Origin of the sequence: Ensifer adhaerens (assembly GCF_028993555.1) — a bacterium.
Classification (GTDB): Bacteria; Pseudomonadota; Alphaproteobacteria; order Rhizobiales; family Rhizobiaceae; genus Ensifer; species Ensifer adhaerens_I.
In genome coordinates this window covers 1,008,809-1,066,479 of record NZ_CP118611.1, presented here as the reverse complement: position 1 = coordinate 1,066,479, position 57,671 = coordinate 1,008,809, and the positions used below count along the sequence as shown (strand labels likewise).

38 protein-coding genes (2 of these 38 running past the window's edge) are annotated in these 57,671 nt (G+C 62.0%); 8 read left to right on the top strand and 30 right to left on the bottom strand.

The features are described 5' to 3' along the window. Window positions 1–19,648 carry the 5' portion of an LEPR-XLL domain-containing protein gene (locus PWG15_RS25135; protein ID WP_275026816.1) on the bottom strand. The gene continues 7,331 nt to the left of window position 1, outside the view, so only the first 19,648 of its 26,979 coding nucleotides appear in the window; its start codon is at window positions 19,646–19,648; its stop codon lies off the left edge, out of view. Between the two features lie 648 nt (window positions 19,649–20,296). Between PWG15_RS25135 and PWG15_RS25130 the strand changes: the two genes are divergently transcribed. Beyond that, window positions 20,297–21,595, top strand: coding sequence for a S41 family peptidase (locus PWG15_RS25130; RefSeq protein WP_275026815.1), 1,299 nt, complete (start codon window positions 20,297–20,299; stop codon window positions 21,593–21,595). A gap of 59 nt (window positions 21,596–21,654) precedes the next feature. Here PWG15_RS25130 and PWG15_RS25125 read toward each other — a convergent pair whose 3' ends face one another. Beyond that, window positions 21,655–22,500 (bottom strand): class I SAM-dependent methyltransferase, encoded by an 846-nt coding sequence (locus PWG15_RS25125; RefSeq protein WP_275026814.1) that lies wholly within the window; start codon window positions 22,498–22,500, stop codon window positions 21,655–21,657. Between the two features lie 204 nt (window positions 22,501–22,704). Between PWG15_RS25125 and PWG15_RS25120 the strand changes: the two genes are divergently transcribed. Continuing rightward, complete coding sequence (locus PWG15_RS25120) at window positions 22,705–24,513, top strand: ABC transporter ATP-binding protein/permease (protein WP_275026813.1); 1,809 nt, start codon at window positions 22,705–22,707, stop codon at window positions 24,511–24,513. 102 nt (window positions 24,514–24,615) lie between these two features. Here PWG15_RS25120 and PWG15_RS25115 read toward each other — a convergent pair whose 3' ends face one another. Both PWG15_RS25115 and PWG15_RS25110 read right to left on the bottom strand, forming a co-directional pair. Continuing rightward, complete coding sequence (locus PWG15_RS25115; protein ID WP_275026812.1) at window positions 24,616–25,443, bottom strand: bifunctional allantoicase/(S)-ureidoglycine aminohydrolase; 828 nt, start codon at window positions 25,441–25,443, stop codon at window positions 24,616–24,618. 69 nt (window positions 25,444–25,512) lie between these two features. Continuing rightward, window positions 25,513–26,199, bottom strand: a complete 687-nt coding sequence (locus PWG15_RS25110; RefSeq protein ID WP_275026811.1) for a GntR family transcriptional regulator — start codon at window positions 26,197–26,199, stop codon at window positions 25,513–25,515. A 302-nt stretch (window positions 26,200–26,501) separates the two neighbouring features. Here PWG15_RS25110 and PWG15_RS25105 point away from each other — a divergent pair, with 302 nt between their 5' ends. Continuing rightward, window positions 26,502–27,236: an aspartate/glutamate racemase family protein gene (locus PWG15_RS25105; RefSeq protein ID WP_275026810.1), complete on the top strand. Its 735-nt coding sequence runs from the start codon at window positions 26,502–26,504 to the stop codon at window positions 27,234–27,236. A 66-nt stretch (window positions 27,237–27,302) separates the two neighbouring features. Here PWG15_RS25105 and PWG15_RS25100 read toward each other — a convergent pair whose 3' ends face one another. From PWG15_RS25100 to PWG15_RS25020, 17 genes are all read right to left on the bottom strand, one after another. Next, complete coding sequence (locus tag PWG15_RS25100) at window positions 27,303–27,953, bottom strand: YceH family protein (RefSeq protein WP_275026809.1); 651 nt, start codon at window positions 27,951–27,953, stop codon at window positions 27,303–27,305. A gap of 279 nt (window positions 27,954–28,232) precedes the next feature. Next, window positions 28,233–29,213 carry an ABC transporter ATP-binding protein gene (locus PWG15_RS25095; protein ID WP_275026808.1) on the bottom strand — a complete coding sequence of 327 codons (981 nt, stop codon included), beginning with the start codon at window positions 29,211–29,213 and terminating at the stop codon, window positions 28,233–28,235. Beyond that, on the bottom strand, window positions 29,210–30,196 hold the full coding sequence (locus tag PWG15_RS25090) for an ABC transporter ATP-binding protein (RefSeq protein WP_275026807.1): 987 nt from the start codon (window positions 30,194–30,196) through the stop codon (window positions 29,210–29,212). Before PWG15_RS25090 ends, PWG15_RS25095 begins: the two co-directional genes overlap by 4 nt. Continuing rightward, complete coding sequence (locus PWG15_RS25085) at window positions 30,193–31,677, bottom strand: amidohydrolase family protein (RefSeq protein WP_275026806.1); 1,485 nt, start codon at window positions 31,675–31,677, stop codon at window positions 30,193–30,195. The genes PWG15_RS25090 and PWG15_RS25085 overlap by 4 nt, the downstream gene beginning before the upstream one ends. Then, entirely contained in the window at window positions 31,674–32,867 is a 1,194-nt protein-coding gene (locus tag PWG15_RS25080) for an amidohydrolase family protein (RefSeq protein ID WP_275026805.1), read from the bottom strand. The genes PWG15_RS25085 and PWG15_RS25080 overlap by 4 nt, the downstream gene beginning before the upstream one ends. A gap of 3 nt (window positions 32,868–32,870) precedes the next feature. Beyond that, a complete protein-coding gene (locus PWG15_RS25075) occupies window positions 32,871–33,821 on the bottom strand; it encodes an ABC transporter permease (RefSeq protein WP_275026804.1) in 951 nt (316 codons plus the stop codon). Between the two features lie 10 nt (window positions 33,822–33,831). After that, window positions 33,832–34,803 (bottom strand): ABC transporter permease, encoded by a 972-nt coding sequence (locus PWG15_RS25070; protein WP_275026803.1) that lies wholly within the window; start codon window positions 34,801–34,803, stop codon window positions 33,832–33,834. 58 nt (window positions 34,804–34,861) lie between these two features. Continuing rightward, on the bottom strand, window positions 34,862–36,424 hold the full coding sequence (locus PWG15_RS25065) for an ABC transporter substrate-binding protein (RefSeq protein WP_275026802.1): 1,563 nt from the start codon (window positions 36,422–36,424) through the stop codon (window positions 34,862–34,864). Between the two features lie 514 nt (window positions 36,425–36,938). Continuing rightward, window positions 36,939–37,970 (bottom strand): histone deacetylase family protein, encoded by a 1,032-nt coding sequence (locus PWG15_RS25060; RefSeq protein ID WP_275026801.1) that lies wholly within the window; start codon window positions 37,968–37,970, stop codon window positions 36,939–36,941. Window positions 37,971–37,992: 22 nt separating this feature from the next. Beyond that, a complete protein-coding gene (locus PWG15_RS25055) occupies window positions 37,993–38,397 on the bottom strand; it encodes a GNAT family N-acetyltransferase (protein ID WP_275026800.1) in 405 nt (134 codons plus the stop codon). Window positions 38,398–38,568: 171 nt separating this feature from the next. Beyond that, window positions 38,569–39,513 (bottom strand): 3,5-dioxohexanoate:acetyl-CoA acetone transferase, encoded by a 945-nt coding sequence (locus PWG15_RS25050; protein ID WP_275026798.1) that lies wholly within the window; start codon window positions 39,511–39,513, stop codon window positions 38,569–38,571. A 10-nt stretch (window positions 39,514–39,523) separates the two neighbouring features. After that, the gene (locus tag PWG15_RS25045) at window positions 39,524–40,891 is read right to left on the bottom strand and encodes an aminotransferase family protein (RefSeq protein ID WP_275026797.1); all 1,368 of its coding nucleotides are present in this window, start codon (window positions 40,889–40,891) and stop codon (window positions 39,524–39,526) included. A gap of 12 nt (window positions 40,892–40,903) precedes the next feature. After that, window positions 40,904–42,538, bottom strand: a complete 1,635-nt coding sequence (locus PWG15_RS25040) for a N,N-dimethylformamidase beta subunit family domain-containing protein (RefSeq protein WP_275026796.1) — start codon at window positions 42,536–42,538, stop codon at window positions 40,904–40,906. Window positions 42,539–42,549: 11 nt separating this feature from the next. After that, window positions 42,550–43,314, bottom strand: coding sequence for an amino acid ABC transporter ATP-binding protein (locus PWG15_RS25035; RefSeq protein WP_275026795.1), 765 nt, complete (start codon window positions 43,312–43,314; stop codon window positions 42,550–42,552). After that, on the bottom strand, window positions 43,311–43,970 hold the full coding sequence (locus PWG15_RS25030) for an amino acid ABC transporter permease (protein WP_275026794.1): 660 nt from the start codon (window positions 43,968–43,970) through the stop codon (window positions 43,311–43,313). Before PWG15_RS25030 ends, PWG15_RS25035 begins: the two co-directional genes overlap by 4 nt. Window positions 43,971–43,983: 13 nt before the next feature. Then, window positions 43,984–44,631, bottom strand: a complete 648-nt coding sequence (locus PWG15_RS25025; RefSeq protein ID WP_275026793.1) for an amino acid ABC transporter permease — start codon at window positions 44,629–44,631, stop codon at window positions 43,984–43,986. 75 nt (window positions 44,632–44,706) lie between these two features. After that, the gene (locus tag PWG15_RS25020; protein WP_275026792.1) at window positions 44,707–45,489 is read right to left on the bottom strand and encodes an ABC transporter substrate-binding protein; all 783 of its coding nucleotides are present in this window, start codon (window positions 45,487–45,489) and stop codon (window positions 44,707–44,709) included. Window positions 45,490–45,629: 140 nt separating this feature from the next. Between PWG15_RS25020 and PWG15_RS25015 the strand changes: the two genes are divergently transcribed. Beyond that, window positions 45,630–46,589, top strand: coding sequence for a LysR family transcriptional regulator (locus PWG15_RS25015; RefSeq protein ID WP_275026790.1), 960 nt, complete (start codon window positions 45,630–45,632; stop codon window positions 46,587–46,589). Here the strand turns inward: PWG15_RS25015 and PWG15_RS25010 are convergent. Then, the gene (locus tag PWG15_RS25010) at window positions 46,577–47,020 is read right to left on the bottom strand and encodes an acyl-CoA thioesterase (RefSeq protein ID WP_275026788.1); all 444 of its coding nucleotides are present in this window, start codon (window positions 47,018–47,020) and stop codon (window positions 46,577–46,579) included. The genes PWG15_RS25015 and PWG15_RS25010 overlap by 13 nt on opposite strands. 216 nt (window positions 47,021–47,236) lie before the next feature. On the opposite strand from PWG15_RS25010, the gene PWG15_RS25005 reads away from it, so the two are divergent. Next, the gene (locus PWG15_RS25005) at window positions 47,237–47,812 is read left to right on the top strand and encodes a nucleoside 2-deoxyribosyltransferase (RefSeq protein ID WP_275026786.1); all 576 of its coding nucleotides are present in this window, start codon (window positions 47,237–47,239) and stop codon (window positions 47,810–47,812) included. Window positions 47,813–47,950: 138 nt separating this feature from the next. Here the strand turns inward: PWG15_RS25005 and PWG15_RS25000 are convergent, their stop codons facing one another. Next, window positions 47,951–48,658: a pentapeptide repeat-containing protein gene (locus PWG15_RS25000; protein ID WP_275027203.1), complete on the bottom strand. Its 708-nt coding sequence runs from the start codon at window positions 48,656–48,658 to the stop codon at window positions 47,951–47,953. A 236-nt stretch (window positions 48,659–48,894) separates the two neighbouring features. Beyond that, complete coding sequence (locus PWG15_RS24995; protein ID WP_275026785.1) at window positions 48,895–49,824, bottom strand: LysR substrate-binding domain-containing protein; 930 nt, start codon at window positions 49,822–49,824, stop codon at window positions 48,895–48,897. Between the two features lie 66 nt (window positions 49,825–49,890). Here PWG15_RS24995 and PWG15_RS24990 point away from each other — a divergent pair, with 66 nt between their 5' ends. The 3 genes from PWG15_RS24990 to PWG15_RS24980 all read left to right on the top strand — a co-directional run bounded on the left by PWG15_RS24990 (window position 49,891) and on the right by PWG15_RS24980 (window position 52,618). Next, window positions 49,891–50,511: a LysE family translocator gene (locus PWG15_RS24990; RefSeq protein WP_275026782.1), complete on the top strand. Its 621-nt coding sequence runs from the start codon at window positions 49,891–49,893 to the stop codon at window positions 50,509–50,511. 114 nt (window positions 50,512–50,625) lie between these two features. Continuing rightward, window positions 50,626–52,023, top strand: a complete 1,398-nt coding sequence (locus PWG15_RS24985; protein ID WP_275026780.1) for an aminotransferase-like domain-containing protein — start codon at window positions 50,626–50,628, stop codon at window positions 52,021–52,023. A 184-nt stretch (window positions 52,024–52,207) separates the two neighbouring features. Continuing rightward, entirely contained in the window at window positions 52,208–52,618 is a 411-nt protein-coding gene (locus PWG15_RS24980; protein WP_275026778.1) for a DUF983 domain-containing protein, read from the top strand. Window positions 52,619–52,759: 141 nt separating this feature from the next. Here PWG15_RS24980 and PWG15_RS24975 read toward each other — a convergent pair whose 3' ends face one another. The 6 genes in view from PWG15_RS24975 to PWG15_RS24950 are tightly spaced (at most 31 nt apart) and all read right to left on the bottom strand, a layout consistent with a single transcriptional unit that may run on beyond the window. Continuing rightward, a complete protein-coding gene (locus PWG15_RS24975; RefSeq protein WP_275026777.1) occupies window positions 52,760–53,362 on the bottom strand; it encodes an alkylhydroperoxidase domain protein in 603 nt (200 codons plus the stop codon). Window positions 53,363–53,384: 22 nt separating this feature from the next. After that, window positions 53,385–54,002, bottom strand: a complete 618-nt coding sequence (locus PWG15_RS24970) for a CMD domain protein (protein ID WP_275026776.1) — start codon at window positions 54,000–54,002, stop codon at window positions 53,385–53,387. A 31-nt stretch (window positions 54,003–54,033) separates the two neighbouring features. Continuing rightward, complete coding sequence (locus PWG15_RS24965; protein ID WP_275026775.1) at window positions 54,034–55,080, bottom strand: putative FMN-dependent luciferase-like monooxygenase; 1,047 nt, start codon at window positions 55,078–55,080, stop codon at window positions 54,034–54,036. Between the two features lie 28 nt (window positions 55,081–55,108). Further along, window positions 55,109–56,752: a dipeptide ABC transporter ATP-binding protein gene (locus tag PWG15_RS24960; protein ID WP_275026773.1), complete on the bottom strand. Its 1,644-nt coding sequence runs from the start codon at window positions 56,750–56,752 to the stop codon at window positions 55,109–55,111. Next, a complete protein-coding gene (locus tag PWG15_RS24955) occupies window positions 56,749–57,633 on the bottom strand; it encodes an ABC transporter permease (RefSeq protein ID WP_275026771.1) in 885 nt (294 codons plus the stop codon). The genes PWG15_RS24960 and PWG15_RS24955 overlap by 4 nt, the downstream gene beginning before the upstream one ends. Then, window positions 57,630–57,671, bottom strand: the 3' portion of a protein-coding gene (locus PWG15_RS24950; RefSeq protein ID WP_275026769.1) for an ABC transporter permease. Its footprint extends 903 nt past the window's final position; the window shows 42 of its 945 coding nt (coding positions 904–945); the start codon falls outside the window, past its right edge; the stop codon is at window positions 57,630–57,632. Before PWG15_RS24950 ends, PWG15_RS24955 begins: the two co-directional genes overlap by 4 nt.

Sequence of the window (57,671 nt, the reverse complement as noted above, 5' to 3'; positions counted from 1 at the left end):
CGCCCGCAAGAGTGCTGCCGACCGGCAGCAGTCCAGCGTTCTCCGATGTGATCTGGATCGTGGCGTCCTTGGTGTCGTTCTCGCCTCGGATGATCGCGATCTTGAAGTTGCCGATGACGTTGTCGGCGGCGTCGAAGACACGGATCCACTGGCCTTCCAGGAAGCCAAATGCGAGCCAACCGTCCGCATCGTCGGCAAGGCCGGCGATCGTCAAACGATAGGTGGGTGCGCCGTCCTCGATGACCGTATGGAACTGGATATTGCCCGTGAAGGCGCCTTCGCTCGCGAGATCCGAGAGGATGACATCCGCAAGCTGGCCGCCGGTACCGAACGTCCGATCGACCTTGATGAACTTGCCATCAACCGTGTCGATTGCGGTGATGTAGTAGTCACCACTGTTGCCGCCGGCGTTGCCGATGCGGATTTGCTGGCCGACGAAGAAGCCTTCGTCGACGAAGCTGCCAAGATCGGCGCCTGTGCCGCGGGTAATCTTGCCGTTGAGGCCGTCATTGCTGAAGACCAAGTTGCCGTCGAAAATTTGCGTCGGCCTCAGTCCGCCGATCACCGTATAGCCCGAGCCGGGTGTGACGGCGACGCCATTGACGCTGACGACATCCGCCAGTCCATCGGTGACAATCGCGACCTGCACGGTGGTACTGGGCGCCTTCGTCAGCCGGATCGTGTAGTCATCCGTGTCGCTGCCATCGGCATTGAGGAGCGTCGTGCCACCGCTTTCGAGGACGACTGCGCCCGCTGTGTCGTTGTCAATGACTTCGATGTCGATGTAACCGGGGCCGGACCGCAGGTTCGGGAAGACATAGTCGTGGTCGGCGTCGGTCGTCAGAACATCGTCGCGCTGGAAGTAGATGACTGCCGTATGCGGATCTTCGCGCGGGATATCATCACGTGCCTGCACGCCGATGCGAACCGGATCGTCCCAATTCGTGTGGTCGAAGGTCAGCCGCCAGTAGCCATCAGCATGTTTGTACATGCGGTCGCCGACCGAATTGAAGATGTTCGTCGGATCGTCGACATCGAAGATCTGGATATCCTCGTCGCTTGCCTCGTTGAGGAAGAGCTTGACGACGATGATGTCGCCTACCTCCGGTGCCGTTTGAAGCTGAACGAGGATTTCATCTGTCAACTGAGTTGTCGGGCTACCTTCAATGACCAGCGACCGGCCGTCTTCGATGTTGGTGCCAGGCGCAACCTCGGTGGCATATATGCCGGGTGTGTCGTTGTCTCTGACCAGCACTTCGACATTGCGGACGTCTGCCGCGTCGAAGGGGTCGCCATCGGGGTATGCGGCATCGATATCGATGACGTTGGTATCGACCCCGCTAAGGTCTGAAATCACGCTGTGCTGAATGACGACGACGCGGTCGCCTTCTGCCCTTGGATCATCCGGCGCGTAGACGTAGACCGTCTGCGGATTCATCCAGTTGCTGCTGTCGAACCGCAGAACCACCGCGCGATCCTTGATGATCTGCGGGACGCCATTGACCATGACAACATGCTGGAAGTCGCTGTCGGTTACGGTTACGCCCGGGTTGACGGTGGACAGCCAGATCGTGTCGCCAAGGCCGTTCGGCAAGGGCGTCGGGTTCAACAGCGTGCCGTCTTCCTCTTCCTGCGGCGAGCGTGCCGCGGACACCGTGACATAGACCACCTGGCCGGCAAGCGGGGCGATTGCAAGCTTCACCGTGTAGCTGTCGACGTTTACTGGACCGCCTTCGCGCACGGCAGTAAGGCCGCCGGTTTCGTCGATACGGATAATGCCCTCTTCACCAGAAGCAACGTTGTAGTCGAAACCGTCGACCAGCACGCCGTCGTAAAGCGCGTCGCCGGATGCAACCAGATGATCGACGGCACCGGAGGCGCCTTCGAGTTCGCGGGTCACGATATCTTCTGTCACGTCGCCGGCGACGTTGATTGTGTCGGACCCGAGGCCACCGATAACGCGATAGGCAACGCCGAAGGCCGTAGACTGGACGAAAAACTCATCGTCACCCTCGAGACCATCGACTTCGACCACTTCGATCGTGGTGTAGCGCACATTGAGGCCGGCGCCGAAAATGCCGCGCTCGGTGATTGCAAAGTCGTCCGCAAACTCCGTGCCGAGGATCACGAGCTTATCGAAGCCCGTGCCACCGTCGACGGAAACCGGAGCGTTGACGTTGTACTGGACCTCGTCCTCCCCGCCGCCGGCGCGAATGTCGGGCGCCCGTGCGACAGAGAAGCCGAGCCCGATGATCGGCATCGCAACGCCCTGATCGTCGAGCACGATCACGTCATCGGTGTAGTCGTCGGGGGTGGAATCGGCATCGGCAAAGTTGATGACGCCATCGCCATTGGTGTCGAGGGTAACCGCCGGCAGGTCGTCCTGGTCGATCGTGCCGTCGCCATTCCAATCCTCGTTGGCCACAGCGGCGATCGCAAAGGCGCGCACGATGAACAGGTCGTTGTTGTCGTCGCCTTCGAGCCTCAGTTCAGCCTGATTCGAATAGACGCGGAATTCGTCGTTGCCGGTTCCGCCCTGGGCGACCAAGGGTGCGCTGATGCCTGGGCTCAACCAGCCGCGGGTCGTCGCCACCATGTCCGGGAATACGTCCTGGGCGAGCAAGCCGCCGCCGAAGAACGGCGTTGCGCCATTTTCGGGATCATCAGTTCGCTTACTGCCGAAGATCTGCCCGATCTGGAAGGAATCATCGCCCGCTCCACCCTGTAGCGAAACGATGGCCGTAGTGTCGTCCGAATAGAAGTTGTCGTTGCCGCCGAGGCCCTCGATGGTCACACGTCCGTTGAGCGCCGTGTCATAGTTGATGCGCGCGCTTTCGTTCGAAGGTTCATTGTCCTCGATCGTGTCCGCATAGGTCGTGGGCTGGCCGTAGACCATTGCGACATAGGCTGGCCGGTCGGCCATTTCGTGCGGCAGGTAGTTTGCACCACGCAGCAGGAAGATGTCGTCGATCAGCTTGTTGCCGCCCCCATCCTTGCCGTTCAGTGCCGAGTTGTAGCCATAGATGTTCAGCGCATCGACGCCGTCGTTCGACCGCCCGGTATCGAGCACATTGATGACGTAGTTGCGATTGAAGTCCGTGCCGGCATTGCCGAGACCCGGATTGTTCGAGCCGAGCGTGTAAACCTCGTAAAGGTCGCTGCCGGAGACACCATCGAGCGTCAGCGTATGTTCGGCCGCAGTCGTCATATTAGGTGACGTCTGCGTCGCCGTGTCTTGCAGATAGTAGACGGTGAAGCGATCTTCTCCGTCAGCAACCGTCGGATCGAGCGTTTGGCTGCCATAGACCCGGGTCTTCGAGCCGAGGAAGATATAGCCGGGGCTGCCTTGAGTGTTGGTGCCGCCGGCGCCCGAGGGATCGCCGAACTGGATCGTGTCGACATCCGTATTGCCGAAGATCCAGGTCAGATTCGTCGCGTGCGGTGCAGAGGTCTTCGGTGTGGCGGTACCGACGGGCGTTCCATTGCTCTTGTTGCCGGGTGTTACCGCTGCATTGGCGATGATGCGCCCGCGCAGCAGCATGACAGAGCCGAAGCCGATATCGGCATTGGCGAGGAAGTTGATGGTCTCATCGAAGGCGGTGACGTCACCGTAGATGTCAATGCGCTTGGCAGCCAGGATCTCGCTGTTGGAGTCGAGCGTGACGTTGTCGCCGACGCGCAATTGCACATTGCCCTTCTCGGCAAAGATCTGCCCGTGCGGGATGGCGCGTTCGGCATCCGCCTGGAAGGTTGGGAAAGTGGTGCCGTCTTCGGAGAAGCGCGCGCTACCACTGTGCAGGAGATCAAGGTTTTCACCCTGGACACCCGTCTCGCGAACGGTGATGCGAATGTCGCCGTCATAGGCATGGGCGAGCACAAGCCTCAGATTACCGGCACTTTCGCCGGGATTAGCAGGAGCTTCCGCCAGATAGATATTGTTGCCGGCTTCGAGCGCGACGTCATCATTCGACGAACCGCGCGATGAATCGATCTCAAGGTCGTTGGTGAAGGCTCCGATAGAGCCGCCGCCATTAGCGTCGAGATCGATGCTCTGGCCCATAATGTCAGCAAAATCGTCGCCGGCGCCGTTGTTGCGGGCGTCGAGGATCGAGCCGGCAACTGTACGCAATGAGATGTCTCTGGTCGTGTGAACGGTGTGGACGAGGAGGTCGCCGACGACTTCGTCGAGGAAGATGCCGAGCGTGTTATCGGCGGTCGTGTCGAACGCCCTTAGCACGCCGAGGCCACCGACGCCGTTGCGGATATCGACGTTGATCTCGAGGAAATCGGTCGGCAGGCCGATGCCGCCGAGCGGTGAATTGATATCGAGCAGCGTCGGGTTGAGAACCTGTGCCGCGACTTGTGCATGGTTCGGGTTGAAGAGACCGACGCCGGCGGCCATCGTGATGTTGCGGCCGGCGACATCGGCTTCGGCGTCACCTTCTGTGAGGCCACGTGCATCCAGGATGCGCCGCGGCGAGTAGAGCAGCACGTCCGACGCGGTCGACTTGATGCGCTCGATCCGCATGTCGCCGGTCTTCTCGCTGAGCGCAATATAGCCGTTGGTCACCACATCGATATCGCCGTTACCGGCAATCTCGGTGATCCCGAGAACGTTGATGGTCGTTGCAATGGGTGTCGGATTTGCCGCTGCGACGATGATATCACCGCCGGCGGCGACCGCTCCGGCCTGGAGACCATGAAGAGTCCGGCTGCCTGTCGCAGGATCGATCCCACGGAAGTCATAGGTCGAGGCGATCGCCGTATTGCCGGTTCCGAAGACACCACGGCTGAGCGGTTCGGGTGCGCCGCTGTCCGGCCGGAAGAAATTGTAATGCGTGAGGCCGGCCGCCTGGCTCGGCGCCTTGACGAGCACGCCACCGGACGCGCCGGCTCCGCTTTGTTCGAGGCTTGCCTGCAGCAGGACATTGGCGGTGTCACCGGCGCTGATGCGGTCGATTTCGACGATGTAATAGCCGCCACCGAGATTTTCGCGCAGCAGGGCCTTGAGATCGAGATTGACGTTCTGAACGGCATCGACCGTAAAGGTCTCGGCCGAGATCAGGCTATGCTGGTTGGTAAGCGGCCCGCTCGGCGAAAGGTTGATTGCGACACCTGCGAGCGCATTCGAAAGGGTGTTTGCCAGCCGGACGCTCAGGCCATCGGACGAAGCGATGACATAGTAGTAGCCTCCATCGACGAGCCCGCCGATTGCTGTGCTGACGGCGTCGTAGCGGACAAGCTGACCGGTGTAGAAACGATTCTCGTGCCCGAGGAAGATTTGCTCAGTCAGGCCGCTAACGCGGCCGGTATCGAAGCTGATGAGTTGTGGCAGGCCGGCGCTGTCGACGATATCGACGTTGACGCGGGTTCCCGTCGTGCCGACGTTTTCGTCCGCACGGATATTTAGGATATGCGTGCGGATGAGCGATTCCCGGCCATCGCTGCCGACGACACCTCGATCATTGGACGCGAAAACGGATCCGTCGGTATTGACGATTGTGGTCGTCCCGATCGGGTTTTCGATGGTGCCGTTGATGTAGATATCCGACCGACCACCCGTGTCGGTGATTTCGATCAGCGTTGGCGCGACCTCGCGTTCGATGTTGAACGTGAGCGTCACCGTCTTCGTCGGGTTCAGCCAGGCGAGTGGCTGCTCGTCAGTGACGACGTCGATATTGTTGATGATGATGTCCTTGTCGGACTCGTTGCGGATCGTGACGCGCTGCAGCGTATCGCGGAACGTCCAGGTGCCGCCGGAACCGACCATCGTATCGGAATCGAAGACGACGTCGCCGGGGCCGGGATTGTGGATGTCGTTGACGACGATGTCGTCGCTCTGGATCGTGTCACCCTCCCCTTCGCTACTGCCGCCGCCGCTGGCGCTGTCGTTTACGGTCACTTCGACCGCAACGTCGATCTGTCCGTCCGCCCCGATGACCAACTGCTTGACGACGAGCTCGGGTGATCGTCCGGAGAGAATGAGGACATCCGAATTGAAATCTATCTGCTGAGGCCGGTCGTCCGGGCTGCTGCCATCGGAGCCACCGGCAGCGAGCGATCGCTTGCTGTGGTCGGCGTCATCCGTCTGCGAGATCGAACCGTTGACCGTGGAAGCATAGAGCGCCAAGTGTTCGTTCGAAGCAGCCGGCTCCTGCGGATAATCGGGATGGCCGAGCACGGCATCGGCGTTGTTACGCGGGCCGGCGGTCACCAGAGCGCCGGCGGCACCGAATATCTTCGACGCCACGTCAGTGTCGTTGTGCGCGTCGGAATCGACGAAGCCGAAAAGACCGGTCGCGCGAGCGTACGACTTGGCGTGGGTCTTGACGTTGTCGTAGCGCGTGATGAGATCGACGCCTTCCCAACCCGTCAGTTCGGAATCGGCATTGATATGCACTTCCGCTTTCGGCCGCGCCGTCAGCGTGCTTTCGGCTTGGCCCTCGCCATAGAAGCCGGCGCCTCGGCCGTCGCTACCGGCGAAGATGTCGAAGCGCCCGACTTTGGCGCTGGCAACGGCCCGCTTGGCGCTCAGAACAGCCCGGTCGCCGAGCGTTGCGATCGTGTCCGCCTGATCCGGATCGGGGTTCGGATCCGCAACACCGATATAGACATGGGTGACGGCATCACCATCACCGCCGAAGCCGACGCCCGAACCGGTCGACTTGGCGGAAACGCCGGCTTCGGAATAGGCCGTCAGCCGTGCCAGTTCGCCGGCGACGACGATTGCGTCGGTGCCGACCGTTGCGGCACTGTTGTACTCGATCCAGACTACGGTCGTCGGCGAAGCCAGGCCAACGGCGCCGCCGGCGCTTGCATGCGACGAGGCTCCGGTATTCACATTGGTGCTGGAAGCAATGGTGACGTTCTTGCCCGCGACGATGCGGGTGCCGGCGCCGACGGAGGCGACGCTGTCGACGTCCTGGTAGCTGTTGGCATCCGCGTCGCCGACGGCGACGAAGCCGCCGGTGCCGTTGACCGCATGCGCCGTCGTATTGGTGATGGCCGATGTGGTGATCGAGACATCACCGCTCGTTGTTACAAGCGTCGCCGATATCGTGGCGGTCACGTTCGGATTGCTGGTGATATTGGCGTCATTGCCGTTGACGCCGACAAAGCCGCCACCCGACCCCTTTGAATAGGCCGACGACACACCGTCGCCAGACTGCGGCGCGATTTCACTGAGAGAAACGCGCCCCGGACCAAACAGGAATTGCCCATTTGCGGCCGAAGTCACGGCATCGCTGAGATCAATGCGCAGCTGTTGTTCGCTGGTGGCATCGCTCGATATATCGACAGCCAGCGCGCCAATCCGATGATTGGCATAGGGACCGGAGAGCCCGGTCGGCGTCAGCGTCATCTGGGTGCCGCCGGTCGGCGCGTCCCACAGTTCGAAAGTATCGTCACCGGGGCCGCTGACGCCACGAACATAATAGGTCTTGCCGCCTTCGAGCCCGCCAATGGGCAGATTCTTGGCATTGATCAGCGAATGGATGTCGTCGGCGGTCTTCGCCTTGTTGGGCGTGAGCGTGATGATCGACTGATCGAAGGTCTTGGTGAGCGTCGTTTCCGTGACGCTGTTGACGACCGACAGGATCAATGTGCTGCCGCTGACGCCGGTAACGGTATAGGTACCGCTGTTGGCACCGGCGCCGCTGATGAACAGAGTACCGGTTCCAAAGCCGAAATCGGCCCAGTTCTCGCCATCGGTGCGGATGATCCGGTCGCCGGCCCCGTTGCGGACGAACTGAACCTGTTCGGTGACAACGTCGTTGCGTTTCAGTTGGATCGTGGTCGAATTGACGACGTGGACGCGGTAGGTCTGGCCATCGGACAGCCCGCCGATCGCCGTTCCGGGCGCCCCCGTTTCTGTTTCAACGTTATAGACGACGTGCTCGCCCTCGCTGAACCCATGGTTCAGTGCGTTGCCGTTGTCGTCGAAGAAGCGAATGTTGTCCTGGGTGCCGTCGTCGATCGGCGAACCATCGGGATTGAGTGCCGTCGGATGGACGTCGACCTGCCGGCTGACGAAGGTCTTGGCGTCGGGCGCGTCATAGGTGACGGCCATGCCATTGGTGAACCCGTGACCGGAGATGGTGATCTGATTGCTGGCGATGTCGTCGGGCTGGAAGTTCTTGAAGTAGTTTTGCGGGTTGACCGCCTTGTCATGCGTATTGACCAGTTTGATATGGGACTCGTCGATAACCAGAACGTAGTAGAGATTGCCTTCGGTCAGGCCGAAGCTGTTGATCGTCTCGTCCGGCCCGGCGTAATAACGCACGGCATCGCCGCTGCTGAAGTTATGCGCGCCTTGGAAAGTAATAATCTCGGTTTCGGAATCGATGCTTGCGGCATTGAAAGTCGAGCCGAAGTATAGCTTGTTCGGGTCGATATTGCCGCCATCGACGACGTTGATGACATTGTACTGTCGATTGACTGCAGGATCTTGCGGATCGGGCCAGTTAAGACCGGGGATTACCGCGCCACCGGTGCCGGCATCGTATTCGACCGTATCGCCGGTTACCAGGCCGTGATTATTGACGGTGATCGTGTCGGCGACACCGTCGGCATCGACGACCGCATAGTCGGGCTGCGTTCCTGGAATGGGCGCGGCAATCGCCTCGACGGAAATGTCACCCGTCGCATTGATGACGCTGCCCGTTCCGATGCTGCTGGAAACGGTCGGGCTGACATTGGTGGTCGCGTCGGAGTCGCCGGCGCCGAAGACGCCGCCGATCGTCACACCGACGACTTTGGAATCGCCTTCCGTGTTGGCGAGCGCCTTGAGCCGGACGTGGCGGGCCGACTGGATGGAGGTGTTATTACCGATGGTCGCTGAGACCGACGATGGGCTGGCCGTCGCCGTTGCACTGTTGACCGTCAATGCGCCTAGCACGCCGCCACCGGTCGCTTCGGCAACCGCAAGTGCGCCGTTGATTGCAAGCGCATTGACGCCGATATCGCGAACCGAAACAACGTTGGCATTCATTGCCGCATTCGACTGGCCATTGGCCGTTGCTTCTGCATCGGTCGCGCCGACTGCGGCAGCACCGAAGGAGTTCGCCTCCGTGTTGGCGACGGCGTAATTGCGCAGCCGCGACTTGATGTCGATGTCGTTGGTAATCGTGAGGCTGCCGCCCGCCCCGATCGAAGCGTTGACGACCGCGTTCGCCTTGGCGGTGGGAGCCGCGCCTTGGCCGCTGATCAAACCGCCGCCCGAAGCTTCGGCATAGGCTCTCGCGCCACGATCCGTGGCCGCTTCGCCGGAGAAGTTGTGGGAGGCCAGCATCACGATGCCGCCAGCGGTAACGATGGCGTTGCCGCCGATCAGCGCGCTCGTCGTCGGCACAATGTTGACCGTCACGATGCTCGTGCCCACGGCGCCGAGGCCGACGCTCAGGGAGAAGACGTCGCCCTTGGCGTCGTGGTTGGAGATCGCCTCTAGCGTAACGGTGCCAGTCGCATCAATGTTTGCGTTGCCGAGGATCGAGGCTTCGACGTTTGTTTCGACGTCGATCAGCACGAAATTGAACGTGGCTCCAATCGCGCCACCGGCAAGGGCAAAGGTCTTCGCCTTGGCGTCGATGGTCGAGTCCGCATGAACAGTGATCGCGCCAACCGGGTCGGTCTGGCCGATCTGGCTGTTGGACCCGATGGTCGCCAGGGATTCGATTGTGCTGTCGTCGGTGTCGCCGATATTGAGATCGACATAAGAGGCGCCGGCGGCGACGAGACCAGCCTGTACGCCCGTCGTCGTGACATCGAAGTCCTGCTTGTTGGACGCGGTGATCGACAGCAAGCTTGCGTTGTCCACCACGGTCCCATCGAGCAGACGCGCCTGCACACGGCTTGTGTCGTTGATGACGATGACCGAAGCGCCAAGGCCGACGAATCCGCCCTGGATGGCGACGGTCGTGACATCGACTTCTTCGTCGAGCTCGGCCTCGACCTTGATCTCATTGCCGGCAGCGAGATTGCCGCCGGCCTTGGCCTTGACCTGTCCGGATACGTTGAGCACCGTTACCGCCGCGCCGGCGCCAACCAGGCCAACGGCGGCGTTGCCGATCAGAAGATCGACCTTCATGTTCTGGCGGGCGACAACCAGGATGTCATGGCCGGCCTCGACATTCGCACCAGCTTCGATCGTGGCGGTGGTACCGTGTTCCTCATTCGTCGGGATCAACGCGGCATCGAGGTCCGCGCTCGAGAAGAACGACGGGGCGTTCAGCCGGTCCGATGCACCCTGCATGTTGTCCCTGACACGGGAGTCCGCGGTGCGAGAGTTTCCGTCGCCGCTGAAACCGGTCATCTGGCCGGTCAGTTCGCCGACGCCGCCATCGGTCTTTTCGCCCGCATCGGCGGCCGCATTGTCGCCGCCGCCCGTGGTGGCATCGCCGGACGTGCCTTCCTTCTCGTTGGCGTAATCGTCCTTGAAATCCTGGCCGATCGACCAGACCGAGACTGACGCGCCGAGACCGACGACGCCGCCGACACCGCTGAAAGCGAAGCCCTTGAGGACCTGGATCGAGTCCGCGCTGACAGCGACATCCTGCCGTGCGAGGATATCGGCATTCGCGCCGATCGAGGCGGTCGTGTCGTTCTTGATGCTGCCGAAGTCGATGCCGCCACCGATGCCGACGAAGCCGACGGCCGCCGAACCGGCGAAGGACGTGATGCGAACGGCGTTGGCCGCGTTGACATAAACGCCCTGGCCGAGGCCGACATTGGCCGGATGCAATTGATAGTTGGCAGAGCCCTGGTTGATCGCGGCGCCATCACCGATGGCAGCCAGTGTATCGGAATCGACGATGGTTACGCTGACGGCGCCGGCAATACCGACATAAAGCCCACCGGCGCCGGCGACGGCGATATGGGTGACGACTTCGGACGATTCCGCCTGGACGATGACCCCATGGGCCTCACCCGAAAGCGTCGAGAAGCCGGTCGGATTGCCGCCGCTGGTGGTGATGTTGCCGTCGAGCACAGTCGCAATACCTGCGCCGTTGCCACGCGCATCGATCGAGGCATTTGCGCCGATCGTCGCTTCGGTGTCCTTGGTGACGTGAACGACGCCGACGGAACCCGCGGCGCCACCGCCGGAAAGCCCAATGGCAACCGCGCCCGAAACGATCGTGAACTGAGAGTCGTCCTTCGCCATAACGGCGACGTCACCACCGGCCTCGACGGTGGAATCCCCGATGCGGGCAAAGGTGTCGGCATCGATCGAGACAACCGAGACGCCGCCCGCCAGGCTGACCGCGCCGCTGAGCGCCAGACCGGCGGAGACGACGAGAACCTTCTCCTTGCCCGTCGCAACGACCGCGACGTCATTGTTCGCATCGACCAGCGTGTCGTTGCCGATTGTTGCTGTTGTTTTCGTCGTGACAACTGACACGTCGACCGCCGGAGCGGCAGCAGCAGATCCGCCGAAGGCGGCACCTGCACCAACGCCGAGATGGCTGAAATCGCTCGCTGCGGCGACCAGAACCGACTGCGCGCCATTGCCGCTGCCGCTCATGTCCTGGTTGATACGGGCGCCCTCGCCGATCAGCGCGGTGGTTGTCGTGTTGAGCACGTTGACCGCCGCACCGACGGCGACACCAACAGATCCGCCGCCGCCAACACTGATGGCCGCCGTTTCGATATCGTCCTTCGTGCTTGCCGAAACTGCAACGCCGCGGAAGCCGCCGTCAACGGCGGCCGTCGCCGTCCGCTGCTGGGTCAGGCCTGGATCGGTCGGCGTCCCGTCATCGCTTTCGTCCTGGTCAAGGTCGTTGAACTGGCCGAGGTCGCCGCCCCCTTCCTTGATCGGCACGCCCGCTTCAAGGCTGTCCTTGCTGACCTGGCCGTCGGTCTTAGGATCGTAGCCGTCGCCCATGCTTTGCGATCCGGCAAAGCTGATATCGAACCGGCCAGTGCGTGCAGCCACGCTGTGCTGGCCCTCGCCCGTCACGCGCGCGTCTTCACCGATGAACGATTCTGTCACTTTGTCGACAACCGCCACGCCGGCAGCGACGCCGACGCCGGCGCTTCCGCCAACGGCAACGCCGCCGACGATCAGGTCGAGTTCGGTCTCGTCGATCGCCTGTACAAGCACACTGCCAAGGGCGCGCACATCGGTCAGGCCCGCATTGGCGATGCCGTCGAGCGGATCGTCGCCGATGAAGGCACGGGTGGTCATGTCGAAGACGAAGACGTCCGCCGAAACGGTGATGCCGGCCGTGGAGGCACCCCCGGCCGCTACAGAGAAGGAACCAACGTCCTCGTTGCTGGTGGCCTCAACCTTGACGTTGCCGTCAGCGTCCATGTCCATGCCGGAATCGATCGATGCCTGCGTGGTTTTGATCAGCGTCGCGATATTGACGCCGGCGCCAACTGCGGCACTACCGCCGGAAATGGCCAGCGAGCCGGCAACCGTCAGCAGATCGGTCTCGCCATAGGCGTAGACGGCAACACTCGGATTGTTTGTACCTGACTGAGCCGTAACCGCAGTATTCGAGCCGATACGCGCGATCGTCGTTTCGGTCAGCACCGTGACTGCGACAGAGCCCGCCACGGCGGCGCTGCTGGTCGACACACCGCCGGCGGCGGCGATCGTGATCACGTCCTCGGTGGAAATCGCCGAAACATCGAGACCAATCGGTCCACCGGTTTCAACGTCGGCCTGGCCGTGGATCTCGGCCTTCACATCGTCGATGTGAACGAAAACTGTCCCAGCGATCCCGATGCCGGCGCCCTGCCCGAAGGCGATACCGCCGGCGAGCGCAAAGATCTTGGCGTCGCCGGCTGCCTTGACGGAGACATTTCCGCCCGCATGAAGCTCGGACTTGTTGAGCGCTGTTCCCGTTTCGACATAGGCTTCGGTTGCGGTGTCGAGTACGACGACACCGACCGAGGCGGCGACGCCCGAGCCGCTGAGGCTCAAGCCGAAGGTGGCGGCAATCGAGGTGATGGTGTCGTATGAATCGGCGTTGACGAGGATATTGCCGGCAATTGCGCCGAGGTCCGCCGTCCCGCCGACCCAGGCGCTGGTATTGCGAATGATGACGTTCACATCGAGACCGATGCCAACACCGGCATTGCTGCCGCCGGACAGTCCGATGCCGCCTGCACCGCTGACCATGGTCAAGATGTCCGTCGCCTCGACGGTCACCCCGCCATTGCCGTCGAAGTCGGAGCCGTCATTGATGAAGGCATGCGTCTCCATGAAGATGACGTTGACGCTCGAGGAACCGCCCACCGCCGTTCCGTTGCTTGCCGCAACGCCGGCGGCAAAGCTGGTCACTGCCAAATTGCCGATGACAGGAAGGCTCTCCGTAATCGGCAACAGTTCAGCGTGCGCCGTGACACCGATCGCCCCGCTCGCCTCGGCATCGACGCCGGTTCCGACGTCGGCCTTGGTATTGAGATCGTTGACGATATTAATGGAAACCGCAACGCCGACACCGGTGCCGCCATTGAGGCTCAGCGCCGCGCCACCGGCAATGCTCTGCATCTCGCTGACGCTGACGGCATTGATCGCAATTGCGCCGGCGTTGGCATCGAGATCGGTATTGTTGCCGATGATGGCACTTGAATTGACGTCGAGATAATTGATCGCGACGGAGCCGCCGACGGCGGTGTTCTTCGATACGGCGCCTGCCAGTGCCCGCGCCTGGAAGGTATTCCTTTCGCCATCGGCCGTAATTGCCCGTACCTTGATCGAGCCAGCGGTGAGATCGGCGCCCGAATTGACCTGCGCGGTATTGTCGAGCAAGGCGATGTTGAGGCCGACAGCGGCCGCAACGCCGGTATTGGCACTGGTGTTTGTCGCCGTCGCCGTACCGAGGGCACGCGCGTCGGTGGTCATCATGGCTGTAATTTCCATCGCGCCCGAAGACCCGATCACAACATTGCTTGCAATCGTCGCGGTGTTGTCGGCGTCGAGGAAATTGACAGCGATCGTTGCGGCGACACTGGTCCCGCCCTGTGTCGACTTGCCGGTCTCGTTTGTGCTCTTGCTATCGGCGGTGCCAAGGCTGCTACTGCCAGATTGGGTCGGCGCCTTGGAGCCGCCACTCTGGTTCTGGGCCATACTTGTCTGGTTGCTGGTTTCCTGATCGGAGTTTGCCTTCGAGGTGTCATTGCCCTTGGCGCTGGCCTTGGACTCCGCCTTCGTGTCGAACGTCGACATGGCGGTTACACTGACATTGTTGGCGCCGGAGAAGTTTCTGCCGACAAAGGCGTCGTTGGTTACTTCGGCGATGTTCAAGGCGAGGGAAACGCCGACGCCGACATTGCTGCCGGCGGCTTCGCCGTCGCCGAGCGTGTGGATCGTGCTGGCGTGGGTCGCCTGGGCGGCGAGATTGCCGTTCAGCGTGATCGCACCGCCGGCACCCGTGCCGATATGAGCATCCGTGTCATTGTCCACGTAGGTGACTGCAATTGCACCACCAACGGCGGTGTTGCCCGCAGCACCCGCCTTCGCTGTGGTCGTGACCGTATCGTTCGAAGTGGCAAAAACCTGGAAGTTGCCGGTGTTGCCGCTGACCGTTTCGCCGTTTTCGATCCCGGCGAAGGTCGTGTTGAGCGAAATGCCAAGCGCTATCGACGCGCCGACGCCCGTGCTTCCCGAACCGCTGCCGGCGCCATGGGCGGTCGCCTCTGTCGTCGATTTGGTTGTGTTGGTTGCCTGCAGGCTGACATTGCCGCCGGAAAGCGTGACGGTCGTCGTACCGCCACCGCCATGGTCGAACCCAATCGTGCCGAGCGTAGTGGTGTTTGCAACGCTCAACGCGAACGAACCCGCCACGCCTGTGTCGCCGCCGCTCGCACCTGAAGTGGATTCCGCACCGAAATTGTGCTCGGCATTGCCGCCGACGGTCTTCATCGTCGCCGAAGCCGTCAGGCCGTCGGCCGTGATATGCGCGCCGGCGCCGACCGAAGCTTCGTTCCGCATGGTCGCGACGTTGATGGCAACGGCGACACCGACGCCTGTGCCACTGCTCGTTGTCGTCGCCTTGCCGTCGCCGGTGGCACTGGCATTCATGTTGTTGGAGGACTGGAGTTGAAGTTCTCCTGTGCCGGCGCCCTGCCCAGCAATGATCGTGACGCCGTCACCAATCGAAGCAACGGCAAGCGACGAAGAGACGTTGAGGGCGAGCGCAGCGGCGACGCTCACCTGGCCGCCGCCGGTACCGCCCTGGCTCGTCGCGGACTTGTCACCGGTGTTCGTCTTGCCCGATTTGTCGTTGGCGAGTTGCTTTTGCTTGTTCTTCTGGTCGTCAGCGGTCGTATTGCCGCTGTCGCTTTCCTTATCCTTGTCCGCGCCTGCAGCGCTGGCTCTAGCCTCGACCGCGCTGGCGCCGTCACCGTGGGCCGAGAAACCGACATTGCCGTCGGCAGTGATGTTGCGGGCCGTAGTCGCAGTCGCACTATCATCGACGAATGCAAGCGCGATAGCGGCTCCGACCGCCGTATTCCCGGCGATTGCATCGCCGAGGGCCGAAGTCGTGCTGGCGCCATGGTGGGTTGCGGTCGCGCTGAAGGCGCCGTCAAGGTCGATAAGGCCGCCGGTGCCGAGCTTTGCCTCCGTCACATTATCGGCAACCGTGATCGCGATGGCACCGCCAACGCCGGTCCCATCTTCGGCTGTCGCGCCGGATTCCGCTGTCGTGGTGGTCTTGTGGCTGCCCGTGGCGCTGAGTGTCAGGTCATCGAGGCCGGTGAGGATAACGGACGTTTCGACCTTGGCCGATGCCGTGTTGTCGGCTGCGTTGATGGCAAAGGAGGCTCCGACGCCGGTGCTTGCACTCTCCGCATCCGCCTGAGCGATAGCACTGCTTTCGGACGTGTTGGACGCTGTCAACGAAGCGTCGTCGCTGCTGAGCGTGACACTGGCTGAAGGTCCGATCGCGGCTTCCGAGGTTGCGTCCGACACATTGAGCGCGAAGGAGCCGGCAACGCCGGTATCACCACCGCTGGCTCCCGATGTCGAATGGGCCTCGAAGATGTTCTTCTGATCGCCGCCAACGTTCTTCATGGTTGCGGATAGGGTAACGCTGCCGTCGGCATTGACGATCGCGCCGTTGCCGATGATCGCCCTGTTGCTCATGTCTGCAACGTTGATCGCCACCGCGGCGCCGACCGCAGTGCCCGAGGTTTCGCTTTCGAGCGTCGCGCTGCCATCGGCGATCGCCGCGGCATCCATATTGTTTTTCGCTTGCAGGCTCACGCCGCCGGTTCCGGCGCCGTCGCCGGCCGTCACGGTGCGGCCATTGCCGATGCTGGCCAGCGCTTCGCTGTCGGACACGTTGATTGCAAGGGCGGCCGCCACGCCGACATCGCCACTGCTGCCCCCCCCGGTGTTGGCAGTCTGACCCGTGCTGTCGGCATCGCCGGATTTGCTGTTGGCGAAGTCTACCTGCTTCTGCTTTTGCTGATCGGCCTTGGTGTTGCCGTCGGCGGATTCGTCGTTCTTGTCGGCTCCCTTGGCGCTTGCCTTGGCTTCCGCCTTGCTAGAGCCGTCGCCCAATGCCGACAGGCTGACCGAGCCGTCAGCGCGCAGATTCCGGTTGGTGGTCGAGATCGCGCGATTGTCGACGAAGGCAAGCGCAATCGCCGCGCCGACCGCTGTCGATCCGATAGCGGTGCCGTCGGCAGTGGTCGTGCTTAGCCCATGATGGGTCGCTGTTGCTGAGAAGGTACCGGTTATATCGAGCTCGACATCATCCGTCCCGAGCGAGGCGCGGGTGGTATTGTCGATCACGTCAATCGCGATCGCGCCGCCGATGCCGGTGCTGCCGCCAGTGCCGCCGGCTTCCGCTGCCGTCTCGGACTCATGGCTGCCGGTTGCCGAAAGCGTCACGCCGTCTGCGGCTGTGACCGTCGCACCGTTTTCGATCAGCGCGTTCGTGTTGTTGTCGATGATGGCGAGCGCCACCGAACCGCCGATGCCGGTCTCGCCGGCCTCTCCGAGATCATCGCCGTTCGGGGTCGCTGCGGTCTCGGCATGGGTGGTTGAGGAGGCAGTCAGAGCCAGGTCAGCACCATTGAGATCGACCGATGCACCAGCCTCGATCACGGCCTCGACGTCGGTCATGATGATGCTGATAGCGAGAGCCCCGGCGACGTTGGTTTCGGCGCCGCCTGCCCCGGCTTCGGCCGTCACGACGAAGCTGTCGCCCGCGTTCAGCGTGGCATTGAGGTTTACGGCGCTCGCCGTCAGATCGGACGTACCGGCGACATAGGCGCGGGTGGTGACATCAGCAATGCCGAGCGCGACAGCCACACCAACGCCGGTACCGGCGCTGCCGGTGGCCGAGCCGTCGGCTGCTGCGGTCACGCTCTCGGTGGAGGCCGCTGTCAGGGCGAGCGTGCTTGCTGAAACAAGGATGGAGCTATCGATATAGGCTTCCGTGGTGGTCCGGTAATCGGAAACCGTGACCGCACCTGCGAAGGTGATGTCGCCCCCGCTGGTCGCCGCCTTGTCCGAGGTATTGCTGTCCTGGTTCGGGTCGGCGAGCCGCTTTTCGGATTCGCTTGTGCCATCGCCCTGGTTCGAACCGCCTGCGCTGGAGATCGCAGTGGTGGAGACATTGCTGGTCAACGTCGCGCCGAAGGCAACTGTATCGGGCAGGTTACCGCCATTGGCGTTGAGCGACGAATTGCCCGCCATATAGGCGCGCGTCGTTGCGCTGACTTCCGAAACGGCAACGCTTGCGCCCTTGGAGCCCGAGCCGCCATTCGCCGTTGTTGTTAGTGCCAGGTGGGTGTCGGCGGTCAGCGCGACCGCGCCGGATACGTTGAGGGAGCTGCCCCCCAGCACTTCGGTGATGGAATCGCTGACAACAACCGTCACGGAAACCGCCGCATCCTTGGTCGTGTCGTTCTCGCTTGCGTCGCCTTCGTCGGCCGCAGTCAGCGAAACACTGACCACACTACCGCCCGTCAGGCTCGCTGCCGTCAGAGTAGTGTTGTCGAATTTGATCCTCGCCTCCGGCAGAACGGTGACGATGACGCCTTGAAGCGGTCCTACCTCCGCTGTCGAAGCCGATACGGTTGCATCCGCCGTCGCCGAGATCTGCACGGCCCCAGAGGCGGTGATGGTCGCGCCGCTGAGGTCGATGATCGCCTCGGGTGTCGCGAAATAGGCGCCGCCGGTGATTTTTCCGTCGTCTTCGGCGAGCGCTACAAGGGTAACCGTCGTCGCCGAAACATTGCCTGAAATCGTGATCTTTTCGGCATGAACCGCCATGGCACCGAACGTGTTCGTCCCCTCGATGAGGACTTCGTCCTTGCCGTCATCGCCGGCCGTATCGGCAGCGTTCTCGCCAAAAACAGTAAAGCTTGCAGCCCCGAGATTGACGCCGCTCACCGTCAGGACATCCTTTGACAGGAGCGGGATGCCGAGGTCGGCGCCAAGTTTGATTGTCAGGCTGTTGGTGGGCTTGGCGAAAGTGACCTTCTCGAAGGTCGGGATCAGCGACAGCGATTCGAGCGTAAGCGTGCCGTCGCCGTTATCCTTCAACCGTGCTTCGTCGTCGAAATCACTGGTCGCGATAACGCGATCGGCGACGACCGTATTGTCGGTGATCGGCTCCAGGCCATCGTAGCGCAGAACCTGACCGTCCCGAGTGATCGTGCCGGATGCAGGACCGGTCGCAACGTAAGTGACAGAATGGAAAGTACCGCCATCGAGAACGAGGCTGTCGAACCCGCCGGCGCCGCCATCCATGACGCCAGTCAGTCCACCACCAGCCGAAACGAAGAAGGTGTCCTCGTTATCGGCAGAACCTCTGAGATTCTCAACCTCGACGAAGGACACCCCTGAAACGTTGCCGGAGTTCATCCCGGTTATGTTCCAATCGGTGTCTTCCGGAGGTCCGATCACTGCGTCGCTGCCGGCCCCTCCGCTCAGCAGGACCTTGCCCGAAATGGCGTTGTCGAAACCATTGTGGACGAAGGTGTCGTCGCCAGCGCCGGTGTCGATCGTCAGCTTTAGATTGGGGGAGGCGAAGGTGTAGGAGACCAGCGCGTCGCCATTGATACTGTCGAGCGTCGAGAACCCATCTCCCGGCGTGCCGGCATCGCTGAGGCGCAGAACCTGCCCCTCGCCCGTCACATCGGCAAAGATCCGCTCCTGCGCAGTCGTCGCGTCGGTCACGGTCGAGACGCCACCGATACCGATCCGATGGCTGATCTGGTCGTCGACGGCGGTGAACACGCCGGACCCCGCGCCATCGGCCGCGAACTCGACGAGATCGAACAAGCCGCCGGCCAGCGAAAGCTTGTTGTCGCCGTCGCCGCCTTGAAAATCGATGTCGAGCGCCTGAAGGAAATCCGCGCCAAAATCGATTGTCAGCGTATCGTTCGCAGCAGTGCCGGTTACCCGGATATAGTCGATTTCCGCAGCATTTCTCTGCGCAACGATGAGGCTCGACCGGTTATCGTAAATCTGGACCGCCTGGATGAGGTTGTCATAGCGCAGGCTGTAGTCAGCGCCGCTATCGCCGACCATGTCCACCGCAAAGGGCATGATATCGGCCGACAGCAGGTAGCGGGGCTCAAGCGTCTCAAGCGCGAGCCCGGGCAGATGGCTGGTCTCCGAGCGGGGTTTGAAGCTTCGCGCCTTCCTGCCACTAAACCAGCGGAAAAGGCGTTCGATCATCGCCTTTTCCCCGGGAGGAGGTCCATCCTGGGCGGCTGACTTGCGGCGGAGGTGACGGGAAATCTTGGAATCAAGCATCGACGACAGCGGCATGCCACTCTCCCGCGTTCAAAGCTGAAATGAAACCCCTATATTCAAATGTTAACAAACACTAATGCGAAAAGACAAGACGTAATCTTCCACTGTCGATAAATCTTCATAATCCGCTAGATTTTTACTTAAACCGTAAAGCATATGACAACTGCATTACATAAATGTGATAATAGAGCGGTCGTCAGTAACGCATTGGTTTGAATTGTTTTTATAGCCCCTACGAGCTAGGTTAGCCGCCTGTTTCTTATGACCCAAAGTGATAAGAGGCCCGATCTGTAAAGCGCCTGTTTGCACACCACATGACCGGCATTCAGGGCACCGGCCTATCGCGCCGCGCTCAAAGAAGATGCGCATGCAATCTATAAGGGTATTCAGAGGACCGCCCCGATCATGGGGATGTCTTGCCGGCCTTCCATAGCTCCAGCCTGAAAACCGATCCGAAAAGGCAGGGCGGATGATGGCGCATTCCGAGATCACGCGATTTTGCAGACAGGTGAACACATCGCCGGCAGACTTCGTCGATAATCGTTCAATCGGAAATCGGGAGAGTTGGCGATGGGCCCCGGACTGTCGGTTGCGGTGCTGTCCCTGTCTTTTTTTCTGTCGGCATCGGCCGCGTCCTCGGCAGACGATCTGCCACGTTCCGGTCAGCCGGTGTTCGACCGTGTCGTCGAACTGGTGAACGCGAACTTTTACGATGGAAAGGCGCTTGACCGTTTTAACGCGGCGGTGCGGACAAAAATCGAGCCTGGGAAGACGCCAATCTCCGCGACGAGCCCGGTCGGCGAAGTCGATGATGCAATCGCTTCCGTGCTTGCCACGCTTCGGGTTTCGCATACCGGACGCTACAAGCCCGATACGATCGACTATTTCGAACTCTCTGACATCTTCCGTTTCGCAATCCGCGACGACATCCGCCGCCTGTTTCCGCCGGACAGCGAGGTCCGGTATCCCGGCATCGGCATGGTGACGGTCGTTGAGGATGGACTTCGTTTGGTCATCGATGTCTATGATGGATCCCCGGCGGAGAAGGCGGGCCTGCTCGTCGGAGACGAGATCCTCACCGTCGACGGCCGTCCCTACCAGGAAATCGGCTCGTTCGAGGGCAAGGTTGGTCGAAGTGTCTATATCCGTTTACGGCGCGAGCGCGGCGCCGAACCTATTTCGATCAAGGTCCAGGTGGAACGCTTGCGGCCGCTGCCGATGTTCGAGCGGGCGATCGACGAGAGCGTGACACTCAGCGAACGCGATGGCTATCGCATCGGCTACGTGCGGATGTGGACCCTCTCCACGCGCAATGGCCTCGATATTGTCGCAGACGCCCTGGCGAACGGAGCACTCAAGGATGCGGACGGTCTCGTCGTCGATCTGCGCGGCCGCTGGGGTGGTGGCCCAGCCGATGCGGCCGAGCTTTTCGTTGGCGACACACCCTCGTTCCGGTTGATACCGCGACGGGGCGAAGCGACGCTTGCGAATTTCCGTTGGAGAAAACCGGTGATCGCGTTGATCGATAAAGGCACGCGCAGCGGCCTGGAGCTCTTCGCCTACACACTCAGGCAAAACGCCGTACCGCTCGTTGGACAACGAACGGCGGGCGCGTTGCTCGCAGGCCGCGCCTATGTTCTGCCCGATGACAGCCTGCTCGAAATCGCGGTTTCCGACGCGGTCATCGAAAAAGACCTGAGGCTCGAAGGGGTCGGCATCGAGCCGGATATTTCCGTGGTATCGCCGCTTGCTTATGCCGCCGGAAACGATCCGCAGCGGGAGGCCGCGGTCACCGAGATGGCTCGGATGCTCGCCTCCAGTAAAAATGGTCGGGTGGGAGCACCCCTTAATCCGGCGTTCACGCGCTAGGTCGGTCAATCAGGGGTACTTGACGCACTGCAGCCTGCCTCTGAAGCGCGCCCTTGCCGCTAACGCGTACCGGAGACGACTGTCGCGGTGGCGCCCAATTCGACCCTGCCCTCGCGCACCGCCTTCCCGGCAAGATCCAGAACTTCGGCCTTGATACGTTCCCGTGTCACGACATCGGCCTGGCCCAACCCAGCGACCACGGGTGCGGCAATATCCGTCATGAACGCCCAATAACCTTCGGGCGTGTCGTGCACCATCGTGGTCGTGACCTCTTCTTCCCGGATGTCACGCAGCCCGGCATCGGCAAAGACGGCCGCCATCATGCCCTCGGGCGCACAGCGGAACAGACCGGGGGCGCCCGCCGGCGGTTTCGGCATTTCCACATGGCGCGCAATGGTCGACATGATCGTCGTCGCCCAGGCATTCTTGTCAGGTGCGGCCCAGACGGCGGCACAAACGCGTGCACCCGGTTTCGCGACCCGCCGCAATTGTTCGGCGGCTGCGGCAACGTCGGGAAAGAACATGAACCCAAACCGGCAAAGGACGGCGTCGAATGTGACGTCCGCGAAAGGCAGTGCGCCGGCGTCGCAGATCCTGGTTTCAAAATTCGCCAAACCACGGTTGGTGGCGTTCTCGCTGGCCACCTGAAGCATTCGCTCCGAAAGATCCGTCACGGTGACACGTCCGTTGGGGATCGACCCGGCCACGGTCAATCCCGGCTCGCCTGTCCCGGCAGCCACGTCAAGCACCTGGTCACCGTCCTTGATCGCTGCCTGGCGAATCATCGCGTGGCCGAAGGGGGCAAGCCAGCCGAGGACGAGAGCGTCCCATTTCTTCCAGCCGGCGGAAAAGCGGTCCCAGGTTTCTCTTTGCTGATCGCGGATTTGATCGAGATGCGCAGACATAAAGGTTCCTCCCTTGGCGCCTTTTTCGACCTCGTCTTGCAAAACTATGAACCCGCTGCCGAGTGGTACAAATCAATTTTGCACCGGGATACGAGGGCCTTTGTGACCGCGGTTACATGTGGGCTGAGACAATCCGCTCTAGGGTGAGAGGGTAAGGCACGCTATATTCTAATAGAGGATACCGGGAAGGAGAGATTCGCACCGATGTCGAACCGGACGAACGGCAAGAATAGCGGCCGGCTAGAGCCCAGCGACGAACAATCCCTCGGTGATCAATTGCGGATGATGCATCGGGCCTTCATGGCCTCGCCGCTACGCAACAAGATCATCTGGCTCAGCATAAGCATCGTCGTTGTCATCGTTGTGACAGCCTTTGGCCAGATCATCCTCAATCGATGGTACAAACCGTTCTACGACACGCTCGAGCGACGCGACCTGCCGGCCTTTCTTCATCAGCTTGTCGTCTTCGCCCAGATCGCCGGCGTGCTTCTGGTCCTCAACGTTCTGCAAACCTGGCTCGGACAGGTCATCAAGCTGCGCTTGCGCGAGGGCTTGACGGAAGATCTCATCAACGAATGGATGCGCCCCTCGCGCGCGTTTCGTCTGGCGAATGCCGGCGCGATCGGTATCAACCCGGACCAACGCATCCATGAGGATGCACGCCACCTGACCGATCTGTCAGCCGGGCTTTCGATCGGCCTTTTCCAATCGGGTATTTTGCTGGTGAGCTTCATCGGCGTGTTGTGGTCTCTGTCCGACGGCTTCGTCTTCCATGTCGCCGGCTACGCCTTCGCCATTCCCGGCTATATGGTCTGGGCCGCCATTCTCTACGCAGGCACGGCCTCCTGGCTAAGCTGGCTGGTCGGCCGTCCGCTGGTGGCGCTTAACGGTGAACACTATGCCCGCGAGGCGGCGCTGCGCTTCTCGCTGATGCGCGTCAACGAGCATATTGAGGCGCTGTCTCTGTCTTCAGGTGAAGCCAATGAAAAGAAGCGCTTGCAGCGTGATCTCGCCTCGGTGCTCGAGATCAGCTATGGCCTGCTTCGCGCGGTGACACGCCTGACCTGGGTGACGGGCGGCTATGGCTGGATCACGGTCGTTGCCCCGATCGTCATTGCAGCGCCGGTATATTTTGCCGGTGACCTCAGTTTTGGCGGGCTGATGATGGCGGTCGGTGCCTTCAACCAGGTGCATGCGTCGTTGCGCTGGTTCGTCGACAACATCGGCGCGATCGCCGACTGGCGAGCCACGCTGCTGCGCGTTGCAGCCTTCCGTTCGGCATTGCTCATGACCGACGAACGGCACGAAGGCGACAAGCGTATCGCCTTCCAGACGTCGGAAACGCCGCAGATGAGCTTCGACAATATCGAAATCGTCTCACCGACCGGCTGCATTACGCTCCGGGAGCAGAGCGTGACGATTGATCCCGGCGAACGGGTACTTGTCACCGGTGCGCCCGAAGTGGAGAAAGCGCCGTTCTTCCGGGCAATCGCCGGCCTTTGGCCCTGGGGGCACGGTCGCATCGCATTGCCGGTCGATGATGGCCTCGCCTTCGTTCCGAAGTCGCCTTACTTCCCGCCAGGGACCCTTGGCGAAGTTCTCGCCTACCCCGGTCCATCCGATAGCTACAGCAAGGGTGAACTTGCAGCGGTACTCTCCAAGGTCGGGCTTGGTCGCCTCAGTGGCCGGCTTGACCAGGACGCGCGAAAGCAGATGAATCTCAGCGAAGCGGAACAGCGCCTTCTGGCAATTGCACGGCTCAGCTTGCACAAGCCGCGGTGGCTGATCATCGACGAGGCGCTCGACACGCTTGAGGACGACGCCTACCAGCGCGTTCTGAAGTTCATGGATGAAGAGCTCAAGGGTGTCGCGATCGTCAATATCGGACGCACGGAACGCGGCAATGACTTCTTCACCCGCGTGCTCCACCTCGACAAGAACCCGACAGGCGGTACGCTGCGGCGGCTGCAGCCAAGGAGCCTTCAGCCCGCCGATCCGCAATTGGTGGATTGAAGCAAGCAAGCCATTCGGAAGCGCCTGTACTGCATTGTGGAAAATAGAGAACCGCGCATTCGATGAATGCGCGGTTTTTGCCTTACCTAACGTTAAGTTTCCTTAGCGTGTCCGCAGTTTCATATGACGGTTCACGTCCTTGTAGAGCAGGTAGCGGAACTTGCCGGGGCCGCCGGCGTAGCAGGCCTGCGGGCAGAAGGCGCGAAGCCACATGTAGTCGCCGGCCTCCACTTCGACCCAATCCTGATTGAGCCGATAGACCGCCTTGCCTTCGAGCACGTAGAGCCCGTGTTCCATGACGTGGGTTTCGGCGAAGGGAATGATCGCGCCGGGCTCGAAGGTGACGATGGTCATGTGCATGTCGTGGCGCAGGTCCGCCGGATCGACGAAGCGAGTCGTTGCCCACTTGCCTTCGGTGCCAGGCATCGGCGACGGGGTGATTTCGGCTTCATTGGCGAAGAAGGCTTCCGGCACGGGCAAGCCATCGACGTACTCATAGGCCTTGCGCACCCAGTGGAAGCGAACCGGCGCTTCGCTTCCGTTGCGTACAGTCCAGTTGCTGGCCGGCGGAATGAAGGCGAAGCCGCCCGGCTGCATCTTGTGCGCCTTGCCGTCGAGCGTAACGGTGAGTTCACCCTCGACGACGAAGATCGCTCCTTCGGCGCCCTCGTCCAGTTCGGGCTTGTCGCTGCCGCCGCCCGGAGCGATTTCCATGATATATTGTGAAAATGTTTCAGCAAAACCGGAGAGCGGTCGCGACAATATCCACAGCCGGGTCTTGTCCCAGAACGGCAGGTAGCTGGTGACGATATCCATCATCGTCCCCTTTGGAATCACGGCGTAGGCTTCGGTGAAGACCGCGCGATCCGAAAGGAGTTGGGTTTGCGGCGGGTTGCCGCCATGCGGCGCATAATAACTACGGTTGGTCATATCTTCCTTCAGTCTGCTGGCAGGCACCGCCTCCTCTTAAAAAGCGGCGCAATTGGTTCGTGTCGAGCGTCAAAGCAAGGCGGTGCGAAGATCGCGGGGCTGATCCTTCTCTTCGTCCAGATCGAGTTCCGCTTCCACATGGTTCAGGTGTTCAGCCATTTCCTTGATCGCGCTTGCCACATCGTGCGCGGCGATGTGTTCGACCACCGCCAGATGTTCGTCCGGCCCGCAATTGTGAAGGTGGTTCGAACGGTACATTGCGGTGATCAAGGATGTGCGCGAGACGAGGTCGCGCAGGATGCCGAAGAGAAAGGCCGAGCCCGAAAGTTCCGCGAGCAACAGGTGAAAACCGCCCGAAAGCCGAACGATATCAGAGAGGTTGCCCGATCGCCCGGCAATACGCTCTTCTTCGATATGGCCGCGTAACCGGACGATGTCCTTGGGGTTCGCGCGTTCGCACAAGCGCTCGACAACGCGCTGCTCGATTGCCCTGCGGGCAACGAAGACATCGCGCGCCTCATCGACGGAGGGCTCGGAGACGAAGGCGCCGCGGTTCGGCATGATCGTTACCAGACCGTCGCGTTCCAGCGCGGTCAGTGCCTGGCGAATTCGCGCTCTACTGACGGAGAAAATTTCGGCAAGCTGCTCCTCTTTCAATCGCGTTCCCGGCCGCAGACGCCGTTCAGCAATCGCAAGCCAGATCTTCTCGCAAATGATCGCCGTCGGAGCACCGGCGGCTTCGTCCGCGTTGTACATGAAATCTCCCTTAGCCGTTCACTTACTCTCGCCTTGCGGCGCTCAAAGTCAATTCCACTCGGAGCAGTTTGATATTGACTACAAAATTGTAGACAATATTGTGTACCGCAACTTGATGTGTAATGGCAACTGCTTAAACACCACCGCGCGACCGGCCCAAAGCCTGAGCGCCGTGCCACTTGAGAGCCCCGATGGACCTTGATTTCACTGAACTGCCCGACCAGGAGCGGAGCGTGATGCGCGCCGCCGACATCACGGACGATGCCCCCTTCACAGCCGTCCTTCGGAAGTCGAGCTGATCCATGCGCCTCCTGCTCATCAACCCGAATTCCACCCGCTCCATGACCGAACAGGCGCATCGCAGTGCCGAGCGCGTCGCAGCCCCTCATACGTTACTGGAGTCCGTTAACCCAACGTCAAGCCCGGCCAGCATTGAAGGGCATGCCGACGAAGCCATGGCCGTACCGGCGATGCTCTTAGAAATCCGGAAAGGCGAGGCGCGCGGCGTCGACGCCTATGTCATCGCCTGCTTCGATGACCCGGGCCTTGGTGCTGCGCGTGAGATCGCCCGTGGTCCGGTCATCGGCATCTGTCAGGCGGCCGTGCAGGTGGCAATGACCATCGCGACCCGCTTTACGATCATCACTACCCTGCCCCGCTCCGTGCCGATCATTGAAGATCTCGCCGAGGCCTATGGTGCCGGCCACCGCTGCCGCAAGGTGCGTTCGGTGGACATGCCGGTGCTGGCGCTGGAAGAGGACCTCGCCCATACCGAGGAGATGCTGGTTGAGGAGATCCTCAAGGCACGGCAGGAAGATGGTGCCGAAGCGATCATCCTCGGTTGTGCCGGAATGTCCGAGCTCTGCGATCGCCTGAAGGCACGCACCGGCATGCCGGTCATCGACGGCGTGACCGCGGCGGTGAAGCTCGCCGAAGCGCTGGTCGGTGGCGGTTATGCCACGTCGAAAGTCGGCGCCTATGATTATCCTCGCGTCAAGGAAAGCCCAGCCTGCAGGCTGGTTGACGTCGCCGGCTAGATCTCAAGCCGAACGGCCACCGGGAGCAACCCGTCCGATGGGCCTCGATGAAGCGGGGCAACTGGTTCAGTTCAACAAGGCGTCAAGCTGCTCCTGCAGCGTTGCAACCTTCTGCTCGAGCGCTTCCAGTCGTTCCTCGAGGGCGGAGAGCGCCGAGCCGCTCGGCGCCGAAGACATCGCCACTCTCTCGGCAGTCGGCTGCTCGACTTCGCCGCACAGCAGATGTGCGAAGCGGTCTTCACGCTGGCCGGCGCCCCGGTTCAGTTGAACGATCAGTGGCGGCCGGCGGCCCATCATCAGATCGAGATTGTCCTTCAGTTCCTCGATCGAGGAGAACCGCGCCATGCGCTCGCTGCGCGCCCAGAGCTCGTAAGCCGTTTGCGGACCGCGAAGAAGCAGAAGGCCCAGCATGACGATCTGCGGCGATGTCAGCGAGAAACGGTTGGCTGCCAGGTGCTCGTAGCGCTCGACCCGTGACGCAAACGCCTGGCGGACCAAACCCTTCTGCGCCAATGACGAGAGCGCGCGGTGAACGTCCACCTGCTCGACCGCCATCACGGGATCACGGGCCGTCTTCTGATTGGCAGCCGCATGTGCCGAATTGAGCGTCAGCGGGTAGACGTCGGGCGTCGTTTCCTTCTTCTCGATCAAGCAGCCGAGAATGCGGGCTTCAACGGCATTGAGGACGGGGAAATCGGTGTCGGAGGTCGTGTTCATAAGCCAACTCTTCAAATCAACGCATTCGATCCCAACCGAGCGCCCACAAACGGAGTGCAGCTCGGCATTCGGCTCCCTACCCTAACGTGAGTGTCGAAGCCCGGAAATGGTCATCGGTCTATTTCGTTGAATTCCGGTTAGCACCGTAGCATTCACCTGACGACAGGGATGCGAAACGCGTTCGTCCGCCAAACGGCACGCTTGAACAGCGGCCGAAAAAGAGGCTCCGCGACTGGTACGACACGGAGCCCAAGGCTTCAGGGAACTAAGTTAAATGTATCAGGCGGCGTGAATCGCCTTCACCGTTTCTTCGATACGGTGGCAGGCGGCACGTGAACCATCGGCGAAATTGCGCATTTCGGGCCGCTCGCTCTTGCAGCGCTGGTCGGCAAAGGGGCAGCGTGGATGGAAGGTGCAGCCAGATGGTGGGTTCAGCGGGCTTGGCACTTCGCTTGCGGCAACGCTGCGCCCGCGCTTCGGATGGGTAATGTCGGGGATCGTCTCCAGCAGCAGTTGCGTATAGGGATGCCGCGGGTTGGCAAAGAGCGTTTCGGTGTCCGCCTCTTCGACGATACGGCCGAGATACATCACCGCGATACGGTCCGACATATGACGCACCACGCTCATGTCGTGGCTGATGAACAGATAGGTCAGCCCCATCTCGTCCTGCAGTTTGCGCATGAGGTTGAGGATCTGCGCCTGGACCGAAACGTCGAGTGCCGAGGTCGGTTCGTCGCAGACGAGGAACTCCGGCTCGCCGGCAAGCGCCCGCGCGATCGATATGCGCTGGCGTTGGCCACCGGAGAATTCGTGCGGGAACTTGGCGCCGTCCGAAGGTGCTAAGCCGACGATGGTCAGCAGGTCGGCGACACGCTCCATGATTTCGGCTTCCGAATTGCGGAGCTTCAATTCGCGCAGCGGCTCGGCGATGATGTTGCGCACCCGCCAGCGCGGATTGAGGCTCGCATAGGGATCCTGAAAGATCATCTGAGCCGAAAGCGGCTCACCGTTCTTGCCCGGCGCAAACCGCACCTCGCCTTCGCTCGGTCGATAGAGACCGGTGACCAGCCGCGCGACCGTCGACTTGCCGCAACCGGATTCGCCGACGAGGCTCAGACAGCCGCCCATCGGCACACTGAAGCTGATGTCGTCCACCGCCCGCAGGAACTGCTGCGGCTTGCGTTCGATCACACGGTTGAGCCAGGGCGCTGAAACATCGAAGTTGCAGGTCAGGTCGTTGACCGTCAGGGCATCACTCATAGAACTCCTCCTGCATTGAGCCAGCAAGCGGCGACGCCAGTGCCAACCGGGGCCGGGTCGGGACGATCCTTGCGGCAACGCGGCCCCGCCTCCGGGCAACGCGGGTTGAAGGCGCAGCCGACTGGGATCGCATTCAGTCGCGGCATCGAGCCGTCGATCTGGTTCAGCCGTTCGACACGACGCCCGAGTGCCGGGATCGAGCCCATCAGGCCGCGGGTATAGGGGTGGCGCGCATTCTTGATGACATCGCCGACCGGACCGATCTCGACCAGCCGTCCGGCATACATGACCGCGACACGGTCGGCCGTCTCTGCGATGACGCCCATATCGTGGGTGACCAGCATGACCGCGGTACCGTGATCGTCGCAAAGGCGGCGAAGCAGCGAGGTGATCTGCGCCTGGATGGAGACGTCGAGCGCGGTCGTCGGTTCGTCTGCAATGATCAGCTTCGGCTCGGCGGCGAGCGCAAGCGCAATGACGACGCGCTGGCGCATGCCGCCCGAAAACTGATGCGGGTAGTGATCGTAGCGCGCCTCAGGGGCGGGAATGCCGACCTCCTTCAACAACTGGATCGCGCGCGCCTTGGCATCGGCCCTGGAGAGCTTCAGGTGAAGTCGGATGGTTTCGACAAGCTGCGCCCCGATGGTGAAGAGCGGGTTGAGCGAGGTCAGCGGATCCTGGAAGATCGCGCCGATCTGCCGACCACGCACATGCTGCATCGCCTTGTCGTCGAGCTGGTCGATGCGGCGCTCGCCGAGCCAGACCTCGCCGCCGGAGATGCGGCCCGGCGGTTCCAGGAGCCCTTGAACCGCAAGGCCGGTCATCGACTTGCCGGCGCCGGACTCGCCAACGACGCCGAGGATCTCGCCCGGGCGGATGCTGAGTGAGACGTCGGAAAGGGCCTGAACTGTTCCATGGCGCCCGGGGAATTCGACGCAAAGGCCACGCACGTCAAGCACGGCCGATGATGCATGTTCCGTCATCGCTGTACCTCCAGAGGGTAGCTCGGCGGGAAGATCTCGCTGACCGGCGGGTGACCGAAGCTTCTTTCGGGGTATTTGGCGATCAGGCCATCGAACTGCACCTGCGCCTTTGCGCGCGCCGCGTTCATGTCGAAACCTGCGACCTCACCGTCGCGCATCGACAGATGGCCATCGACGAAGACCGCCTTGGTGACGCGTCCAGAACCACCGACCACCAGAGTGGTGATCGGATCGATCGCCGGCGCCATGTGGTGGTCCATGAGATCGAAGACGGCGATGTCGGCACGGGCGCCCGCTTCCAGGCGGCCGAGGTCCGACCGGCCGAGGGCCTTGGCGCCGCCAAGGGTCGCGGCATCGAAGAGATCGGCGCAACTCACAGCACTGGCGTCGCTTTCGACGACGCGGCAGGTGATCAGGCCGACCAGCAGGTTCATCAGCATGTCCGGCGGCGTCGTGTCGGTGCCCATCGCTATGTTGACGCCGCGGGCCTTGACGGAGCGGAACGAGTTCAACGTACTGCCGCCACGGGCTGAGACCAGCGGGCAGTGGACGATGCTGACGCCGTTCTGCGCATAGAGGCGCAGATCATTGTCGGTTGCCTGGGTCGCGTGCGGCGCGATCAGCCGATCGCTGAGGAACCCGAAGCTCGCCAACCATTCCGGCGCCGTCTTGTTATGAAGGCGGCGAACGGTATCGACCTCCATCGTGCCCTGTGCGGCATGCAGGCGGATCGGGCAATCAAGCTCGCGGGCCGCATCTGCCGTGCGGACGAGCAGCTTCTCGGTGCAGGTTTCCACACGGTCCGGTGCCAGGAGACCCTTGACCAGGCCACCGTGGCGCCCTTCGTGCTCACGAATGAAGCCGATGGCATCGTCGAGACCCTTCAGGCCCCTTGCCTCGTCGAAGATTGCTTCGAGCTGGCCAGGTGCCGTGACCATCATGCCGCCGGCGCGATAGGCCGGGCTCAGATAGACGCGCAGCCCGAGATCGCCAGCCGCATCCGATGCGGCCGCGAATTCCGCGACCGTTTCGCCCCACTCGCGATAGAAGAGCGAAGCGATCGGCGCGGCCGTGGTGATGCCGTTCAGGAGGAGCTGGGCGAAGGCAAAGCGCTTCTGGAACGCCAGTTCCTCCTGCGTGTACATCTCGTACGGCCCGCGCTCGATATAGGAGCGCGGCCAGACACGACCCTTGGCCCAGCCGGGCTGATGGTCGATCGACAGCACGGTAGTGTCGAGATCCGAGAGCGCATCGAGGTCGATGAGGCCGGGGCTGATCATTGCCGCGCCGAGATCGATCCGCCGGGCTACCTCGCCTTCGAAGCGCGGCCCGACATAAAGCAGCGCGCCGCCCTCGATCACGACCTCACCGTTCGGGATCAGCCGGTGCGAACCGTCGCGGTGGCCGAGCACCCACTGGGCCGTTAAGAGCGTGCGCCCCTCGGCCCGTTGGCCGAGCTTCAATTCCTTGATGCTGTTCATGGGATGGCTACCTCCGCAACTCCATTTCGGGCGACCACACGTCCGCGCTTCACGACCAGCGGCCGCGGCGCAACATCGACGACGGCATGGGCCAGCGTCTCGCCGGTCAGCAGGGTGAAATCGGCGTCACAGCCGATCTCAAGGCCGTAGTTGGCGATGTCCATCACATCGGCGCCGCCCTTGGAGCAGACATAGAGCGCGTGTTCGAGATCGACATCGCGGCGCAGGCCATTCTTCATGCCGAGGATGCGGACACGATCCATCATGTCGGGCTGCCCCCAGGGGCCCCAGGTGTCGCGGATACCGTCGCAGCCGGCGGCAACCTTGACGCCGGCTTCCTTCAACCGAAGGATCGACGGCACGGTCGAGGACGGCGAACCGGTCGTGATGATGCGAATGTCAAGTTCGGCGATCTGCTCGATCAGGCCGCCGACACGGAGGTAGTCCGGCGCTCCGAGCGCGAAAGCATGGCTGATCGCTACCTTGCCCTGCATGCCGAGCGCGCGGATGCGCTCGAACATCATTTCCATACTGAAGGCGCCCAGTTCCCCTTGCTCGTGCAGATGAATGTCGATCGGCTTTCCATGTTTGCCGGCAAGGCCAAAGATCGCGTCGAGGTGCCCCTTCGGGTCGCGGTCGATGCCGCATGGATCAATGCCGCCAAGGACTTCCGCGCCGTTGCTCAGAGCCTGGTCGAGCAGTTCGATCGTTCCCGGGCGGGTGACGAGACCCGACTGCGGGAAGGCGACGATCTCGATATCGATCACATCTTTGAGCACCCTGCGGGTCTCGAGGATGCCTTCCATCAGCCTGAGGCCGTGGGTCGTGTCGATGTCGACGTGGCTGCGGATGTGGCTCGAACCGTTGGCGGCGAGCATGACGGCCTGACGCATGGACTGGCGGTGCGGGTCGATACCGATTTCAAGCCGCTGCTCGCGTTCGAAGTCGATGCGTTCGCGCAGCGTCGCAGACTTGGCGTTCACATGCCAGGGCATGCCCCAGACGGACTTGTCGAGATGGGTGTGGGCCTCGACAAGACCGGAGATCACGATATGGCCGTTGCCGTCTTCCGTTGCCACGCCATCGGCTACGAGACCCTTGCCGAAGGCTGCAATCTTGCCGTTGCGCACGAGAACGTCGGTCGCTTTGCCGGCGTTGGGCCTGACGTTACGGATCAGGAGATTGGACATCATTCACCTCAATTTCGGATTGAGCGCATCGCGCAGCCAGTCACCGAGCAGGTTGACGGAGACCACGAGAAGGCAAAGCTGGACGACGGGGAAGAGCACGACCCACCAGATGCCCGAGAACAGGAACTGGTTGCCGAGGCGGATCAGCGTTCCAAGGCTCGGCTGGCTCGGCGGCATGCCGATGCCGAGGAAGGAGAGCGTCGCCTCCGTCAGGATTGCCATGCCGAAGTTCAGCGTGGCGGCGACCATGATCGGCGTCAGCGTGTTCGGCAGGATGTGCTTCAGCATGATGCGTCGCGCCGGCGTCTTCAAAAGACGCGCCGCCTGCACATATTCCTTGCCACGTTCGACGATCGTTTGGGCACGCACGGTGCGGGCATATTGCACCCAGGCGCTGAGTGTGATCGCCAGTACCAGAACCGCAGCCGAGCCGACATCCCGAAGTTCGGGCGGCAACATCTGGCGGGCGACCGCGCTGACGAGGATGGCGATCAGGATGGTCGGGATCGACAGAAGCACATCACCGATACGCATCAGCAAGTTGTCGATGAACCGGCCGAAATAGCCGGCGACGAGGCCGAGGCTGAGGCCCACGGCGAGCGACAGCACGACCGAAGCGACGCCGATCAGGATCGAGATACGCGAGCCATAAAGAATGGCCGAGAGCATGTCGCGCCCTTGGGTGTCGGTGCCAAGCACATAGGGCCATTGGCCATCGGCTTCCCAGATTGGCGGCAGCTCTGAATTCCAGAGCTCGAGCTGGGCCGGATCGAAGGGATTTTGCGGCGCGATCAGCGGTGCGGCAAAGGCGGTCACGATCAGAAAGGTGAGGATGACCGCCCCAATGATTGCCGAAGGCTTGTGGGTGAAGGACCACCACAGGTCGCTCTGGCGCCAGCGGGTTAGCCTGGAGGGCTGGCGCGGTGGTGTGGATTGCTGGACGTGATCTGTCATGGCAGCGACCTCAGCGGGTGGCGTCGCGCAGCCGCGGGTCGATGACCGCATAGGCGATGTCGACGAGCGTGTTGAGCGTGACGAAGATGAAGGAGACGATGCAGAGATACCCCGCCATGACAGGCATATCGAGGAAGGTCACCGCCTGGATGAAAAGCATGCCCATGCCTGGCCACTGGAAGACGGTTTCGGTGATCAGCGCAAAGGCGATCAGCGAGCCGAAGTTCATCGCCGTCATGGTGACGACAGGCATCAGACAGTTTCTGAGCGCGTGCCGGAAGTAGATCCGCCAGCGCGGCACGCCGCGGGCGCGTGCGAACTTGACGAAGTCGGAGCGCAGCACCTCCATCATCTCGGCGCGCACAAGGCGCATCACCAGGGTGATCTGGTAAAGGGCGAGCGCAAGCGACGGCAGAAGCAGCGACGCGCGACCGGAAGCGGTCAACAGGCCGGTGCTCCACCAGCCGAGCTGGACGACATCGCCGCGACCGAAGGCCGGCACGAGGCCCAAGGTGACGGCAAAGACCAGGATCAAAAGGATACCGACGACGAAGCTCGGCAAGGAGACGCCGATAATGCTGACGAACTGCAGGCCCTCCGAGTACCATCGCCCTCGGTTGATCGCGGTGATGACGCCAAGCGGTATACCGATCAGGAGCGACAGCACGGTTGCGACCAGCGCCAGCTCCATAGTCGCCGGGAAACGCTCGGCAATGAGCTTCATCACGTCCTGGCCGTTGCGGTAGCTGATACCGAAATCGCCCTGTGCGGCGTTGACGACGAAGCGGCTGAACTGGGTCAGGAAGGAATCGTTCAGCCCAAGCTTTTCGCGCAGCTCGATGCGGTCGGCCTGCGACATCTGTTCGTTGGCCATCAGCTCGACCGGATCGCCGGCGAAGCGGAAGATCAAGAAAGCGAGCAGCGCTACGGCGAGCATGACCAGCACGGCGTTGGCCAGCCGCTTGATGAGAAAGACAATCATTGGGTTTCTCGCAGAATGAGGAGCCCCGGCAGAGCACGCTCCGCCGGGGCAAGGAAACTCAATCGCCGATACGCGTCAGCCAGTGGCGCGGCTTGTTGTCGGCACGGATGGTCACATCCGTCGCGTTCTTGGACATCGCCCAGGCCATCGGCTGCTGGTGAAGCGGGATCATGATGACCTCGTCCTTGGCGAACTTCAGCGCTTCGGTTTCGATCGCCAGACGCTTGTCGTGATCCATCTCGACCGCAGCCTTCTTCACCATGGCGTCGAGTTCCGGGTAGGACCAGCCGCCGTAGTTGGCGACACCGGCCGCACCTTCGCGGGTCGAAAGAACCTGAATCAGGATCGAATAGGCATCGAGCGTCGGCTCGTTGGCCCAGCCGATCATGTAGGCATCGGACTTGCCGCCGGCGCGCTTGGGCGCCTGCACAGCACGTGGGCCGATATCGAGGGTCGGCTTGAGACCGACGCGCGACAGCATCGAGACCAGCGCACTGCAGACATCTTCTTCGTTGACGCTTTCGTCGTTCATGCAGACGAGCGTGAACTCCTTGCCGACGGCGCCGGCCTCTTCGAGCAGCTTCTTGGAGAGTTCCGGATCGTAGGCGGTCGGCACGTCGAGCTCGGCGCTGTAGCCGGGGATCTCAGGCGCGACCATGGTGCCTGCGACATGTGACTTGCCGCGCATCACCCGCTTGAAGATGAGCTGACGGTCGATCGCATGGTCGATCGCCTGACGCACCTTGATGTTGTTGAAGAAGTTCTCGCGGCCATCGGCGAAGGTTTCATGGCGGTTGAAGACCATATGCACGGTGCGCAGGTCGGTGCGCTCGATGACCTTGATCTCTGGCGCGCTCTTCAGGCGCTCCAGATCCTGTACCGGGGCGCCATCGGTGAGGTCGATTTCGCCCGAAAGCAGGGCTGCAACGCGGGTTGCTGCCGAGGTGATCGGCATGAATTCGATGCGGTCGAGATTGTGCTTCGGCGTATCCCACCAGCCGTCGTTCTTGACGAGAACGGTCTTGCTGTCGGGAACACGGGACTCAACCTTGAACGGGCCAGTACCGTTGGTGTTGTAGGTGGCGTAGCCTTCGACCTTGGCGCCAACGTCCGTCGGCAGCTCCGACTTATTGTCGATCAGCCAATCCTTGTCGAACATGAAGATGTTGGTCATGTCGTTGAGGAACAACGGGTTCGGCGAGTTGACTTCGATGTCGACCGTATAGTCGTCCACCTTGGTGGTCGAGACGTAGGCCGGGATGTTGCCACGCAGCGGTGACGTCGGGTGGCTGACGCGGGCCATGGAGGCGACGACGTCGTCAGCGTTGAAATCGGCGCCGTTCTGGAACTTCACGCCCTTGCGCAGATGGAAGCGCCAGACCTTGTCGGAAACCATCTCCCAGCTGGTGGCGAGCGCCGGCTCGACCTTGAACTCCGGGGTATAGCGGGTCAGGCCTTCATAGACGTGGTTGAGAAAGGCGAGGTTCGAGGTGCTGCCGTAGGAATAGGGGTCGAGCGAGAAGATATCCCGCGGGCTTCCCCAGCGCAGCGTTTCCGCGGATGCGGAGGATGCAAGGAAGGTAAATGCCAACCCCGCGAGGAGATGCTTTCTCAGTTTCATGTCGTTCCCTCTGTTTTCTCGTCAGTCGCCCTGTCCGGGCGCCCTCGCCCACTCGTGAGCAAGCCACGCTAGATTTGAAGCAGTGGACGACAATGTCAACTATTTTGTCGACAATTTTGTATGCATAAATGTTTAAAATGGCATACGGTGTGAAAAGTACGGGGATGCGCGCCCCGAAAAAACAGTGTGAAGCCACCGGTCGAGCAGCAACCGTGAGGCGAATCGGGCCTGTCGGAGCGCCTAAAACGGTTCGCCCGCCGGGATCTTTCGACACCGACGGGCGACCGCGATTTGTCCGATTATCAGTGCTTTGGTGCGTCAGCTCTTTTGGAATACCCAGTTGAGCTCAGCGGCTTCACAAAATAGGGCGGCGATGCTGCGCACAACGCGAGCCAGCTTGCGACCGGACGATGGCGAAGGTTCATTTGCCACGCTGCTGCCGGGATCGCTACACGGTGCCCGCGATCTCGAGCGAGCCCGGCCGAAGACGCAGTGACATGGCCGTTGGTGTCAGTCAGCGTGTGGCCGCGCCACCAAATCCGGTGAGGAACGCCGTCAGATTGTCGGACAGCGCATCGCAGAGATAGCCGCCCTCCTGCACGATCGCCGTCGGAAGCCCGAGACCCGCGATCGCTTCGCCAATGCGCGAAAAACCTGGCGTCGAGACCGACAGGCCGCCGAAGGGATCGCCTTCGAAGGCATCGAGACCGAGCGCCACGACCAGCGCGTCGGGAGCATAAGCACGGATGCGGCGGAAGGCGACGTCGAGCGCCGCCAGGAATTCGGCGTCGCCGGATTTGCGCTCGAGCGGCAGGTTGAGATTGTAGCCGAGGCCCGGGCCCTCGCCGCGTTCATCCGCATGCCCCCAGAAGAACGGGTAAAAGCGCACGGGGTCAGCGTGGATCGAGATCGTGAGCACGTCGGCACGGTGATAGAAGATGCCTTGGGTGCCGTTGCCATGGTGCAGGTCGATGTCGAGGATCACGACGCGGGCAGCGTTTGAGAGGAAACGTTGCGCGGCCACGGCCGAGTTGTTGACGAAGCAGAAGCCGCCGGCGACATCGGCAAAGGCGTGGTGGCCCGGCGGCCGGCAGAGCGCATAGGCCGCCCGGTCGCCGGCCATTACGGCGTCAGCAGCGTCGACTGCGCTCCAGGCGCTCCAGAGGACGCTCTCCCAGGTGTCCGAGGATATCGGGCACGCGGTATCGGCCATGTGGTATCCCGCCTGCCCGACGGCAGAGGCTGGGTAGCGGCCACCTCGCGCTAGCGGATGAATGTTCGGGATCACCTCCTCCGAAGCCTCGGGAATGCGTTGCCACCGCGCGTAGATATGTTCGAGGAAATCGAGATATTCGGGCGTATGCACCGCGGCGATCGAACCGAGCCCGTGTTCACGGGGGCGCAGGATCTCGCAGCCCGCAGCGCGCGCCCCAGTCAGAAGGCGCTCGACCCGTTCCGGCTGCTCCGGGTTGGGCTGCGGTGCGCCGCTCGAAAGGAAAGCCTTCGGATTGTGTCGCTTCTGTTCCAGTGCATAGAAGGCTTTCATGTTCTCTCCAGGTCCTTCGTCTTCAAATCTTCCGCCCGCCGGCGAGAGCCATGAAGGCCTCGTCATAGGCGGCATGGGAGCGATCCTTCATCTGCCAGGTAATGCCGAGCCGTTCGTAAAGGCGCTGCGCCGGCAGATTGTCCACGTCGACCTCCAGCCGAAGGTAGTCGCCGCCCCTTGCCCTCGACCATGCGGCGACTTCGCGCATGAGGGCTTCGCCGATACCGAGGCCACGGAAACGACCTTCAACGAAGAGGTCCTGTACGAAGACGCCTGGGCGCCCGCGCCAGGTCGAAAAAATCGGGAAGAACAGGCAAAGACCGGCAAGATCTGCACCCGCCTCGGCGATCAGGCTGTGGAAGGCGGCGTTCGGACCGAAGCCGAAGCGGCGGTAGTCATCGACCGTGCAGGTGACCTTGTCCGCCATTTCGAGCCCACGCCCCATAGCCAGGATCGCGCTATGTATCGTGTCGGCATCCCCTGGTTCGCCTGCGCGAATTCGGACATCTGCCGTTGAGTGCTGCATCGTCGTCACTGTTTTCCCTTTCACTGCCAGCAGGCAAAGGCTCAAGTCGAACCATGCCCCTTGTCGCCGGCCTCAGAATGCCACCTGATCTGCGCCCTTGAGGCCAAGAAGCGCGCGCACCTCCTTAGGGGTTGCAACCTCCAGTGACAAGGCGTCGAGAACTGTGCGGATCCGGTGGACCTGCTCGGCATTGCTTACTGCCAGCGTCCCGCGGCCGTTGTAGAGACTGTCTTCCAACCCGACGCGAACGTTTCCACCCATGGCCGCGGCCATGGTGATCATCGGCATTTGATGGCGGCCGGCGGCCAGCACCGAGAACGAGTAGTCGTCGCCGAAAAGCTTGTCGGCGATGCGCTTCATGTGGGTGAGGTTCTCCGGGTCCGCGCCAATACCGCCGAGAATGCCGAAGACGAACTGGATGAAGAGGTGACCCGACACCAGGCCGCGATCGCGGAAGTGCGCCAGCGAATAGAGATGGCCGACGTCGTAGCATTCGAACTCGAAGCAGGTGCCGCAGCCCTGGCCAAGCCGCGTCAGGATGAACTCCATATCGGCGAAGGTGTTCTTGAAGATCGAACTGCGCGTTGCTTCAAGAAGCTGCGGCTCCCATTCGTGCTTCCATTCTTGCGGTTTGTCGAGCGCCGGAAACAGCGCGAAGTTCATCGAGCCCATGTTCAGCGAACACATCTCGGGTTCGGCACGCAGGGAAGCGGCAAGCCGGTCCTCCAGCGCCATCAGCGACGAACCGCCGGTGGAGATGTTGATCACGGCATCGGTCGATTGCTTGATGCGTGGCAGGAACTGCATGAACAGCGCCGGATCAGCGGACGGACGGCCGTCCTCCGGGTTTCGCGCATGCAAATGCAGGATGGACGCACCCGCCTCGGCTGCCGCGATTGCTTCAGACGCGATCTGGTCAGGGGTGATCGGCAGATAGGGCGACATGGTCGGCGTGTGCACCGATCCCGTCACCGCGCAGGTGATGATCACTTTGCGCGATGTTTTGGCTTTGGTCATGGTCACGCCCTCAGCGGTTGACGGGGAGGTTCAGTTCTTCGGCAAGCACCTCGAGCGCGTCGCCGAGGATGGCGACGATCTCGCCGATCTGCTCGCGGGTGATGATCATCGGCGGGCAGACGAGGAAGTGGTCGCCCTCGACGCCACCGCGCGTGCGCCGGGAATAGATGATCAGGCCACGCTCATAGGCGAGGTCGACCATGCGCTGATGGGCATTCAATTCCTTCGGCAAGGGCTTCATGGTCTCGCGATCGGAGACGAACTCGGCTGCCAGCAGCAGCCCCTTGCCGCGCACGTCGCCAATGAAGGGGAAGCGATTGGAAAGCGCTACGAGTTCGGCCTTCAGCACCTCGCCCATGGCCGCTGCATTGTCGATCAGGCCAAGACGATCGATCTCGTCAAGCACTGCCAGACCAGCAGCGCAGGCAAGCGGATTACCAGCATAGGTGAAACCATGCTGGAAGCCGCCGGCATCGAGCACCGGCTGGACGATCCGCGACGGTGCGGCCATGGCGCCAAGCGGGCAATAGCCTGAGGCAAAGCCTTTGGAGAGCGCGATCAGATCCGGCCGGCAGTTCCAGTGATCGCCCCCAAGAAACTTTCCGGTGCGTCCGGCACCACTCATCACCTCGTCATGGATGAGCAGGATGCCGTACTTGTCGCAGATCTCGCGAATGCGCGGATAGTAGCTGTCGGGTGCCACGAGCGCCCCGGTGGATGCCCCGCCGATCGGCTCCATGATGAAGGCGAGTACGCTTTCCGGGCCTTCCGCCTGAATTCGCTCCTCCAGCATATCGGCATATTTGATACCGCGCTGTTCCATCGTCAGGTTGTCCCGGTCGAGATAGGCCGTCGGCGCCGGCACCTTCGGCATTTCGCGCATCATCGGCGAGAATGGCTCGGAGAGCGCGGCATAGCCGGTGACAGCCAAAGCGCCGAGCGTCCCGCCGTGATAGGAAGGAAAGCGCGAGATCACCTTCCAGCGATCCTTCTGGCCGGTGGCGACAGCCCATTGCCGCGCGAGCTTCAGGCAGGATTCGACCGCCTCCGAGCCGCCGGAAACGAAGAAGATCCTGTCCATGCCGTCAGGCAGCTTTTCAGCGGCCCGGCGCGCCAGGTCTTCCGCCGGCTCGTTTTCGAAATGCAGCCGGTAGGCGAAGGTCACGCGATCCATCTGGCGCTTCATCGCATCGAGCACGTTGCGGTTCCCGTGACCGATATTGACCACCATGGCGCCGCTTGAGCCGTCGATCACACGGCGTCCGTCCTGGTCAAATAGATAGATGCCTTCGGCCCGGTCGACCAGCGGCCGGCGCAGGCGCGACTGGTAGAAGAGATACGAGGCTGGGCGTTCGTTGGAATTTGTCGTCTTCAGCATGGAAAATCTCTCTCAGCGATTGAGATAATGATTGAGAACATTGGCGGTGACGCGCTCGACCATCGCGTCGCCGCGCTTCAGGGCCGCAACCCATTCGCAACTGCCAGCGTGGAACACCTCGCCCTTGCCGCGCGGGAAATTGACGACCATGCCACAGCCGCGTTTGACGCGCTCGACGGTCTTGGCGGCGCTGTCACCGATCAGGGTCTCGGCGACGAATTTTGCGTCGGCGTCCGAAAGAAACTGGTCGTCGGCGGGAATGTCGGCGCTTTCTTCCTTCAGCGACGACATGCCGAGCGCGAGGATTTCGAGGCCCTCCGGCGCGCCGCTGTCTTCCGTCGGCTCGGGCAATCCACCCCGGATGATGTAGTCGAGCCCATCGACCTCATAGCCGAAGGCATGTCCCTCGGAACCGAGGATGTCGCCGTAGTAGATGCCTGTTCCGGCAAAGGCCCAATGTTCGGGTCGGTAGACCGGGAAGCCGCGGGCGCCGCGCGGGGCGCAACCGCCCCAGCCGACATAGAGCCCCCGCGTGGCATTAAGCCCGAACGTTGCCGCCCCGGGGCGACCGATCTCGGCTGCTTCCCAAGAACCACTGGTGCGCGTGGGGTCCGCCGAACGATAGGCCGGGTCCTCGGCTCTTGAGCGGTACTTGTAGCAAACTTGGCGCTTGCCCCCGTCTTCGAGGCGGGTCTGCCACATGAAGTTGCCGGCAAAGCGCGCCGCCCGGCCGCCACGCTCGACATAGCTGTCGACCGCATCGCGCATTTCCCAGGTCCAGTACTCGTCGTGACCGACGAAGACGACGCAATCGTAGCCGTCGAGGATTTCCGGATTGAACTGCAACTCGTGCTGGCTCATGAGATCGACCGCATAGCCTTGCCGTTCCGCCCAACGGAAGAAGTGGCTGTCGTAGCTCGCCCAGCCGGACGACGCGTACTTCTTGGAATAGCCATTGGCATAGGCCCATTCCATATGCGGATAGCGCGGCGCGACAGCCATCGGCGCATAGATTTCCAAAGGCACGCGCGGGGCATCCGCAGGCAACACGACGAAGCCGCGGCAAAACGGACGTTCGATACTGACCGTCGTCGCATACTGGTCCCGGTTGGGGCCGGTGATCCCCTGGTAGTGGTTGGAGCCGCCCCAGGTATTGTAGGAGGTCCAGGAGCCGGTGGCGGCGACCTGCAGCACGCGGCCCGGCTTTCGGTCGGCAAGTGGCCGCACGATGAAGAGATGGTGGCAATGGATCGGCTTGCCGTCCCTGCCCTCGGCTCGCAATGTGATGCGATAGGCTCCGGAGGGCCAGTCGTCGCCAACCTTGAATTCGAAGCTCGTTTCCCAACCGCAGCCGATGACAGAGCACTGGTCCGGCGTTTCCTGCCAGCGCGCGGCAAGCCCATCGCGCTTGAAGACCGTCGCCTCCGTTGCTCCATCACGCACGATTTCAAGCGAGAAGCGAGGCGCTGTTGAACTCACCTGCAGCCGCACGGTGGCGCCGGGCGGATAGGCATAGGCGTCGGTGTAGCACCAGATCTCACCGCGCTCACCATCCATGCCGGGATATTCGTAGTAGTGACCGAGCACCGCCTCACGGCGCTGTTCCGGCGTCAGGCCGAAATCGGGGTACTGATTGCTTCTTTCCATCGAGGCACCCATCACGCTGCCAGGTACTTCTTGAGGAAGGCGCGGGTGCGCTCCTGCGTCGGCTGGCGGAAGATTTCGCTGGGCGCCCCCTGCTCGACAACCACGCCGCCATCCATGAACAGCACGCGATCGGCGACCTCGCCCGCAAAGCGCATTTCGTGGGTGACGATCAGCATGGTCATGTGCTCGGCCGCGAGCTGCTTCATCACAGCGTTCACCTCATCGACCAGCTCCGGGTCGAGTGCCGAGGTTGCCTCATCGAAAAGCATCACTTTCGGCTGCATCGCCAGTGCGCGGGCGATCGCGACGCGCTGCTTCTGGCCGCCGGAGAGCCGTGACGGAAAGGCTTCGACCTTATCCGCCAGCCCCACTTTCGACAGAAGTTCGATCGCGAGTTCACGGGCCGCAGCCTTGTTCATGCCCTTAAGGATGATCGGTCCCATGGTGATATTCTCAAGCACAGTCAGATGCGGAAACAGATTGAAGTGCTGGAACACCATACCCATCTGCTGGCGCACCGCATTGATGTGCCGTTCAAACGCCTGTCCCTTCAGGTCCTGGTTGACCTTTATGCCGTCGAGCCAGACCTCGCCGCCGTTCAGCGTTTCCAAGTGGTTGATCGACCTGAGCAGCGTGCTCTTGCCCGACCCGCTCGGGCCGATGATCGCGACGATCTGCCCGCGGGCAACGGAGAGGTCGATGCCCTTCAGCACTTCCAGCGCGCCATAATTCTTGCGGGCGCCCTTGACTTCGACCATGGGTTTCAGAGCGGTCATCGGGAGACCTCCACGTTCTTTTCGACCTGGCGCAGACCCGCTTCGAGGACGAGATTGAGGATGTAATAGAGAGCGGCGACCGTGATGTAGAACTCGAACGGCCGGAAGGTCTCGCTGATCGCAAGCTGGGCGGCGTGCACCAGTTCGGCAATGCCGATGATCGAGACCAGCGACGATTCCTTCAGAAGCACGATCAGGTTGTTGCCCATGGCAGGTATGGTGTTGCGGATCGCCTGCGGCACGATGAAGTAGCGCAGGGTCTGCATCCGGCCGAAGCCGAGGCTGCGGGCACCCTCCGTCTGGCCGGCGTCGACGGCGACGATCCCGGCGCGAAGGATGTCGGCGTTGTAGACGGCAAAGTGCAGGCCGAGGCCGATGATGCCGGCGATCAGCGCCGGGATCTTGAAGCCAAGCTGACCCAGGCCGTAGTAGATCAGGAACAGCTGCAGAAGTAGCGGCGTGCCCATGAACAGCCACATGAAACCGCGCACCGGAAGGGCGACGGATTTCGGGGCATAGAGCACGACAAGGGCGAAGACGATGCCGAAGACGAAGCTGATCGCGGCTGCGGAGATCGTCAGGACGACCGTCCACCAGACGCCCATCCAGAGGATGTCGGCATAGGGCGGAACGACGCTGAAATCGAGACCTTGCATGTGGCGTTCCCCCTCAGGCTATGGCGTAACGTCGGTCAAGCAGATCGACGATCCGGGCGACGACATAGACGATGAGCATGTAGAGGACGGCGGCGACGCCGAAGATCTCGAACGGTTTGTAGGTCGAACCGATATAGCGCTGGGCGGTGTAGGTGAGTTCGACCACCGAGATCGTCGAGACCAGCGCCGATCCCTTGACGAGCGCCACGGCATTGACGCCGAGCGGCCGGATCATCAGGCGGGCTGCTTGCGGCAGTACCACCTTGCGCATGGTCTGGAGCCGGCTGAAGCCGATGGAGCGGGCGGCTTCAGTCTGGCCGCGGTCGACCGACAGGATGGCGCCTCGAATGGACTCGGCCATGTAGGCGCCGATGTTCAAACCGAGGCCGATGACGCCGGCCGCGAAGGGATCAAGATTGATGCCGATCTGCGGGCCACCGAAATAGAGCACGAAGAGCTGGATCAGGCAGGGTGTGCCGCGAAACAGGCTGACATAGGCAGTGCCGAGGGCGCGCAGCAGGAACGAGCGCGACATCTTCGCAGAGGCGATCAGGAAGGCCACGACGAGACCGAGCGCAAGGGCGAGTACCGAGATCTCGATCGTGATCCACGCCGCTTCCACGAAAAACGGGAAGACGCGCTGCACCAGCGAAACGTCCATTGAGAAACTCCGGAAGGCAATTCATGACTTCCGGCCGCGGCTCACGCGTCGGCCGGAGAGATGGAGAGTGTGGTGTCAGCGGATGTCGCTACCGACCCATTGCATGGCGATCTTCTCGTAGGAGCCGTCTGCCAGCATATCCTCGAGCGCCTTCTGCATGGCCGCCTTCAATTCCGGATTGTTCTTGCGGATTGCAATGCCGATCGCGACGCTGCCGCCTTCGATGTCGGGCGTTTCGAGACGGCGGACTTTTTCACCGGTTTCCTTGACGGCAACCATGACCGGGATGTTGTCGACGACGATCGCATCGACACGGCCGCTCTTCAGTTCCATCAGCAGCTCCGGCAGGCCCTTGTAGGTGCGGACATCCCAGCCGCCCTGTTCACGCGCCCATTTCTCGTGGGTCTCGCCAAGCGTGACGCCGAGTGTCTTTCCCTTGAGCTCGTCGAGCTTTTGAACGGTCGACTCTTCGCTGACGAAGACCGCACGGCCCGCGTGGTAGTAGGGACCGACGAAATCGACCACCTTCTCGCGCTCAGGCGTGATCGTCATCGAACCGACGATCGTGTCGTACTTGTTGGCAAGCAGGCCGGCGATGATGCCGTCCCAGGCGGTCGTCACCAAGGTACCCTTGACGCCGACGCGCTCGGCGATCGCCTGGCCGATCGAGGCGTCGAAACCAACGACCTGGTTTTCTTCGTTGACGAAATTGAACGGCGGGTACTGGCCCGACATGGCAATCTTCAGCTCGCCGGCGGACTTGACGTTCTCGAGGTCGTCAGCCCGGGCCGAAACGGCGGAAAAGGTCGCAGCAATGGTGAGCGTCGCGACCAGAAGGCCGGAGAATAGGGTCTTCATCAAATGTTCCTTGTTCCTCTGGACGGGGCGCCTTCTTGTGCGCTTGGGACTTGGCAAACGGCGCCTTCCGAATTTCATGATTGCTTCTGCGTTAGCATTGCGCAAATAGATAATGGAAATAGAGGGCATAGATTTCAGGAATGGCTTCACCGCGATTGGAACGGCTCGTCTGGGAGCTTGACTGGAACCTGCTGCGCACCTTCGTGGTGATCGCCGAGGTGAAAAGCATCACGCGCGCTGCCGAGCGGCTGAACCTCAAGCAGCCGAGCGTCAGCAATGCGCTCCGCCGGCTTGAGGACCGTGTCGGTCGTCGTCTGGTCGAACGCGACGCGACGCGATTCGATCTCACCGAGGTGGGACAACTGCTCTATGAGCAGAGCGTCGAAGTCTTCGGCACAATTTCGCAACTGCCTCAACTCGTGCGCGGTGTCAGTGACGACGTCACTGGCCACGTCACGATCGCGGTTGCAAGCCACGTGGTCTCGCCGCTCTTCGACCGCGCGCTGATGGAATTCCACCGCAGCTACCCGCGTGCGACGTTGACGATCAACGTCGGGCCGAGCGGTGAGGTCACGCGCCAGGTGCGGGAGAAGCGCGCCTCCTTCGGTCTTTGCCTTGTCAGCGTCCGGGATCCGGCGCTCGATTATCTGATGGTCTTCCGTGAGTTTTTCGGCTTCTTCTGCGGCCCGCACCACCGGCTGTTTGGTCGCGAAGGGTTGAAGCTTGCCGACCTCAAGGGCGAGACGTCGGTTTCCTTCCACACCGACCACATCGCCGATGCGCTGCGGCCTGTGGCGCTGCTTCGCAGCGAAGCCAAGCTCAATGCCAATGTCGTCGGCGTGTCGTCCAGTCTCGAGGAAGTACGGCGAATGACGCTTGCTGGTCTCGGCGTTGGCTCGCTGCCATTGCATGTCGCACGCCGAGATGTCGCCGACGGACTTCTCTGGCGCTTGCCGCCCTATGACAATCCGCCCGCCATCGACATCTTCATGCTGACGAACCCGGAGAAGGCGATCAACCGCGCCGAGAAGGCGCTGATCGCTGGCTTGCAGGCGCTAATTGCAGAAACGCCGGTAGAAGAGCGCGTCTACACCGACTGATCGCGAGGCCTTGCCACGTCATCCGGCAACAGCGCTTCGGCCCGCATCCGCGCCTCCGGCTCCAGTGCGATGGCAGCGCGCGCTTCGAGATCGAAGCGCACGGTCGTGGTCCTGTTGACGGCATGGACGACACCGTCGAGCGTGCCCGACATGACCTGCTCGAAGGTGACCGACGAACGGCCGAGCTTGATGACGCGCGAACGGATGGTGATCAGGGCGCCAGCCTTGGTTTCGTGTTTGTATTCGACCTCGGAGCGCACGTCCGCCCACCCCCTGCCCGATTCCGTCTCCACGCCGGCGATATGGCCGAGAAGCTGGAAGCTCGCATCGTCGAACATTGCAGCGTAGTGGCGCACGTTCATGTGTCCCATCGTGTCGCACATCCATGGATGAGCGACGCCGACATGGGTTGTCAAAGCGTGGATGGACATGGGCACCTCGATCGTTGCCTAGGATCGGTCGCAAGACATAGCCGACGCCTGGCGCATCTGTCCATGGCGATCCGGAGCAACGTCATAGCGGCGACCCGTGCACACTGGTTTGGCAAAAGGTGAGAAGAATCCGTGGGTAAGCACGCATGTTTCGGTCCATGGCTAGGCGCGGACGCGTTGCTCTCCTAGATTGACCACTTTGAGATGTGAGGAGGAATGCGCGTGAAAGTCTATCTCGCTGGCCCGGAAGTTTTTCTGTCCAATGCGGCCGAGATCCAGAAGGAGAAGGCGGCTCTGGCGCGGGCGGCCGGCTTCACGCCGCTGGTGCCGGGCGATCTCGAAATTCCGCCAGCCCCCACCAAGCACGACCGTGGCCTTGCGATCTACGCTGTCGATGAAAGCATGATGCTCGCCTCTGATATGATCATCGCCAATCTGACGCCGTTTCGCGGCATCAGTGCCGATGTCGGCACGGTGTTCGAACTCGGCTTCATGTGTGGCCGCGGCAAGCATGTCTATGCCTACACCAACACTTCGCGTAGCTACTACGAACGTATCCTGAACGATCATTACCAAGGCAACGCTGCACTGCGCCCAGACGGACGCATGGCCGGACCCGACGGCCTCAGCATCGAAGATTTCGACATGGCCGACAATCTCATGCTGGACGGCGGCATCCTTCGCCGCGAGGGAGGGCTGATCAAGCGCGAAGTGCCTGAAGCTGATCGCCTCACCGATCTCGAGGCCTTCAAGGAATGCCTGGCCGTGGCCGCAAGGCGGCACCTGGCGTAGAGTTACGGTTGGAGCGCTGACCGTCGAGACAGCGAGAGCTAGAGCATCCCGCTCTCGAGGAACCACTGCAGGCGGAAAGATGCTCTGGATACAAAGTACGAGAGCGTCCTTTGTGCGTTCACTTGAACGCAAGCCGCTCTAGTCGGAGGCGCAGGGCCAGGCCGCCGGCGTGTTCAGACCGGCCGGCAACTTAGTCGAGCTGTCGCCGCAGGTCATGTCGACCTGCTCCTGTTCGAGCCCTGTCGCCTCGGAAAGATTTACGCCCTCGATCCGCGTCAGAAACATGAAGGCGCCATCGAAGTCGATCGGTCCCGTGAAGCTCGCGTTGCTGAAGCTGGCGCGCGACAGGTTGGCGTGTGAGAAGCGGGTTCCAGTCAGTTCCGCGCGGTCGAAATTGGCACGTCCGAGCTCGGCTTTCTCGAAGCTCGTCCCTGTCAATCGTGCGCCGCTGAAATTGGCGCGCTGCAGTTCGGAGTTGACGAAAGATGCCTTTTCGGCGGCGATACCCGCGAAATTGCAGCGATAGGCTTCGATCTTGGAAAAATTCGCCCCTCCGGCCAGCGCGCCGGCTACCGATGAGCGTACCAGTGTCGCCTTCTCCAGGTTGGCGCCAGTCAGGTTGGCGCCCCGCAGATCCGTCAAGGTGAAATCCGTATTGACCAGATTGGCGCCCTGAAGATCGCTGCCGCCGAGCATGAGCGCCTTCTTGTTGCAGTCGGTCCAATCGGCGCCGGGTGCTGCCGAATCCTTGCAACTCGCGGCATGACCCGCAGTCGGCGCCGCAAGCGCAACAAGGCAAGCGGTGACGGCTGGCGCGAGCAGGCTTTTCACTGTGCGCACAGTCATTCTCAGCGCTTTTCGGTTTGATGCAATGGACTGGCGCAACGCGCCGCACCCGTGGTCGAGATCGGTTTTGAGGATAGTCATGGCGCCGCTCCGGGACCCGCGGGGTCGAATCGTTTGCATTTCAGATGGCATGCACACCCTTTGGATGATCGGCATCACCGGCTGTGCGTGCTTCGCTCGTAAACGTATGACGTTGTTGCCCTTTATGCAAATAACAGAAATGAAAACGCTTCGTTTCAGATAGCGGCTTCCAACAGCCAGTCACGCAGTTTGGCCTGAGGGCTACCCTCGACAATGGGTGCCGGTGCGAGCAGTTGGTAGGCCGTTCCGTCCTCGTTAAATCCCATCGGCGCCGTCAGAATGCCGCTGTCGATGTCATCGCGAACAAGCTGCCAAGGCCCGATCGCGACACCGATGCCGGCGACAGCGGCCTGAAGGCTTATGTAGAAATGCTCGAAACTCTGTGAGCGCCGTCCGAACATGTGGCAATCGGCGTGCCCTGCCCAGGTTTCCCACGCATCCGGGCGGCTGCGGGAATGCAGGAGAACGGCATCGGCGCTGAGCTCTGGTCGGCTGCCTGTCTCAGACCGTTCGAAGAAAGACTCTAACTTGTCGACACGGCAGACCGGGCCGGTCCGTTCGCGAAACAGCGGGGTTGCATGGACCGCGTCCGCCTGCACGAAATCGTTTCGCCGGACAGCGAGATCGATGCCGCGCCCGAGTGCTACGGGACCGCCACCGGCAACGAGATGCACCGGGACATCCGGATGCCGCCCTTGAAAATCCGGCAACCGCGGGATGAGCCAGCGCATCAGAAGCGTCGGCTCGCAGGAAACCACGAGGGCCGGCACCCTGACCTCTTGCCTGATCTCCCGGACGGCCGCCTCGACGAGGCCAAAGCCCTTCCGCACGGCAGTAGCGAGCTTGCGGCCTGCATCTGTGAGGAAAACGCGCCGGCTTCGCCTTTCAAACAGCGCCACGCCCAACTCGTCCTCGACGAGACGGACTGCCCGGCTGATTGCGCCATGGGTCAGATGCAATGCGTCCGCAGCACGACTGAAGCTTTCGAGCCTTGCCGCCGCATCGAAACAGCGAAGCGCTGCCATGGGCGGCAGACGAACGGCTTTGATCTGTGATCCAGGTTCACCAATATCGTCAGAATTCATCGTTAGTCGCCGAACCGTTTGTTGGCTATTGCTGCGCCAGCATCGAAGGAATGAGCGAGAAATGCAATGACGGAACTGTTAGCGGTAGTCACCATTACGATCCTGGCTGTCATCAGCCCCGGCCCCGATTTCGCGATGGTTACGCGCAACAGTCTTTTACTGTCCCGACGGGCCGGCGTCTTGACAGCGCTCGGTATCGGCGCCGGTGTCTGCGTTCACGTTGCCTATACCATCCTGGGTGTCGGGCTTGTCATCCGGCAATCGATCCTTCTCTTCAGCATCCTGAAGTTTGGCGGGGCCGCCTACCTGATCTGGCTCGGTTTCAAGATGTTGCGCACCAAGCCAGGCGACCCCCTAGAAAAGCTCGAAATCCCGACACTTTCCGATCTCGGTGCTCTGCGCACTGGTTTTTTCACCAATGCGCTCAATCCGAAGACGACGGTCTTTATTGTCAGCCTCTTCATGCAGGTCGTCGAGCCGACGACACCGCTCCTTTTGCAAGTCGGCTATGGTGGCTTCATCGCAGCCGCACACATCGTCTGGTTTGCCTTGGTTGCCTTGTTCTTCTCGTCCGATGTCGTGCGTCTTCGCCTTCTTCGCTTGCGGCACTGGATCGATCGCGTCTGCGGCACCTTGCTGGTGGGCTTCGGCCTTATCCTGGCAACGACTAGCATCACCAGACCCTAACTGTGTCGAACCTCTGATAGGCGTCCGTCTCGGACCATTGATCAGCCATCAGCCTTGCTCGAAACGAACAAACATGCAATATCCATACAATTATCAAGGCCGGATATTGTAGTGATGAACGACGAACGCTCGCAGATCCCGTGGAGCCCCACCATTCGCAAGGCTGATGGCCCTCTCTATCTCGCGATCGCGGATGCGATTGCCGCGGATATTGCCGATGGGCGGCTTGCGGACGGGATGCGACTGCCGCCGCAGCGTGTGCTGGCAGAAGCGCTTGGTATCGACTTTACCACTGTTAGCCGCGCCTACAACGAAGCGAGGCACCGTGGCCTCGTGGAAGGTCGCGTCGGCCAGGGCACTTATGTCAAGGCTCGGCGAGCGAGGATCGCCCGACCCGTGACCAGCGGCATAGTCGACATGAGCATGAACCTGCCGCCGCTCTTTGACGATGAAGTGCTTGCTGCAAAGCTCTGGGCGGACATGGCAGCGCTTCAGGCCGAGCATGGGCTCGACCTCTTGATGCGCTACCAGGCGCCTGCCGGCACTGTGCACAACAGGGCCGCCGGTGCTGCCTGGCTGCAACCGCGCCTCGGCGCGGTGCCAATCGAGCGCATGCTGATCTGCCCTGGCGCGCAAGGGGCGCTGCTTGCCGCGCTCAGCAGCTTGGCCAAGGCAGGTGAAGCCATATGTGCCGAGTCCATTGCTTATCCTGGCCTTCGGGCGCTTACTGCCCATCTCGGCATCACGCTGCTGGGCGTCGCGATCGATGACAAAGGCCTTATTCCTGAGGCCTTTGAGGAGCTCTGCTCAACACATACGTTAAAGGCCCTCTATTGCAATCCGACGCTTCACAATCCGACGACCGCCACACTGCCGCTGGAGCGCCGGGAGGCGATCGTCGCCATCGCCAGGCGATACGGCGTCCCAATCATTGAAGACGACGCCTATGGCGCCCTTCCGGTGGCGCCGCCACCGGCGCTTGCCGCGCTCGCGCCAGATCTTGTCTATTACATCGGCGGCCTGGCGAAATGCCTTTCACCTGCGCTCCGCATTGCCTACCTCGTCGTGCCGGATAGCCGCAGTTCGGTCCGGATCGAGGGCGTCATCCGGGCAACCGCGGGCCTGGCCTCACCCCTCACCGCCGCTATCGCCACCCGCTGGATCGAGGATGGCACGGCAGATGCTGTCCTTGCCGCGATCCGAGCCGAAACGGCCGCTCGGCTGGAGATTGCCAAAAGCTGCCTTCCAAGAGGTACGGCCGCCACCGACCCTCGTGCCTTTCATGTCTGGCTGCGTCTGCCGCCGCCGTGGACGCGCGGCGAGTTCAGCGGGCGGCTGCAGGCAGCAGGCATCGCGGTCGTTCCAAGTGACGCCTTTGCGATCGGCCCGGCCCCAGAAGCCGTCCGCCTGGGGCTGGGCGCGGCAGCCACGCATGAAGAACTGCGCCGCAGCCTCTTGACCATCGCTGATCTTCTCGGCCAATCCCCCGCCGCATCCAGCCTCGTGATCTAGGAACAAAAGCGCTACCGGGCGAAATTGTCGCAGCAATGTATGCATACAATAAATTGACAATGTATGCTTTCAGGCGCTTAATCGTCTGGAGCCTGAGGCGGCGCCCAGGAATGGCTGGCCGCATACCAGGCAACATCGGCGCAACACCAGTATGCGCCGGACGAGACGCCCGAAAGGAACGACAATGTCTTCGGATCACGAGTGGCCACCCATCCCGCCCATGCAGACCGGTCTGCGCGGCCGTTGCCCGCGCTGCGGACAAGGACACCTTTTCGAAGGGTTCCTGAAGATGCGCAAGGAGTGCGAAGTCTGCGGTCTCGACTATTCTTTCGCGGACCCGGCCGACGGCCCCGCCTTCTTCGTCATCTGTTTCGCCTGTGTGCCAAGCGTGCTTCTCGGCGTCTGGCTCGAGGTTCAGTATAGCGCTCCGCTTTGGGTGCACTTGCTGGTCACCGGCCCGTTCATGCTGCTGACATGCATTCCACCGCTTCGACCTTTGAAGGGATGGCTTGTCTCAAGCCAGTTCTTCTACAAGGCCGAAGAGGGCAAGGTCGTCAGGCGCGGCGCGGAGACGCCGGTTGCGACACCCCGGTAGCACTGCCGGGACCGCGCCTCGTCCGCCTGCAGCGCAACTTCTAGTCCGACACCATCTGGTGAAAGAGCCCGCAACCTCGAGCGAGGTTGCGGGCTTTCTCATTGCTGCAGATGGACGTCAGCGCCGGATTCAGTGGGCTGGTCAATTGGCTGGTGTCGGCTCGCCCAGTGAAAGCATCAGACGGTTCGCCCAGTTGAAGAAGGCGGCGCCGTGGATCACATCGGCGATTTCCAACTCCTCAAGGCCTGCCGCAGCCAGCCGTGCGATATGCTCATCGCCGAAGGCCGGAGGCGTCGCAGTCAGCGCGACGGAAGCAGCAACAATCGCATTCCAGCGTTCGCCAAGATCAGCGCCGACACCCTCATCCAGCAGCTTCTGCACATCGTCGCCACGTTTCGAATGGTGAGACGCGAAACGCGAATGGACGGAGGCGCAGAAGATGCAGCCGTTGGAACGCGAGGCGGCCGTGGCCGCAAGTTCGCGTTCGGCCCGCGGCAGGCCCGTGCGGGTATTGTAGAAGATGTCCTTGTCCGTCTTCGTGCGTGCCCCCAGCACTTCCGGATTGCGTACCAGCAGACGAAAATAGGGAGACTTGGCGCGCGCCGCCTCGACAAGGCCGTGGAGATGTCGCTCGGTCAGATCGTCCTCCGCCAAGGGTTGGAGCCACGGTGTCCAGCCAATCTCGGCCTGAGTGAATGTTACGGGAGGATTTTCTACACCCGGGATGATGGCAAGTTCGGTCATTGTCGCGGTTCCTCTCAATGTCCTATGCGGCTGCACGCTTCGATACGGCGGAAAGCAGGCTGAGCCCGGCGATCACCCGGATCTGGAACGCGACAAACGATACGAGTTGCGACAGCGTGACGATGCCGTCCGTCGTCCAGCCGGCATCGAGCAGCACCTGTAACGCTTGCGGACTGGCGTCGCGTAGCCGGAAAACGAGCAGATGCGCATGTTCAAACGCGGCAGAGAGCTTTTCGCCCAGCACGTCACGGTTTGTCTCCGAGACACGGTAAAGCAGACCTGCTTTGTTCTCGCCGCTCAGTGGCCCCTCGGGATAGTTGCCATAGGGACCTGTGGCTTGACCTGCCCCAATCTCGGCCTTCAATATTTCGACAAGCCAACGGCCCGCAGCACCTTCCTCGAGCGGGTTGACGTAGAATTCGTAGATATCCGGCTGGCGGTGCAGTCCGGCGACGAAACCTGCGATCGCCTGCCGCTCGACCAGGGAGACTTCGTCGACAGTCCTGGGTTGAAACAGGGCAAGGTAGCTCTGCTGCGCCTGTTCACGCGTCTCCGGTCGCTGAGCGCGTATGCGGTCAAGGTTCGATCCCGGCGTGATGCCGGCGAGCAGATCGATAATGTCTGGCTGCACTTGGGTCATGTATTGGTCTCCTTTGCGGGGGATATCGCTCTCAGCCAACGGCACCAAAGCGGCGCGCGTGGAACTTCTCTTGCGGCGCCCAGCCGAGCGCCGGCGCCACCTTGGTTGCGATCAACTCGATCGAACGCAGGATCAATGGGTGCGGCGGATCAACGGAGTGAACCTGGAACACAAGGTCGGTCACACGCTCGAGCGTTTCGTCGCGGCTGAGGCTTTCGATGACATCGTCCACTGATCCGACATGGACGTCGAATGCGGCGATCAGATCGGCAAGGGAGTTGCCGGCTACCTTGTGTCCAGCGGCAATCAAGCGTTCTGCGCCGCGGTTCAGGCCAATCTCTGCCAGACGCAACGCTTCCGCACGGCTATCGGCGACAAAAAGGCTGCGGGAGCCGAGAATGCGGGGCGCGCGACCGGCGGGAAGCGCGTGCAGATAGGCGTCGATGATCGGGTTCTGCAGTTCTGCCAAAGTGGCGTTCGGGTTGTCCTGTGGCCGTGGCTGCGTGCGTGAAAGCATCAGGCCGTCGCCAGCGCGACCGGCGCGCTCGCCGCCGGCGACGGAAAAGGTCGCTTGCCAGATGCGATCGAGCAGTTGCGGCGCTGCGGGATAGAGACGATCCCCGCCGCCAAGCGCGCGACCGGCCCAGGCATCAAGTACGGTTTGCAGATGCCGAGCGAAAACCGCACCACGCTCCGCGCTTTCAAGGCCGAAGGCCGTGAAGGACGACGGCGTTCCACCTGTTCCGAAGCCGACGTCGAGCCGGCCCCCGGAAAGCAGATCGAAAACCGCTGCATCTTCCGCCACCCGGATCGGGTTTTCGAGCGGCAAGGTGATAACGCCCGTGCCGAGGCGGATGCGCGTCGTCTCTGCAGCCACATGAGCGAGGAAGACCAGCGGCGCCGGCAAGCCGCCCTCATCGGCGTGGAAATGATGTTGCGCCACCCAAGCGGTATCAAAGCCGAAGCGCTCGGCCGTCACGATCTGCTCCTTGGCGTAGTAATAGCGGGTGCCGGCGGGAACGTCGTCGAGCAGGCGCGTGAAAAAGCCAAGGCGCTTGCGTGGGGTCGTCTCTGTCATGGTCAGTCCTATCTGTGGTGTCACCGCGTCAGGCTGCGGCCCGGCGACTTTGCCCGGGAATGGCGCTGATCAGTTCACGGGTGTAGTCGCTGCTTGGATGTTCGAAGACCTCTGAAACCGCACCACCGTCGACGATCTGTCCATCCTTCAGAACGGAGACGGTGTCGGATATCTGGCGCACCACGGCGAGATCGTGGGACACAAAGAGGTAGGTAAGGCCGAGATCGCTCTGCAACTCCTGGAGCAGGGCGAGAATGCGCGCCTGGACGCTTACATCGAGAGCGGACACGGCCTCGTCCAGCACCACCACTTGAGGATCGAGCACAAGCGCCCTGGCGATGGCGACCCGCTGACGCTGACCACCGGAAAGCGCGTGCGGCCGTCGTGCAAACGCGTCTTCGGGCAATCCGACCCGGGAGAGAATCGCCCTTGCCTTCTCTTCGCGATCGGTGCGCTTCAGCCGGTCGAAATTAAGCAGTGGCTCCGCCACGATTTGCAGGATGCTTTGGCGCGGATCGAGCGATCCGTAGGGGTTTTGATAGACGAGCTGGATCTTGCGTCGAAATTGCCGGAGCTCCTCTCCGACAAGGCGTGAAAGATCCGTACCGTCGATTTCGATCCGTCCTGCGGTCGGTTTGTCGAAGCCAACGATACTTCTGATGGTCGTCGTCTTTCCTGAACCGGACTCTCCGACGATCGCATGGGTCGACCCGCGACGGACACGAAAGCTCAGATCGTCGACTGCGCGGAACCGGCTTTTGCCCTCACCCGCAAATTCTCGAACAAGACCGTCCACGACGACGATATCGTCGTGAATGCCCGCCGCGCCCGAACGGGCCTTCGGCGCGGACCTGGGGACAGGTCCCGCAAAAGACGGTGCGGCCGCAAGCAGTTGCCGTGTGTAAGGGCTGCGCGGGGCTGCGAGAACGACGCTGGCTGTGCCTTGCTCCTGAATGCGCCCGTTCTGGAGAACGACGATCCGGTCAGCGCGGTCGGCCGCAACGCCAAGGTCGTGGGTCACGAGCAGAACCGCGGTGCCATACTCGGCTCGCAGTTCATCGATCAGATCGAGTATTCGCCTCTGGACAGTGACATCCAGCGCGCTTGTCGGCTCATCGGCGATGATCAATTGCGGTCTCAAGGCGATGGCGATCGCGATCAACACGCGCTGGCGCATGCCGCCCGATAGTTCGTGTGGATACTGCCGCGCCCGCAATGCCGGCTCGCTCAGGCCCACGCGGGTGAGGAGCGAGATGACGCGGTCGTCGATTTCATCTGGCCGCAGCGCCCCGTGAATCCGGAAAATCTCGCCCACCTGCGCGCCGATGGTCTTGACCGGATTGAGAGAGTTTCCCGGATCCTGCGGCACGAGGCTGATCCTGGCGCCACGTACTGTTTCCAGTTGCCGATCGGTCCACCGGGCTATGTCGGTGCCGTTGAGCTTGATACTACCGCGTTCCAAGCGACCGTTCGCGGCAAGGAGCCCGATGATTGACTGCGCCGTAGTGGTCTTGCCAGAACCGGATTCGCCGACAAGGGCAACGACTTCACCCGGGTTGATGCTGAAGGTAACATCGTGGACGGCCCGTCGTTCCGCAGTTCCATCGCCATAGGCGATGCATAGACCGTCGACTTCGAGGACGGGCGGCACCTGCTGAGGGATCACGGTCATGCTGCGGCCTTTCCAAAGGACTGGCTGACCCGGTTGGCAGCCAAGACGACGAGGACCACCACGACGCCGGGCGCGGTGGTCAGCCACCAGGCCGTCGAAATGTAGTTCCGGCCCTCTGCGATCAACAGACCCCATTCGGGGGTCGGCGGTGGCGCGCCATAGCCGAGAAATCCGAGTGTCGAGATTTGCAGCACGGCCGAGCCGAACTGCAGCGATGCGAAAGCGAGAACCGACGTGAGCGAGTTCGGCAGAATGTGGCGCCAGAGCACCGATGCAAAGGTGCCGCCACTGCCGAAGGCTGCCTCGACATAGTCGCTGCGCCGCACGCGCACGACTTCGGCCCGGGCCAATCTGGCGAAACCCGCGACCGAGGTGACCCCGACGGCAATAGCCGCATTCACCGTGCCGAAGCCGAGCAGGATGATAATGCTGAGCGAAAGCAGCAACGGCGGGACCGACAGGAAGACATCGACAAGTCGCATGATCGCATCGTCAAAACGCCGCCGCACGGAGCCAGCAACCACACCGAGCCCGGTGCCGACGACAAGGCCGAGCCCAACGGCCACGAAGGCACCCGTCAGCGAATGTACGGCACCATGGACGATGCGCGCGTAGAGGTCACGTCCAAGAGCATCGGTCCCGAGCAGATGTTCGGCATTGGGGCGCTTCAACTGCGCGCCGCCCACACCTTCGAGCGGGTTGTAGCCTGTAAAGAGCGACGGAGCGACCGCCCAGAAGAAAACCGTCGCCAGGATGAGCCAGGAAAGGGCCAGCCCCGGAGGCACGCGGCGCAGTGCGGCGATCGTGCGAGAGTGCAGTCCTTGGGTCTGCCGCCTTGCATCCGCAGCAATGTCGTCGCGAAGCGTATCGAAGGTGGTCATGCGGCAACTCCGACTTTTGTCCTGAGGCGCGGATCGAG

Bases quoted from the DNA above. Each gene is read 5' to 3' on its own strand.
- PWG15_RS24970 (WP_275026776.1), bottom strand. From the start codon at position 54,002: ATGACCCAAGTGCAGCCAGACATTATCGATCTGCTCGCCGGCATCACG.
- PWG15_RS25110 (WP_275026811.1), bottom strand. From the start codon at position 26,199: ATGTACAACGCGGACGAAGCCGCCGGTGCTCCGACGGCGATCATTTGC.
- PWG15_RS25055 (WP_275026800.1), bottom strand. From the start codon at position 38,397: ATGGCGGACAAGGTCACCTGCACGGTCGATGACTACCGCCGCTTCGGC.
- PWG15_RS24990 (WP_275026782.1), top strand. From the start codon at position 49,891: ATGACGGAACTGTTAGCGGTAGTCACCATTACGATCCTGGCTGTCATC.
- PWG15_RS25045 (WP_275026797.1), bottom strand. From the start codon at position 40,891: ATGCTGAAGACGACAAATTCCAACGAACGCCCAGCCTCGTATCTCTTC.
- PWG15_RS24955 (WP_275026771.1), bottom strand. From the start codon at position 57,633: ATGACCACCTTCGATACGCTTCGCGACGACATTGCTGCGGATGCAAGG.
- PWG15_RS25050 (WP_275026798.1), bottom strand. From the start codon at position 39,513: ATGACCAAAGCCAAAACATCGCGCAAAGTGATCATCACCTGCGCGGTG.
- PWG15_RS24975 (WP_275026777.1), bottom strand. From the start codon at position 53,362: ATGACCGAACTTGCCATCATCCCGGGTGTAGAAAATCCTCCCGTAACA.
- PWG15_RS25070 (WP_275026803.1), bottom strand. From the start codon at position 34,803: ATGATTGTCTTTCTCATCAAGCGGCTGGCCAACGCCGTGCTGGTCATG.
- PWG15_RS24995 (WP_275026785.1), bottom strand. From the start codon at position 49,824: ATGAATTCTGACGATATTGGTGAACCTGGATCACAGATCAAAGCCGTT.
- PWG15_RS25075 (WP_275026804.1), bottom strand. From the start codon at position 33,821: ATGACAGATCACGTCCAGCAATCCACACCACCGCGCCAGCCCTCCAGG.
- PWG15_RS25060 (WP_275026801.1), bottom strand. From the start codon at position 37,970: ATGAAAGCCTTCTATGCACTGGAACAGAAGCGACACAATCCGAAGGCT.
- PWG15_RS25105 (WP_275026810.1), top strand. From the start codon at position 26,502: ATGCGCCTCCTGCTCATCAACCCGAATTCCACCCGCTCCATGACCGAA.
- PWG15_RS24985 (WP_275026780.1), top strand. From the start codon at position 50,626: ATGAACGACGAACGCTCGCAGATCCCGTGGAGCCCCACCATTCGCAAG.
- PWG15_RS25015 (WP_275026790.1), top strand. From the start codon at position 45,630: ATGGCTTCACCGCGATTGGAACGGCTCGTCTGGGAGCTTGACTGGAAC.
- PWG15_RS25010 (WP_275026788.1), bottom strand. From the start codon at position 47,020: ATGTCCATCCACGCTTTGACAACCCATGTCGGCGTCGCTCATCCATGG.
- PWG15_RS25025 (WP_275026793.1), bottom strand. From the start codon at position 44,631: ATGGACGTTTCGCTGGTGCAGCGCGTCTTCCCGTTTTTCGTGGAAGCG.
- PWG15_RS25065 (WP_275026802.1), bottom strand. From the start codon at position 36,424: ATGAAACTGAGAAAGCATCTCCTCGCGGGGTTGGCATTTACCTTCCTT.
- PWG15_RS25020 (WP_275026792.1), bottom strand. From the start codon at position 45,489: ATGAAGACCCTATTCTCCGGCCTTCTGGTCGCGACGCTCACCATTGCT.
- PWG15_RS25000 (WP_275027203.1), bottom strand. From the start codon at position 48,658: ATGACTGTGCGCACAGTGAAAAGCCTGCTCGCGCCAGCCGTCACCGCT.
- PWG15_RS24965 (WP_275026775.1), bottom strand. From the start codon at position 55,080: ATGACAGAGACGACCCCACGCAAGCGCCTTGGCTTTTTCACGCGCCTG.
- PWG15_RS25120 (WP_275026813.1), top strand. From the start codon at position 22,705: ATGTCGAACCGGACGAACGGCAAGAATAGCGGCCGGCTAGAGCCCAGC.
- PWG15_RS25090 (WP_275026807.1), bottom strand. From the start codon at position 30,196: ATGACGGAACATGCATCATCGGCCGTGCTTGACGTGCGTGGCCTTTGC.
- PWG15_RS25125 (WP_275026814.1), bottom strand. From the start codon at position 22,500: ATGTCTGCGCATCTCGATCAAATCCGCGATCAGCAAAGAGAAACCTGG.
- PWG15_RS24980 (WP_275026778.1), top strand. From the start codon at position 52,208: ATGTCTTCGGATCACGAGTGGCCACCCATCCCGCCCATGCAGACCGGT.
- PWG15_RS24960 (WP_275026773.1), bottom strand. From the start codon at position 56,752: ATGACCGTGATCCCTCAGCAGGTGCCGCCCGTCCTCGAAGTCGACGGT.
- PWG15_RS25115 (WP_275026812.1), bottom strand. From the start codon at position 25,443: ATGACCAACCGTAGTTATTATGCGCCGCATGGCGGCAACCCGCCGCAA.
- PWG15_RS25005 (WP_275026786.1), top strand. From the start codon at position 47,237: ATGCGCGTGAAAGTCTATCTCGCTGGCCCGGAAGTTTTTCTGTCCAAT.
- PWG15_RS25080 (WP_275026805.1), bottom strand. From the start codon at position 32,867: ATGTCCAATCTCCTGATCCGTAACGTCAGGCCCAACGCCGGCAAAGCG.
- PWG15_RS25040 (WP_275026796.1), bottom strand. From the start codon at position 42,538: ATGGAAAGAAGCAATCAGTACCCCGATTTCGGCCTGACGCCGGAACAG.
- PWG15_RS25035 (WP_275026795.1), bottom strand. From the start codon at position 43,314: ATGACCGCTCTGAAACCCATGGTCGAAGTCAAGGGCGCCCGCAAGAAT.
- PWG15_RS25130 (WP_275026815.1), top strand. From the start codon at position 20,297: ATGGGCCCCGGACTGTCGGTTGCGGTGCTGTCCCTGTCTTTTTTTCTG.
- PWG15_RS25100 (WP_275026809.1), bottom strand. From the start codon at position 27,953: ATGAACACGACCTCCGACACCGATTTCCCCGTCCTCAATGCCGTTGAA.
- PWG15_RS25030 (WP_275026794.1), bottom strand. From the start codon at position 43,970: ATGCAAGGTCTCGATTTCAGCGTCGTTCCGCCCTATGCCGACATCCTC.
- PWG15_RS25095 (WP_275026808.1), bottom strand. From the start codon at position 29,213: ATGAGTGATGCCCTGACGGTCAACGACCTGACCTGCAACTTCGATGTT.
- PWG15_RS25085 (WP_275026806.1), bottom strand. From the start codon at position 31,677: ATGAACAGCATCAAGGAATTGAAGCTCGGCCAACGGGCCGAGGGGCGC.